General features: G+C 57.5%; 69 protein-coding genes (1 of these 69 cut by a window edge). 15 read left to right on the top strand and 54 right to left on the bottom strand.

Annotation, left to right across the window (positions count from 1 at the left end; genetic code table 11):
* The 10 genes in view from M017_RS0111160 to M017_RS27605 are tightly spaced (at most 47 nt apart) and all read right to left on the bottom strand, a layout consistent with a single transcriptional unit that may run on beyond the window.
* A protein-coding gene (locus tag M017_RS0111160) for a flagellar biosynthesis protein FlhA (protein WP_031497930.1) crosses the window boundary here: on the bottom strand, positions 1-1549 show its 5' portion. The gene continues 602 nt to the left of window position 1, outside the view; only the first 1549 of its 2151 coding nucleotides appear in the window; it begins with the start codon at positions 1547-1549; the stop codon falls past the left edge of the window.
* Positions 1550-1559: 10 nt separating this feature from the next.
* The gene (locus M017_RS0111155; RefSeq protein WP_031497927.1) at positions 1560-2621 is read right to left on the bottom strand and encodes an EscU/YscU/HrcU family type III secretion system export apparatus switch protein; all 1062 of its coding nucleotides are present in this window, start codon (positions 2619-2621) and stop codon (positions 1560-1562) included.
* 3 nt (positions 2622-2624) lie between these two features.
* On the bottom strand, positions 2625-3374 hold the full coding sequence (locus M017_RS0111150) for a flagellar biosynthetic protein FliR (protein WP_035957771.1): 750 nt from the start codon (positions 3372-3374) through the stop codon (positions 2625-2627).
* A gap of 1 nt (position 3375) precedes the next feature.
* Entirely contained in the window at positions 3376-3633 is a 258-nt protein-coding gene (locus M017_RS0111145) for a flagellar biosynthetic protein FliQ (protein ID WP_162179889.1), read from the bottom strand.
* Positions 3634-3644: 11 nt separating this feature from the next.
* Positions 3645-4346 carry a flagellar type III secretion system pore protein FliP gene (locus M017_RS0111140; protein ID WP_051669859.1) on the bottom strand — a complete coding sequence of 234 codons (702 nt, stop codon included), beginning with the start codon at positions 4344-4346 and terminating at the stop codon, positions 3645-3647.
* Complete coding sequence (locus M017_RS0111135) at positions 4337-4552, bottom strand: hypothetical protein (protein WP_031497920.1); 216 nt, start codon at positions 4550-4552, stop codon at positions 4337-4339. Before M017_RS0111135 ends, M017_RS0111140 begins: the two co-directional genes overlap by 10 nt.
* A 47-nt stretch (positions 4553-4599) precedes the next feature.
* Positions 4600-4848, bottom strand: a complete 249-nt coding sequence (locus tag M017_RS0111130) for a FliM/FliN family flagellar motor switch protein (RefSeq protein ID WP_031497919.1) — start codon at positions 4846-4848, stop codon at positions 4600-4602.
* Between the two features lie 12 nt (positions 4849-4860).
* Complete coding sequence (locus M017_RS0111125; RefSeq protein ID WP_031497918.1) at positions 4861-6099, bottom strand: flagellar hook protein FlgE; 1239 nt, start codon at positions 6097-6099, stop codon at positions 4861-4863.
* Positions 6100-6111: 12 nt separating this feature from the next.
* Positions 6112-6429 (bottom strand): flagellar hook assembly protein FlgD, encoded by a 318-nt coding sequence (locus tag M017_RS0111120; RefSeq protein ID WP_051669857.1) that lies wholly within the window; start codon positions 6427-6429, stop codon positions 6112-6114.
* Positions 6426-7964 carry a hypothetical protein gene (locus M017_RS27605; protein WP_031497916.1) on the bottom strand — a complete coding sequence of 513 codons (1539 nt, stop codon included), beginning with the start codon at positions 7962-7964 and terminating at the stop codon, positions 6426-6428. The genes M017_RS0111120 and M017_RS27605 overlap by 4 nt, the downstream gene beginning before the upstream one ends.
* Between M017_RS27605 and M017_RS0111110 the strand changes: the two genes are divergently transcribed.
* Genes M017_RS0111110 through M017_RS0111085 form a run of 6 tightly spaced genes read left to right on the top strand, consistent with a single transcriptional unit; the run spans position 7965 to position 12415 of the window.
* A complete protein-coding gene (locus M017_RS0111110) occupies positions 7965-8732 on the top strand; it encodes a flagellar hook-basal body protein (RefSeq protein ID WP_031497915.1) in 768 nt (255 codons plus the stop codon).
* 9 nt (positions 8733-8741) lie between these two features.
* Positions 8742-9533, top strand: a complete 792-nt coding sequence (flgG, locus tag M017_RS0111105; protein ID WP_031497914.1) for a flagellar basal-body rod protein FlgG — start codon at positions 8742-8744, stop codon at positions 9531-9533.
* Positions 9533-10426 (top strand): flagellar basal body P-ring formation chaperone FlgA, encoded by an 894-nt coding sequence (gene flgA, locus M017_RS0111100; protein ID WP_031497913.1) that lies wholly within the window; start codon positions 9533-9535, stop codon positions 10424-10426. The genes flgG and flgA overlap by 1 nt, the downstream gene beginning before the upstream one ends.
* Positions 10423-11028: a flagellar basal body L-ring protein FlgH gene (locus M017_RS0111095; RefSeq protein WP_051669855.1), complete on the top strand. Its 606-nt coding sequence runs from the start codon at positions 10423-10425 to the stop codon at positions 11026-11028. The genes flgA and M017_RS0111095 overlap by 4 nt, the downstream gene beginning before the upstream one ends.
* Positions 11028-12131: a flagellar basal body P-ring protein FlgI gene (locus M017_RS0111090; protein ID WP_031497911.1), complete on the top strand. Its 1104-nt coding sequence runs from the start codon at positions 11028-11030 to the stop codon at positions 12129-12131. Before M017_RS0111095 ends, M017_RS0111090 begins: the two co-directional genes overlap by 1 nt.
* A gap of 29 nt (positions 12132-12160) precedes the next feature.
* Positions 12161-12415 carry a hypothetical protein gene (locus tag M017_RS0111085; RefSeq protein WP_162179888.1) on the top strand — a complete coding sequence of 85 codons (255 nt, stop codon included), beginning with the start codon at positions 12161-12163 and terminating at the stop codon, positions 12413-12415.
* Here the strand turns inward: M017_RS0111085 and fliS are convergent.
* The 3 genes from fliS to M017_RS0111070 all read right to left on the bottom strand — a co-directional run bounded on the left by fliS (position 12404) and on the right by M017_RS0111070 (position 13848).
* Complete coding sequence (fliS, locus tag M017_RS0111080; RefSeq protein ID WP_051669853.1) at positions 12404-12847, bottom strand: flagellar export chaperone FliS; 444 nt, start codon at positions 12845-12847, stop codon at positions 12404-12406. The two genes, M017_RS0111085 and fliS, sit on opposite strands and share 12 nt — an antisense overlap.
* 35 nt (positions 12848-12882) lie before the next feature.
* Positions 12883-13173, bottom strand: a complete 291-nt coding sequence (locus M017_RS0111075) for a flagellar protein FlaG (protein ID WP_031497908.1) — start codon at positions 13171-13173, stop codon at positions 12883-12885.
* 126 nt (positions 13174-13299) lie between these two features.
* Positions 13300-13848 (bottom strand): NADH-quinone oxidoreductase subunit B, encoded by a 549-nt coding sequence (locus M017_RS0111070; RefSeq protein WP_031497907.1) that lies wholly within the window; start codon positions 13846-13848, stop codon positions 13300-13302.
* Between the two features lie 164 nt (positions 13849-14012).
* On the opposite strand from M017_RS0111070, the gene malQ reads away from it, so the two are divergent.
* The 3 genes from malQ to M017_RS0111055 all read left to right on the top strand — a co-directional run bounded on the left by malQ (position 14013) and on the right by M017_RS0111055 (position 16795).
* The gene (malQ, locus tag M017_RS0111065; protein WP_051669850.1) at positions 14013-15992 is read left to right on the top strand and encodes a 4-alpha-glucanotransferase; all 1980 of its coding nucleotides are present in this window, start codon (positions 14013-14015) and stop codon (positions 15990-15992) included.
* Positions 15989-16438 (top strand): D-aminoacyl-tRNA deacylase, encoded by a 450-nt coding sequence (gene dtd / locus M017_RS0111060; RefSeq protein ID WP_031497905.1) that lies wholly within the window; start codon positions 15989-15991, stop codon positions 16436-16438. Before malQ ends, dtd begins: the two co-directional genes overlap by 4 nt.
* A 63-nt stretch (positions 16439-16501) precedes the next feature.
* On the top strand, positions 16502-16795 hold the full coding sequence (locus M017_RS0111055; protein ID WP_155121353.1) for a hypothetical protein: 294 nt from the start codon (positions 16502-16504) through the stop codon (positions 16793-16795).
* A gap of 15 nt (positions 16796-16810) precedes the next feature.
* Here M017_RS0111055 and M017_RS0111050 read toward each other — a convergent pair whose 3' ends face one another.
* The 38 genes from M017_RS0111050 to rpsL all read right to left on the bottom strand — a co-directional run bounded on the left by M017_RS0111050 (position 16811) and on the right by rpsL (position 39849).
* Positions 16811-17977 (bottom strand): class I SAM-dependent rRNA methyltransferase, encoded by a 1167-nt coding sequence (locus M017_RS0111050; RefSeq protein WP_080507647.1) that lies wholly within the window; start codon positions 17975-17977, stop codon positions 16811-16813.
* Positions 17977-18813: a zinc metalloprotease HtpX gene (locus M017_RS0111045; protein ID WP_031497902.1), complete on the bottom strand. Its 837-nt coding sequence runs from the start codon at positions 18811-18813 to the stop codon at positions 17977-17979. Before M017_RS0111045 ends, M017_RS0111050 begins: the two co-directional genes overlap by 1 nt.
* 81 nt (positions 18814-18894) lie before the next feature.
* Positions 18895-19329, bottom strand: a complete 435-nt coding sequence (locus tag M017_RS0111040) for an Hsp20/alpha crystallin family protein (protein WP_031497901.1) — start codon at positions 19327-19329, stop codon at positions 18895-18897.
* A 159-nt stretch (positions 19330-19488) separates the two neighbouring features.
* Complete coding sequence (gene rplQ, locus M017_RS0111035) at positions 19489-19950, bottom strand: 50S ribosomal protein L17 (protein WP_031497900.1); 462 nt, start codon at positions 19948-19950, stop codon at positions 19489-19491.
* Between the two features lie 32 nt (positions 19951-19982).
* A complete protein-coding gene (locus M017_RS0111030) occupies positions 19983-21008 on the bottom strand; it encodes a DNA-directed RNA polymerase subunit alpha (RefSeq protein WP_031497899.1) in 1026 nt (341 codons plus the stop codon).
* Positions 21009-21048: 40 nt separating this feature from the next.
* Positions 21049-21681: a 30S ribosomal protein S4 gene (rpsD, locus tag M017_RS0111025; RefSeq protein ID WP_031497898.1), complete on the bottom strand. Its 633-nt coding sequence runs from the start codon at positions 21679-21681 to the stop codon at positions 21049-21051.
* Positions 21682-21785: 104 nt separating this feature from the next.
* On the bottom strand, positions 21786-22196 hold the full coding sequence (gene rpsK / locus M017_RS0111020; RefSeq protein ID WP_031497897.1) for a 30S ribosomal protein S11: 411 nt from the start codon (positions 22194-22196) through the stop codon (positions 21786-21788).
* 29 nt (positions 22197-22225) lie between these two features.
* Positions 22226-22606 (bottom strand): 30S ribosomal protein S13, encoded by a 381-nt coding sequence (gene rpsM, locus M017_RS0111015; protein ID WP_031497896.1) that lies wholly within the window; start codon positions 22604-22606, stop codon positions 22226-22228.
* 35 nt (positions 22607-22641) lie between these two features.
* Positions 22642-22755, bottom strand: coding sequence for a 50S ribosomal protein L36 (gene rpmJ, locus M017_RS28665; RefSeq protein WP_080507646.1), 114 nt, complete (start codon positions 22753-22755; stop codon positions 22642-22644).
* 32 nt (positions 22756-22787) lie between these two features.
* The gene (locus M017_RS30690) at positions 22788-23018 is read right to left on the bottom strand and encodes a S1 domain-containing protein (protein ID WP_031497895.1); all 231 of its coding nucleotides are present in this window, start codon (positions 23016-23018) and stop codon (positions 22788-22790) included.
* A 3-nt stretch (positions 23019-23021) separates the two neighbouring features.
* The gene (gene map / locus M017_RS0111005) at positions 23022-23795 is read right to left on the bottom strand and encodes a type I methionyl aminopeptidase (protein ID WP_031497894.1); all 774 of its coding nucleotides are present in this window, start codon (positions 23793-23795) and stop codon (positions 23022-23024) included.
* Positions 23795-24493, bottom strand: coding sequence for an adenylate kinase (locus M017_RS0111000; RefSeq protein ID WP_031497893.1), 699 nt, complete (start codon positions 24491-24493; stop codon positions 23795-23797). The genes map and M017_RS0111000 overlap by 1 nt, the downstream gene beginning before the upstream one ends.
* A gap of 3 nt (positions 24494-24496) precedes the next feature.
* Positions 24497-25903: a preprotein translocase subunit SecY gene (gene secY, locus M017_RS0110995; RefSeq protein ID WP_031497892.1), complete on the bottom strand. Its 1407-nt coding sequence runs from the start codon at positions 25901-25903 to the stop codon at positions 24497-24499.
* Positions 25904-25930: 27 nt separating this feature from the next.
* Complete coding sequence (rplO, locus tag M017_RS0110990; protein ID WP_035957769.1) at positions 25931-26443, bottom strand: 50S ribosomal protein L15; 513 nt, start codon at positions 26441-26443, stop codon at positions 25931-25933.
* Positions 26444-26464: 21 nt separating this feature from the next.
* On the bottom strand, positions 26465-26650 hold the full coding sequence (gene rpmD / locus M017_RS0110985) for a 50S ribosomal protein L30 (RefSeq protein WP_031497890.1): 186 nt from the start codon (positions 26648-26650) through the stop codon (positions 26465-26467).
* Between the two features lie 15 nt (positions 26651-26665).
* Positions 26666-27178, bottom strand: a complete 513-nt coding sequence (rpsE, locus tag M017_RS0110980; protein WP_031497889.1) for a 30S ribosomal protein S5 — start codon at positions 27176-27178, stop codon at positions 26666-26668.
* A 22-nt stretch (positions 27179-27200) separates the two neighbouring features.
* Positions 27201-27563: a 50S ribosomal protein L18 gene (gene rplR, locus M017_RS0110975; protein WP_031497888.1), complete on the bottom strand. Its 363-nt coding sequence runs from the start codon at positions 27561-27563 to the stop codon at positions 27201-27203.
* Positions 27564-27578: 15 nt separating this feature from the next.
* Entirely contained in the window at positions 27579-28121 is a 543-nt protein-coding gene (rplF, locus tag M017_RS0110970; protein ID WP_031497887.1) for a 50S ribosomal protein L6, read from the bottom strand.
* Positions 28122-28145: 24 nt separating this feature from the next.
* Positions 28146-28541, bottom strand: coding sequence for a 30S ribosomal protein S8 (gene rpsH, locus M017_RS0110965; protein ID WP_031497886.1), 396 nt, complete (start codon positions 28539-28541; stop codon positions 28146-28148).
* A 33-nt stretch (positions 28542-28574) separates the two neighbouring features.
* Positions 28575-28760, bottom strand: a complete 186-nt coding sequence (locus M017_RS0110960; protein WP_031497885.1) for a type Z 30S ribosomal protein S14 — start codon at positions 28758-28760, stop codon at positions 28575-28577.
* Positions 28761-28790: 30 nt separating this feature from the next.
* Entirely contained in the window at positions 28791-29333 is a 543-nt protein-coding gene (gene rplE, locus M017_RS0110955; RefSeq protein WP_031497884.1) for a 50S ribosomal protein L5, read from the bottom strand.
* A gap of 58 nt (positions 29334-29391) precedes the next feature.
* On the bottom strand, positions 29392-29754 hold the full coding sequence (gene rplX, locus M017_RS0110950) for a 50S ribosomal protein L24 (protein ID WP_031497883.1): 363 nt from the start codon (positions 29752-29754) through the stop codon (positions 29392-29394).
* A 22-nt stretch (positions 29755-29776) separates the two neighbouring features.
* Positions 29777-30145 carry a 50S ribosomal protein L14 gene (rplN, locus tag M017_RS0110945; RefSeq protein ID WP_031497882.1) on the bottom strand — a complete coding sequence of 123 codons (369 nt, stop codon included), beginning with the start codon at positions 30143-30145 and terminating at the stop codon, positions 29777-29779.
* A 65-nt stretch (positions 30146-30210) separates the two neighbouring features.
* Complete coding sequence (rpsQ, locus tag M017_RS0110940) at positions 30211-30561, bottom strand: 30S ribosomal protein S17 (protein WP_031497881.1); 351 nt, start codon at positions 30559-30561, stop codon at positions 30211-30213.
* A 3-nt stretch (positions 30562-30564) separates the two neighbouring features.
* On the bottom strand, positions 30565-30774 hold the full coding sequence (rpmC, locus tag M017_RS0110935) for a 50S ribosomal protein L29 (RefSeq protein WP_031497880.1): 210 nt from the start codon (positions 30772-30774) through the stop codon (positions 30565-30567).
* Between the two features lie 16 nt (positions 30775-30790).
* A complete protein-coding gene (gene rplP / locus M017_RS0110930) occupies positions 30791-31204 on the bottom strand; it encodes a 50S ribosomal protein L16 (protein ID WP_031497879.1) in 414 nt (137 codons plus the stop codon).
* A 35-nt stretch (positions 31205-31239) separates the two neighbouring features.
* Positions 31240-32223, bottom strand: a complete 984-nt coding sequence (rpsC, locus tag M017_RS30685; protein WP_031497878.1) for a 30S ribosomal protein S3 — start codon at positions 32221-32223, stop codon at positions 31240-31242.
* 12 nt (positions 32224-32235) lie between these two features.
* The gene (rplV, locus tag M017_RS0110920; protein WP_031497877.1) at positions 32236-32598 is read right to left on the bottom strand and encodes a 50S ribosomal protein L22; all 363 of its coding nucleotides are present in this window, start codon (positions 32596-32598) and stop codon (positions 32236-32238) included.
* 9 nt (positions 32599-32607) lie between these two features.
* Positions 32608-32886, bottom strand: coding sequence for a 30S ribosomal protein S19 (rpsS, locus tag M017_RS0110915; protein ID WP_031497876.1), 279 nt, complete (start codon positions 32884-32886; stop codon positions 32608-32610).
* An 18-nt stretch (positions 32887-32904) separates the two neighbouring features.
* A complete protein-coding gene (gene rplB, locus M017_RS0110910; protein ID WP_031497875.1) occupies positions 32905-33732 on the bottom strand; it encodes a 50S ribosomal protein L2 in 828 nt (275 codons plus the stop codon).
* Positions 33732-34022, bottom strand: coding sequence for a 50S ribosomal protein L23 (locus M017_RS0110905; protein ID WP_031497874.1), 291 nt, complete (start codon positions 34020-34022; stop codon positions 33732-33734). The genes rplB and M017_RS0110905 overlap by 1 nt, the downstream gene beginning before the upstream one ends.
* Complete coding sequence (gene rplD, locus M017_RS0110900) at positions 34023-34646, bottom strand: 50S ribosomal protein L4 (RefSeq protein WP_031497873.1); 624 nt, start codon at positions 34644-34646, stop codon at positions 34023-34025. It lies immediately after the preceding gene.
* Between the two features lie 5 nt (positions 34647-34651).
* Positions 34652-35290 (bottom strand): 50S ribosomal protein L3, encoded by a 639-nt coding sequence (rplC, locus tag M017_RS0110895; protein ID WP_031497872.1) that lies wholly within the window; start codon positions 35288-35290, stop codon positions 34652-34654.
* Positions 35291-35332: 42 nt separating this feature from the next.
* On the bottom strand, positions 35333-35653 hold the full coding sequence (gene rpsJ / locus M017_RS0110890; protein ID WP_031497871.1) for a 30S ribosomal protein S10: 321 nt from the start codon (positions 35651-35653) through the stop codon (positions 35333-35335).
* Between the two features lie 6 nt (positions 35654-35659).
* Positions 35660-36847, bottom strand: coding sequence for an elongation factor Tu (gene tuf / locus M017_RS0110885; protein ID WP_031497870.1), 1188 nt, complete (start codon positions 36845-36847; stop codon positions 35660-35662).
* A gap of 26 nt (positions 36848-36873) precedes the next feature.
* Positions 36874-38964: an elongation factor G gene (gene fusA / locus M017_RS0110880; protein WP_031497869.1), complete on the bottom strand. Its 2091-nt coding sequence runs from the start codon at positions 38962-38964 to the stop codon at positions 36874-36876.
* 20 nt (positions 38965-38984) lie between these two features.
* Entirely contained in the window at positions 38985-39455 is a 471-nt protein-coding gene (gene rpsG / locus M017_RS0110875) for a 30S ribosomal protein S7 (RefSeq protein WP_031497868.1), read from the bottom strand.
* A gap of 19 nt (positions 39456-39474) precedes the next feature.
* Positions 39475-39849, bottom strand: a complete 375-nt coding sequence (gene rpsL, locus M017_RS0110870) for a 30S ribosomal protein S12 (RefSeq protein WP_031497867.1) — start codon at positions 39847-39849, stop codon at positions 39475-39477.
* A gap of 404 nt (positions 39850-40253) precedes the next feature.
* Between rpsL and M017_RS0110865 the strand changes: the two genes are divergently transcribed.
* From M017_RS0110865 to M017_RS0110845, 5 genes are read left to right on the top strand one after another with little or no spacing between them, the layout of a single operon-like run.
* Positions 40254-43409 carry an efflux RND transporter permease subunit gene (locus tag M017_RS0110865; protein WP_031497866.1) on the top strand — a complete coding sequence of 1052 codons (3156 nt, stop codon included), beginning with the start codon at positions 40254-40256 and terminating at the stop codon, positions 43407-43409.
* A gap of 31 nt (positions 43410-43440) precedes the next feature.
* Positions 43441-44676, top strand: coding sequence for an efflux RND transporter periplasmic adaptor subunit (locus M017_RS0110860; RefSeq protein WP_051669848.1), 1236 nt, complete (start codon positions 43441-43443; stop codon positions 44674-44676).
* 12 nt (positions 44677-44688) lie between these two features.
* Positions 44689-46416: a TolC family protein gene (locus tag M017_RS0110855; RefSeq protein ID WP_031497864.1), complete on the top strand. Its 1728-nt coding sequence runs from the start codon at positions 44689-44691 to the stop codon at positions 46414-46416.
* A 15-nt stretch (positions 46417-46431) separates the two neighbouring features.
* On the top strand, positions 46432-47028 hold the full coding sequence (locus M017_RS0110850; RefSeq protein WP_031497863.1) for a TetR/AcrR family transcriptional regulator: 597 nt from the start codon (positions 46432-46434) through the stop codon (positions 47026-47028).
* 4 nt (positions 47029-47032) lie between these two features.
* On the top strand, positions 47033-49267 hold the full coding sequence (locus M017_RS0110845) for a M1 family metallopeptidase (RefSeq protein WP_035957768.1): 2235 nt from the start codon (positions 47033-47035) through the stop codon (positions 49265-49267).
* Position 49268: 1 nt separating this feature from the next.
* On the opposite strand, the gene M017_RS0110840 is transcribed toward M017_RS0110845, so the two are convergent.
* From M017_RS0110840 to M017_RS0110830, 3 genes are all read right to left on the bottom strand, one after another.
* Positions 49269-50741 carry a M20/M25/M40 family metallo-hydrolase gene (locus M017_RS0110840; RefSeq protein ID WP_238325862.1) on the bottom strand — a complete coding sequence of 491 codons (1473 nt, stop codon included), beginning with the start codon at positions 50739-50741 and terminating at the stop codon, positions 49269-49271.
* A 34-nt stretch (positions 50742-50775) separates the two neighbouring features.
* On the bottom strand, positions 50776-51300 hold the full coding sequence (locus M017_RS27600; protein WP_162179887.1) for a hypothetical protein: 525 nt from the start codon (positions 51298-51300) through the stop codon (positions 50776-50778).
* Between the two features lie 215 nt (positions 51301-51515).
* Positions 51516-51710: a hypothetical protein gene (locus tag M017_RS0110830; RefSeq protein WP_031497859.1), complete on the bottom strand. Its 195-nt coding sequence runs from the start codon at positions 51708-51710 to the stop codon at positions 51516-51518.
* 434 nt (positions 51711-52144) lie between these two features.
* Here M017_RS0110830 and M017_RS28660 point away from each other — a divergent pair.
* Positions 52145-52922, top strand: a protein-coding gene (locus M017_RS28660) for an IS5 family transposase (protein WP_202901641.1) whose coding sequence is annotated in 2 segments (ribosomal slippage) — positions 52145-52494 and positions 52493-52922 — 780 coding nt in all. Because the reading frame shifts where the segments join, the coding sequence is not laid out codon by codon here.
* Positions 52923-53887 lie beyond the last annotated feature (965 nt).

The following is a 53887-nucleotide window of genomic DNA, read 5'->3' as shown; positions in this document are numbered from 1 at the left end:
AATGAGTCCCGACTAGGCTGGCTGTATCCACAATCGTGCAGCCTTCCATCCGCGCTTGCTCCACCAGTTCATTCGGCACCCAAAGCGCATCGAGTTGGAAGGCCGGCTCCTTCGTACGAAAGGCTCCCTGACTCAGCAGTGCATCGATCGCCCGCAAGTGACCTGGATCTTTGGCATCGCCAGCAAGAAGCGCCAGCTCATATCCCCGCTTGACCTCGAAACGAGCCATCTCGTTTCCCTTGACCAGAATGCGGTATTCCGTCGCGCGCAAGCTCAGGTTATCCGTAACCCGGACGGCGGGAAGTACAAAGCCAAGATCCGTAGCCATCTGCTTGCGGACCCCGGAGATGCGTTGCAGCAGCGTACTCTGCCCGCCTCCTTCCACCAGCCGCACCAGTCCGAGACCGACTTCCACCGCAACCGTGTCGACTCGCAGTAAGGTCTCGATGGTGTCTTTGTTCGAAGCGGCCGCAGCCGCCGGTTCTGGCTTCGCCAGATCTTTCAGCCGCTTGGCCTCCGCCAGACGCTTAGCGCCATAAAGCGCCAGTGCGCCCAATCCTGCAAAGGGCAGCTTCGGCAGCCCGGGCACAAGCGCGAGCAACACCAGCACAATCCCCGCGAGCGCAATCGGTTCGGGATTGGTCAGCACCTGGCGCTTCACTTCAGCGTCGAGCTGACCTTCGCTGGAGGCCCGCGTAACAATGAGGCCGCCTGCCATCGAGATCATCAGTGCAGGGATCACGGTAACGAGGCCATCACCAATGGTCAGGATGGTATAGGTTTCAAAGGCCCGGAAGAGATCCATCCCATATTGCAGAACCCCAATCAGAAAACCCGCACAGACATTGATCAGCAGGATGAGGATACCCGCTACCGCATCCCGTTGCGTAAAACGGCTCGCGCCGTCCATCGCCCCATAGAACTCTGCTTCTTGGTTCAGCTTCTTCCGGCGATCTTTCGCTTCCGGCTCATCAATGAGGCCAGCATTCAAGTCTGCATCGATCGACATCTGCTTGCCTGGGAGCGCATCCAGAGTGAAGCGCGCCGTTACCTCTGAGATCCGGACCGCACCGTGGTTAATGACGACATACTGAATCGCAATCAACACCAGGAACATCACCAGCCCGATCACGAAGCTACCGCCGACAACAAATTTCCCGAAGGACTCGATCACATCACCAGCAGCGGAAGTTCCGAGGTTGCCATTCATCAGAATGAGGCGGGACGACGAAACGTTCAAAGCGAGCCGGAATAGAGTCAGCAAAAGAAGCGCAGTGGGAAAGATCGAGAACTCGACTGCCTTGCGAATGTACATCGAGACGAGCAGTACGATGACACTGACTGCGATATTCAGCGAGATCAGTGCATCGAGCAACAGCGGAGGAATCGGCAGGATCAGCGCCATGAGGATTCCGAGCACAGCCAAAGGAACGAAGATCTCGGCATTCCGCACAATCTCCCAGCTCAGCAACGGCATCGCCGCACTTGGCGAAGCTCCGGAGCGAGGCACAGAAACATGTTTCGACTGTGTCGGTAAAGAAGGGTTCATGGCAACTCAACTAGCGTTGGGAATGGCGTCCAAGGACGCGGTAAACATAGGCGAGCACTTCCGCCACGGCACGATAGAGATCCATTGGAATCTCCTGGCCGACTTCCACAGATTTATAAAGCGCCTGGGCGAGCGGCTTGTTCTCGACAATCGGAATCTCATGGCTCATGGCTACTTTGCGGATCCGGAGCGCCACATGATCAACGCCCTTGGCCAGGACAAGCGGAACATTCATCTCCTCGGGCTTGTACTGGATCGCAATGGCATAGTGCGTCGGATTGGTAATGACGACCGTTGCTTTCGGCAACTGCTGCATCATCCGCTTGCCGGTAAAATCCTTCATCATCTTGCGGATCTTCGCTTTGACATGGGGGCTGCCGTTGCTCTCTTTAAACTCTTCCTTGAGTTCCTGCTTGCTCATCTTCAACTGGTTGCGATGCGTTCTCATCGCCTGGAGCAGGTCGGCAGCTCCCACAAGAAAGAACAACAAACAGCAGAGCTTGCCGTAGCTGAAGTACTGCCGGCTTTGCTCCGCAATCTGCCCCGATAGGGAGAGCCGGGCCAGAAAGATGCTCCAGGTGAGCAGTTCCCGCCCATAGAGGGTGGCAAATAGAACGGCAAGGAAGATCAGGAAGATTCCGGCACGCAGAGACTTCAACCCTTCCTTCAGTTGCCCGCCCAAGCGGCTGGCACTGAAGAGCTTAGAGAAATCGGGCTTCACGCGGCTGAGGCTGAAATAGCCCTGGCTGACCAGGAGATGGGAGACGAGAACAGAGGAACTGGTGAGGAGACCAGCCCAGAAACAATACAAAAGCCCAAGCTTGGTCCAATGCAGGGACGGCTCGAGAAGCTTCTCAATGCTCAGCGATGCGTCAAAAGCAGAACTCAGCCAACTGCGCCAATGCCGCAAACCGGGCCCAAGCGAAGCGCCCGCTCCACTGAAATACAGAAAGGCCACCGTGAACTGAACTCCCATGACCCAATAACGGCTGGAAACAATTCTGCCGTCTTTGCGTGCCTTCTCGAGGCGCCGCGGCGTAGCTTCCTCGGTCCGTTCTCCCGATTGCGACACGGTCTATCGCCCCTCCGCTAGAGAAAGAGCTCCGATGGCCAGCCGGACTTCAAGTTGCTGAAAGGTAGCCGCGGAGGCGAGCAGAATCAGAAGAGTGACAGTCCACTTCACCGGAAAGGCCAGCATGCTGAGCTGAAAACGTTCGGCGAAGCGTCCGCCAATCGCCGATGCGACATCGAGCAGAATTAGAATCGCCATGAACGGAGCCGCCAGCCGGATCCCTATGAGAAAGCTCTGGCCCAAAATGACCTTTAGCATCCCGGCGATCGTTGCCGCGTTGGTGAGTTTCGGCCAGAGCGCATCAGAGTCAAGAAGTAAACGAAGAAACTCGAGATGAAGCCCTGCGGCAACGAAGGTGAGAAGAATGCTGAACTGCGTGGCCGCCAGCAAGGAGCCGCTCTCGGTGTCGTTGGTGGGATCGATCACCGAGGCATAGCTCAATCCCGATTGCACCGAGGCAATCTGGATTGTCAACGCGCACGCATCGAGCACAATGTTCCACAGCAAGGCAACAAACAAGCCGGCCACGAGGTTCTTGGCGCAGATCACCCAAAGATCCCCTCTCGCAGGCGCCACCAATCCTGGTTGCCCCCACTTCGCGGCCAGGCAAAGAATCGCCAACAAGAAGCCCAGGAACGCTCGCGTGGACGCCGGGATCTGGCGAAAGCCGGGAATGTGCAGCAACCCGACCGCAGTACTCGCCCGCATTAGCTCCACAAAGAACAACAACGCGACCTTCTCAGGAGTACTCATGTCAGCGAGCCACCCTTGGAATCATCTCGGCTGTGCGGGCCACAAATCCGGTCATCTGGTTCAACATCCACGGCAGTAAGAGCAGGAAGGCAAAAGCGCAAACCGAGAAGCGAGGAATAGAGCTAAAGCCAGGATCCTGGATCGAGGTGGCAACCTGAATCAGGTTGAAGAGAACACCGCAGATCAGACAGATCGCCAGCAAGGGGGCAGCAATCAGGATTGAAGTCAGAATCGTGCCTCGAATGATCTCCACTGCCATGACCGTCTCCATCAGCGAGCCACCTGCAAAGACTTCATCAGCGCATCAATGATGACGGTCCAGCCATCAGAAACCACAAAGATCAAGATTTTGAATGGTGCAGAGATCATCACCGGCGGGAGTTGGATCATACCGAGCGTCACGATGACCGCAGAGACAATGAGGTCGATGATCAGAAACGGCATGTAGAGCAGCACTCCGATTTTGAAGGCACTTTTCAATTCGCTGAGCATGTAGGCGCCCGCAATCACCGGGAAGCCCAGTTCCGAGGGACTCTTCGGCGCCGGGGCGTGCGAGACACGCAACATCAGCGCGATCTCTTTTTCTCCGAGATAGGGCAGCATATAGGTCTTCATTTGGGCACCCCCTGCAGTAAAAGCTTGTTCCTCGGCCATCTTGCCGGCGTTATAGGGCTGAATGACGTCCTTGTAGATCGCGGTCACTTGCGGCGAGATCGCCAGAATCGTCAACAGAGAAGACAACGCAATCACCACTTGATTTGAGGGAACCGTTTGTGTGCCAAGAGCTTGCCGCAGGAAATGCAGCACGACGCTGATTCTTAGGAACGGCGTCAGAGTGACAAAGAACATCGGAACCAAGGCCGCCAGCGTAAACTGGACGGCCAACCGGAGCGCCGCGCCTCCCGGTTCGGCATTTGTCTGCGGGGCTGCCCAGAGAGGAAGAGCGAGCAATAGCGAGAGGATCAAGCGCAACTTGCAATCCTCGCGCGGGGAACAGTGTGCAACTCAAGCATCTGGCTGGAAGTCTTGCTCTGGAGAATGGCAAGCGTATAGCTCCCCTGCGCGGTTTCGATATCGACGATGCGGAGCAATTCTCCAGGTCCAAGCCACTTCTGCCCAGAAATCACGATCTGACTTCGCGATTGCGCCTCGAGTGCGACAGCGCGACGCGCTCGCATGGCTCGCCAGATTCGTTTGCATTGCTCCCACATCGGCTCAGATCCTCTCAGTTATCCGTCGTCAAATCCGTCACGCGCACGCCCATCGATTCCTCAATGATCACGACCTCTGCGAAGGCCACCGAACTGCCACCGATCATGATGTCGATGTTCTCGCCCGCAGAACGATTGAGCTTGATCACACTCCCCTCCTCAAGAGAGAGGATGTCGAGGATCGTCATCGTCTTGCGGTCGAGAACAGCTTCAACAGTGAGCGGCATGTCGAGAAAATGATCGAAGTGCTTCATGAGGCCCATCGAGGACAGTCTTTACCGCTTGAGATTGATCGTTTCCTGGCTAATTTCATCTACCGTCGTGATGACACGAGTATTCGCCTGATAACCACGCTGCAGGATGATCAGGTTGGTGAACTCCTTTGCGATATCTACATTGGAGGCTTCGACTGAACCTCCTAGAATCTGCCCGCGTCCTCCTGTGCCAGAACTCCCAATGGCCGGAAGCGCGCTCCGCTCACTCAGTTGAAAGGCACTGTCCCCGACGGCAACGAGCGATTCCGGATTTCGAATGGAGGCCATCGCCAGTTGCCCGACAACGCTCTGGACGCCATTTGAATACTGCGCCAGGATTCTGCCCCCATCGCCAAGCCCGACACGCACAAGTTGCGCGGAAGGTTGCCCATCCTGATAATTTGCACTCACCGCCGATGGTTGTGAGTACTGCGTGATCCGGGGTGTCTGGCCGTTATAGATCTGCCAATTCAATGTCATGTCGGAGGCACCATTGACCAGTCCGGGAATGGAGAAAGAAATCGGCGTCTGCGAGTCGGGACTCACCAATTGCCCCGAACCGTTGAATTGCATCGTGCCCGTGACCGGTGTTACCGGTGAACTCACATCCGCATCGGGGACCGAGAGACTATAGTCCCAAGAGTTTGCCGTCGCGGACTTTGTGAAAGAAACCGAGATGATATGACTCGAGCCGAGGGAGTCGAAGACTTCAATCGAGGTCTTGAATGAATCGGCAGGCGGTCCCGCGGTCGCCGCGGCATTCAAATTCATATCGAACTGGAAGCTGGTGGAAGGAATCGGCGCCTTAATCGAACCCACCGGAACGACAATGTCTCCAACCGGTGCATTCGTATCCACAACTCCATTCACCTCAGTCCAACCCTGGACCTTGTAGCCCTTCCCCGTCAAAAGAGTGCCGTCCTTGTCCACCACCAGGCTCCCGCCCCGCGAATACACGATCTGCCCTTGTTGCCCCTTGAGGATGAGAAAGCCATCACCTTGGATGGCAGCATCGAGACTCCCGCCATTCTGGATCGCGCCCTGCGAAAAGCTCCGTAAGGTGACGGGGCGGCCGACTCCAAATCCGACCTGTGTCTCGCCGAGACCTGCGCCCAGCGATTGCGTCACCAAATCATAGAAAGATACACTGCTGGCCTTAAAGCCCGTAGTATTCAGATTGGCGAGGTTATTGCCCACAACATCGACGGCCGTCGCGTGTGCGCCGAGGGCGGAGAGTGCGGTTGAGAAGGATGTAAACATATTGGTTCCTGTCTAGCTTTCTTTTGTGTTGCTCTGCGAGGTGCTCGCAGGGAGAATGGCCGCGCTCAGTTGCTTGAGCGTTTGCTTGATGTCGACGAGTTGCTCCACTCCCGTGAACTGACTCAACTGCGTGATGTACTGGATGCTGTCTGTCGGGCTGGTTGGATCCTGGTTCTTGATCTGCGCAATGAGGAGTTGCAGAAAGACTTCCTTGTTCGCCAGATCATTGGGATCTGCACTTTGAGTCTTGTCCTGCTTCGTCTCCGTCTTGCCGGTCGAGTTATCTGCCAGCATTTGATAGCTGCGAGAAAGGTCGGTTGTGCGGGTCATCGGATGCTCCTAATAGGTTGGAATTCAGCTTCTGTCTGTGCGTCAAACTCGGATTGCCAGACCCGCTCCTTCTTGCGATTCTTCGCGGGTGTGGACTGCGGCGTCTGGTCTTTGTGGCCCTGTCCTTGCTCGTCAAACCGGAAACCGGCCTGCGGCGAGGACGCGGCTCCGGGGATGTCCCGAACCACCTCGGGAATCGCTGCGGGGATTGGCCCCGCGTCGCTCCGCTTGCGTGTTTCGAGAACCACTTCGTGGTTCTGGGCGAGGTCTGCTGGCTTTGCCGTCCAGTCAGCAGTCTGGAGCTTGTCGAGGAGCGTAGGCATCGAGGCTTCGATTCGTTGCTGAATTTCAGCCGTGGGCGAATAAACCTGCAAGGTCAGATCATTGTTCCGGTTCTGGAAGACGAGATCAATGTGCCGCGCAGCCGATCCTCCGGCGTCGGTGAAGGGGATGCGGATCGAGATCGTATTGGCTTCCCTGCCCGGTACAGGCAATGGCGGGGGGAGATCGGGGGGACGCGGAGGCACAACCACCGGCGGCACGGGCTTGGCCATAGAGAAAGTCTCGATCGGCACAGGTGGCGGAGCGGGAAGCTCAGTGTTCAGAGGTGAAGCTCCGGAGATTGGCTGCACCGGGAGCTCAGCATTCCGTGGCGGCGGTGGAAGATCGATTCGTTTGGAGACATCTTCCTTGAGGTCCACAGTCTCCGTCTCCTTGAGACGAACGGGCAGAACTCGCTCAGCGTCCTGCTCCGGCTCGGTCGCGTTGGAATCACGGTTGCGGCTTTCGGCCTCCGTTGGCAGGCGAGCCAGGCGTTGCGAGACTGCACGCTTCAACTCCAGCTTGGTCTCAAGAGGAGCAGGCTCCCTTGGCTGTGGAGCAGCGGCGATGGCACCACAGGCGCTCTGCGGGTTTGCCACGGGAATCGTCTGCGACTCTTGCGCAGGCAGCGTTTCCATGTCCGGTGTAGCCTCATCGTGCAACCCCTTTCCAGGCGCGACGGAAAGCGAGGCGAGAACGGAAGGGAGGGCTTCTCCAGTCTTCCCCTCGTAGGATGGGACATCCGGGGGTAACACCTGGGTCTTCGCATTCTGGTCCTTGGACGCAGGAAGCGCCGGAGTTCCAGCGGCAAGCTCCGCCACCGGAAACATCGCGACAGACTGCTTCTGTGGCGCAGCCACCACCGTCTGTGGGCAAGCGGCCCCTTCTGCCACTCGGGGTTCCGTCTCCTCTGTGGCCTTCATCTTAGGCTGCAGCGAAACGGCAGTCCCGGAAGGCGTGGGCGGCGTCTCCGGCGGCAACAGTTGTTGTTGGAAGACAGCAGCCCACAGACTCATCAATACATCGAGCGCTGGGCCGCCAGCCTCTTGCTGGGTGCACCGCTCCCCTGTCGTTTTTCCAGCAAGAGTGAGGACCGGCATCGGAGTGGCAGGGGCTACTAGGGTTGGCGTCACACTGCAGACCAATGCACTCTGATTGCCAAAGCCCGGATCGGACTTGGCAACGCGATTGCCTTCAGAATCCGCGGAGCGCATATGGATTCCATCACCAGCATTCTTGCCAGCGGCCTCCGCGCTCGCGCCGAGAGCCTCGACATTGCCGCCAACAACATTGCCAATAGCGGTACGCCTGCCTTCAAATCGGAGTTTGAACGCTATGCCCTTTATGGCTCGCAGGAGGCCATCGCGAGCAACGGAGGCCCTGAATTTACAGGCCTTTCCCCAGACTTACGGCAATCCTGGATCAACTTTGGGCAAGGCAATCTCGAACGCACCGAACGCACCCTCGATGTTGGACTGGAGGGCAATGCTTACTTCGCCACAGAAATGCCAGGTGGCAAAGCCAGTGACAATCTCTTGACACGCAATGGCAGTTTCCAAATTGGAACAGACGGTCAGTTGAAGACGAAGGAAGGGTTCAAAGTGAAACTCACGCTCCCGGATGGAACGGCTTTAGCGCCTGGCTTTCGGCTCGATCCCGCCCAGTCCCTCGACATTGATCGCCTGGGGGTGATTCATCAGAACGGGGCTGCGCTGGCACGGCTCGATCTGGTGCAGCCGCCGGACAACGCGCAACTGACGAAAAGCGGCGACTCTTATTTTGCCTTCAGCGACAGCGCGGCCTTGCGGCGCGCCACCGGCGCCGAGGTACACCAGGGCTGGCTCGAAAAGTCGAATGCCGATCCGATCCAGGGCGGCATCCAGCTCGTTAAAATCTCCCGTCAATTCGAGATGCTGCAAAAGGCACTGCAATTGCACGGAGAGATGAGCAAACGTTCGATCGACGAAGTCGGTCGGGTTTAGGAACTCACTATGATTCGAGCACTTTACAGCGCAGGAACGGGCATGTCAGCCCAACAGGTGAATGTCGACAACATTGCGCACAATCTGGCGAATGCGAATACCGCCGGTTTCAAAATGCGCCGCGCCCAGTTTCAGGACCTGATGTACCAAACCATGGTGCAGCCCGGAGCCTCCGCAGGTTCTCAAACCACGGTCCCCAGCGGCCTCCAGATCGGCCTCGGTACCCGGACGGTCTCAAACGAGACCCTCTTTACTCAGGGCGATTTCTCATTGACCAACAACCCATTGGACCTGGTCATCCAGGGCAAGGGATTCTTCCAGGTGCGCCGGCCGACAGGCGAGTTGGCCTACACCCGCGCCGGATCCTTCCACTCCGATCGCGACGGCAACATCGTGACGGCGGATGGCGACGCCCTGGAGCCGCAGATCACTATTCCGGCAGAAGCGCAGGCGCTCACCATTGGCAATGACGGCACGGTCAGCTACACACTCCCCGGCCAGACAGCAACGCAGACAGCGGGGCAGATTCAGATCGCGAATTTTACGAATCCAGGTGGGCTGAATAGCATTGGCAGAAATCTCTATATGCCCACCGACTCTTCGGGTGATCCACAAATTGGAACTCCCGGAGGACAGGAAGGAATGGGTAGCCTGCTCCAAGGTTATGTGGAGCAGTCCAACGTTAGTGTCGTCACCGAATTCATCAATCTGATTGTGGCTCAGCGCGCGTATGAGGCGAACTCGAAAGTGGTGAAGGCTGCGGATGAAATGTATCAGGAAGCGAATAACGTGACCCGCTAATGTGGATGCTTCTTATCGCCATCGCGATCGCTCCATCTGAGGATTGCCTCGTCCTCCAACGCGCCGAGATCCAGGCTCAGGATCTGGCGCCACGCACGCATGGATTCCGGACACTCCCGCCTGCGACTGTACTTGGCTTTGCTCCCAATTACGGCGTGCGCCGTGATCTCTCCCCGCAAACCCTCTCGGCCTGGGCCACCAAACAGGGGATCAGGGGGGAAGAATTCCAGGCCTTCTGCATCTACCGTGCCGCTCCGGCTGCACAACGGCCCTGGACGACGGCGATCAGCGAAGCGCTGGAAGAGTCCTTTCGCCTCAAGGTCGATCCGGCCAGCATCGAGGTGATTGAGGAACGGAGCGCATTCAGCGCGCGTGGAGAATACACGCTGCCGAAACAGGGCCTGAGTTACGACCCACGTGCAGGGCGCTACATATGGATCGGAAAACTGGGCGCTACCGGACTGCGAATACAGTTCACGATGTCCGCCCAAGAAACGCGCTGGGTGGCTGCGCGATCCCTGTTGCGCGGCGAGAAACTGCAGCCCACAGACCTGGAGGAGGTGTCGATCCCTTGGCGGCCCGCTTCCGATCTGACGCTTGTGACTTTGGCCTCGCTCGAAGATCAGGTCCTGCGCAACAGCCTGCCCAAAGGAACTTTGCTCCTGAGAAGCCATTTCACAGATCCGCCGCTGATTGCGCCGGGCGATGCGATTGAGGTGATCAGCGAGGCAGGACGCGCCAGAATCCGCGTCGCGGCCATTGCACGGGGGAAAGCCCGTCTTGGAGAATCGATTCTGGTCTCCACACTTGAGGGCAAGAAGCTGCTGCGAGCCGTAGCTACAGGCCGGGGCGAAGCAAGAATCGCCTCTCTGACAGGAAGGAAACCAGAATGAGAGTCTTCTTCATCGTTCTACTTGCGATGCGGGCCATTGCGCAGTCCCAGGACTCCCCTGGATCCATCTACTCCGAAGTGGGCCGCTATGCAGACCTGGCGAGTGATCTCCGCGCGCGGCGCGTCGGCGATACCATCACAATCGTGGTCTCTGACCGGCTCAGCGCGATTAGCGAAGGCGTCTCCTCCGCAGCCCGGAAATCCAGCGCAAAGGCGAGCATCACTTCGCTGGCTGGCAACAGAAGTACCGTCGGCGCCCTGGCCAACCTTGCCGGCCTGAGTGGCGATAACAGCCTTGCCGGTTCGGGTTCAACGTCGCGGTCAAATGTCCTCACAACAACGGTCTCCGGGCGTGTCGTCGAAGTTCTGCCGAACGGCGACCTCGTCGTCAGTGCCACTAAAGACATTGGCGTCAACGCCGAGAAACACCAGATCGCCATCCGTGGGATCGTCCGCTGGACCGATGTGGCAGCGAATAACACCGTCCAGAGCAATCGAGTCAGTCAGATGGCGATCTCACTCAATGGCAAAGGGCTGGTCTCAGATTCGATCCGCCGCCCAAATATCCTCTACCGTTTGCTCCTTGGCATTCTTCCTTTCTAATGCGCCTCCTATTACTCCTCCTCATCACTGCCACGACGACCCTGGCAATCGACGCCCGCCCGATGCGCGTGCGGGAACTTGTCGCACTCGAAGGCGCTCGAGAGAACCAACTTCTCGGCTATGGCGTCGTTGTGGGTCTGAACGGAACGGGTGATAAACGGCAAAGCTACTTCTCTGCACAGAGCCTTTCCGCAATGCTCGACAAACTCGGCGTCCAGGTGAATCCAGGCTCCCTACTCATCCGCAACGTCGCAGCAGTGATGGTCACGGCAAATCTCCCTCCTTATGCTCAGAACGGTACACGCCTCGACGTCACTGTTGCCGCGATCGGTGACGCACAGAATCTCCAAGGTGGCGTTCTCATCCAGACACCCATGCGCGGCGCCAATGGGAAGGTCTATGCCGTGGCACAAGGTCCTCTGGTCACGGGAGGCTTTGTAGCCCGGGGAGGCGCCGGGAACCAGCAGACCACCAATCACCCGACGGTCGGCCGTGTGATCAACGGTGGGTTACTCGAAGCAGATGCGCCCTCAATCGCCCCAGGAGCGCGGCTGCGGCTCCAGTTGCTTCGTGCCGATTTTGGCATCGCAGCAAAGATCACAGAAGCGATCAACAAGAAATTCCCACACAGTGGAGAAGCCATTGCCTCGGCACAAAATGCTGGAGCCATCCTCGTCCGGACCCCAGCAGAGTTCCAGGGACGCGAAGTCGAGTTCTATGCGCAAATCGAGGAACTCCATGTCAGCGTCGAGCGGCCCTCTAAAGTCGTCATCAACGAACGGACAGGAACGATTCTCATCGGAAAAGAGGTCGGACTCCGGCCGATTGCCATTCTGCACGGCGCACTGGCGATTGAGATCTCAACCACCTACCTCCCCTCGCAGCCCCAACCACTGAGCGACGGAAAGACAGTCGTGACCCCACAAATTGCGGTGGGGGTGAAAGAAGAGAAGGCAAAGTCTGTCTCGCTGGGCGCCGGCGCTACAGTAGACGAACTGGTACAGGCCCTCAAGCAGATCGGATCGACGGCTCGCGACATCATCGCGATTCTACAGGCTCTCAAGAGTGCAGGAGCACTCGAGGCAGAAATCGAGGTCTTATGAAAATGGATGCACTCTCAGCAGCGAGTGCCATGCGATCCGCTCCTGAGAACAAGCAGGAGAAGATCAAGGGATTCCAACAAGCGGCCGAAGAATTTGAGGCAATGTTTGCCTCCTCGCTCCTTCGCAGCTCACGTGAGGCTGGCGGCGGTGGCTGGCTGGGCGGAGAGACCAGTGGCGGAAGCGACGGCATTGTCGAGTTTGCCGAACAGAGCATCGCCAAGGCGATGGCACACAAAGGCGCTCTCGGAATCGCAAAGACACTCACCAACTCCCTACACCGCTAGATCGACACTCGATTCCTCGCTTAAGCGCGGCATCCCATCGGGACGTTCCGCAATCTGCGACCAGGCAGCAAACAGATCGCCCAGAAGCTTCTGTACCTGTTGGAGCGCTTCGAGGGATTGCTGGGAATGGGCTTCATTCAACTTCGACAACAGGTAGTCATAGAGCAGGCCCAGCCGGTCGGCGAAATCGCCGCCTTTTTTCCGGTCCAGGCTTTCCATCAGTTCGAGCACGATGCTCTGCGCCCGGGCAATGGAACGTCCACGAGCGAGGATATCGCCCCGCTTCAGAAAGAGTTGGGCCTGCTCTACAGCCTGGATTGCCCCTTCGTAGAGAATGCAGGTTAACTCGAGCGGAGAAGCGCCTTCGATCCGTTGCTCCTGGAAGTTTTGCTCGGCAGCCAAATAGGTTTGATAGGGTGCAAGAGGAGTCATTGCTTACTCTTTCCATATCGGTGCCAGGCGCTAAATTATGAGCTTTGCTCCAATTCCCGATAGAATCGCACGCGCTCGATCACATCGCGGCCCGGCAGTTGTTGCACCACCTGTCCACTCTCCGTATCGAGAATCTGAACGATATAGCGTCCAATTTCCCGGTCGTAGGTGATGCTCATCTCCCGATTCGGCAGCTGGAGTTGCGGGAGATCCAATTCCCGCACAGCGGCCACCAACTCGTGATGGGCGATCGTCTCCTGGCGGCTCTTCACCGTCAACGTCTCTGCCTCAGCAGCCGGAACTGGGGAAATCTCCGCAAGTTTCATCAGGCACCTGCATTGGGAATCGCCACCTTCTCAGGTGGACAATGATTTTGCGTGTACCCGACTTATCGGCCGGTGCCTTCCTCTCTTGAGCCAATGAAGGAAGTCTGTATTGAGAGTTTTTTGGGGCTAGTCGAGATTCAGGGTCTTCATCAGGGACCCGGTTTCGCCTTGGATCTTCTTCTGCAGCATCATCAAGGCGTAGATGAGCTGTTCTGGACGTGGCGGGCAACCCGGCACGTATACATCCACGGGAATCACCTGATTCACCGGCACAAGCGCGTAGTTGCTGAAAACACCGGTAGACGTCGCGCAGGCCCCCATCGAGATCACCCATTTCGGTTCCGGCATCTGCTGGTACAACTGACGCGCCACTGGCGCCATTTTATTAGAAAGACGCCCGGCGATGATCATCAGATCGGACTGCCGGGGGGATCCACGGAAAACTTCCGCGCCAAAGCGGGCAATATCGTAACGGGAAGCGCTCATCGCCATCATTTCAATGGCGCAGCATGCCAAACCGAAGGTCATGGGCCAAATCGAGTTCTTGCGCGCCCAGTTGATCGCACTATCCAAGGTCGTCGTGATGATGCCATCGGCCTCACCTCCGATGCCATCCTGATCGATGCGTGCAAACAGATCTGCCGGCGCAGCGCCAAGCTCGATTCGATTCTCCATAATCTTGATTATCCCATGCTTCCTAGAATGAGAAAGAGAGGATTCCCATACTGCACTCCACCGAAGAACATCTCCAGGCGGCCCCGAAATCTGTTCGGGAACGCGTTGCCGAACAACTCGGCTTAGAACTCAGCTACGAAAGCATTTGGGGAAACCCCAAGCCCGTGCCTCGCACCACCGCACAGGCAATCGCCGCCTCCCTGGCGCCGGGCATCCCTGATCTTGAGGACGAGGCTGCCCTTGAGGACTGGCTCCACACCCGTTCAGCTACGGAGCAAGCGCATCTCTGCCCGCAGCAGACACTCGTCGAACACGTGTCCAATCCTCTCCAGCGATTGCAGTTGAATCTGGCACCTCATGAGGCCGTTGGCGAACTCTCGCTCACCATCCGGTGGGAAAACGGTGCAGTCAGTCAAGTCCACTTGAACTCGCCGCGACTCAAGAGCCTGGCAACTCCCGGTTATCACCAAGTTACAATCCAAACGGCGCATCGTTCGGCAAGCTTTCTCTGGATCCTCAGTCCTGGCGTCTGCTATCTCCCCGATTCCCCGAAAAAGTCGAATGGAATCAATTGTTTCCTGCCATCACTCCAGAGTGGCCGCAACTGGGGCTGCGGCGATTTCACCGACCTTGCGAACTTTGCCCGCATTCTCCGTGCACAGGTTTCGTTTGACTTTATTGCGCTCAATCCATTACACGCGATTCACAACCGGGTCCCCTATAATACAAGTCCGTATTTACCGCTCAGTATCTTCTCTTATAATCTGCTCTATCTCGATATCGAGAAAATTCCCGCATTCGAGCATTGTCCTTTGGCGCAACGGATCGTACGCTCGGCAGAGTTTCAAGAGAGACTCCGTGCCCTGCGCGCCGCAGAATGGATCGATTATGAGGCGGTTGCGCGGATTAAACGATTTTTTCTTGCTCTCTTGTATCGAGCGTCCCGCAAGCAAAAAGTGGCCTCCTCCTCCTGGGTCAGCAACTATTGCACTTATATGGCCTTTGATCGCTACTTCCACCGCCGCGATGCCACGGTCTGGCACTGGCGGCAATGGCCGGAGCCCTATCAGAATCCGCAATCTCCGGAATCACAACGATTGCAGCAGAAACTCCAACGATCCATTGGGTTCTTTGCCTTCATCGAGGCTTGTGCCGAACAACAGTTGCAGGACACCCAAACGACGGTCCGGCAACTGGGCTATTCGATCGGACTCTATCACGATCTTGCCTTGGCCACAGACCGCGTCGGCGCCGATCATTGGGCCTATCAGGAGCTCTTCGCCCCTCATGTGCGCGTCGGCTCGCCGCCCGACGACTTCAATGAAGCAGGCCAGGACTGGGGCTTTCCTGCCCTCCATCCCCAGCGGCATGCCAACTCCGGATATCGCTATTTCATTGAATCGATCCGCTCCGCCTCCCGCCATGGCGGCGCGCTACGCTTCGATCATGTGATGCGTCTGGCGCGCCTCTATTGGATTCCGGATGGGGTGAGTGCGCGGGAAGGGGCCTATGTACGGGATCATTTTCGCGATCTCTTATTGATTCTTGCGCTTGAAAGCCAGCGCGGCGGTTATCTGGTGATTGGTGAGGATCTTGGCACGATGCCCGATTACTTTCGCGAGGCCCTGAACCAATTCCAGATCCTCAGTTACCGGCTGCTGTTGTTTGAACGTGATAGTCAAGGCTTTCACTCTGCGGAGCGCTTTCCAATGCAAGCGATTGCGTCATTCACCACCCACGATTTACCCACCTTTGATGGCTGGTTAGCTGGAAGTGACCTCCGCGCCCGGCTCGAGGCGGGAACCATGCCCGAATCCGAGCTCGAACCCTCCTATACCGTGCGCCGGTCTGACATTCGAGAGTTGGCGACAGCCTTCACTTTGCCGGAAGGAGAATCGAATCGAGACGCCTATTTTGACGCTCTCTGTCGCTTTCTCGTGGCCTGTCCCTCACGGCTTACCCTTCTGAATCTTGAAGAAATCACAGGAGAAGAGTTGCAGCAGAATCTACCTGGCACCACAACACAGCACCCCAACTGGCGGCGCCGCTGCTCTGTGCCGATTGAAGCGTTTCTGACACAGGAACGGACAGCCCGGAGGCTCCAGTCCTGGGCGGCAGCCTCCGTTCGAGGGCTCTTCTCATGAGAGCCGTGATCCAACGGGTTCTTGAAGCATCTGTAGCAGTTGAGGGTGTTCAGATCTCTAAGATCGGACAGGGATTGCTCGTGCTGGCTGCGGTGGGTAAGGAAGACGACGAGAAAGACGTTGCCGTCCTGGCACACAAGTTGGCACAGTTGCGGATCTTTCACGATGAGGAGGGAAAGATGAATCGAAATATTAGTCAGGCTGGAGGACAGATGCTGCTGGTTAGCCAGTTTACGCTCTATGGAGATGCGAGGAAGGGCAACCGGCCTTCATTTGACGCTGCAGCAGAACCAGCGCGGGCCCGCGAATTGTTTGATCTTCTTGTCACCACAATTGAGGCCAAGTCTATCCCCGTATGCACCGGACAATTCCGCAGCCATATGGAGGTCAGTCTGATCAACGATGGCCCTGTAACTATCCTGGTGGATTCCCGCAGGCAGTTCTGAGGGCGAAAATATTCTGATATTCTGTAATCACTGCTGTAACAAGAATAATTATAAGGATCTCTGATGGCTCGTCCCACTTCCCAAATGCAAGACCCCTCAATTCTGGTCGCCGCGCTCGAAGGCCTAGAATTGCAAAAAAAGCGCATCGAAGAACAAATCTCGATGGTCCGTGGCTTACTCGGTGGCCGCAAAGCCGCTGCGCCCTCCACCACGAGTTCCTCGGTAGCCGCCGCATCTGCGCCTTCACCGTCCCCCACCCGGCGCAAGCGTGTTCTTAGCGAAGAAGCCCGCCTTCGCATCGCTGCCGCGCAAAAGAAGCGTTGGGCCGCCTTCCGCAAAGGCAAAAAGGCCGAGTAACATCTTTCGGACGAACTAATCGTCCACCCGAAAGATGAGGCATTTCAAGTAGCTTGTTTCCGGAACGAGCAAAGATTCCCGGTGGTCGGAACTCTGTCGCCGCTTGTCCACGAAACTCAAGCTTCTCCGGCTTTCTGCAGCGCATTGACGCAGAATCGCCACGAAATCCTCTTCGTTCATTGCACGGGAACAAGAACAAGTAACAAACAATCCCGCAGGGGCGGTCACGCTTAAAGCTCTGAGATTCAGATCATAATAGGCGCGGGCCGCCTCTTCTCGTTTCTGGACAGATTTCGCAAAAGCCGGTGGATCCGCAACAACACAATTGTAACGGCGGCGCGCTTGCCCCAACCCACGCAGAAACTGCTTGACATCCGATTGGATGGCCCGCACGTTCTGAATCTCATTGCGCTCTGCGTTGCCAGCAATGGTTTGAATCGAGGTTGCAGACGAATCTACGGCATCAACCTGTTTTGTCACACGCGCCAGATGCAGCGCAAAACCTCCCGAGGACGAATACAGGTCCAGCGCATTCCCTTCCGGACAAAACAACTTCGCCCAATGACTCACAGCCAGATAGTTCTCCCGCTGATCGAGGAACGCCCCGGTCTTCGGCCCATCGAGCAGGTCTGCCTGCATTGTGAAGCCATTTAAGAGGTAAGTCGATTTCGCGCTCGAAGTGTCTCCGCGAACCAATCGGCGTGTTTCTCCTTCTTCACTCACCACACAACCCGTGTTCTTTTCTCTTCCGAATTGATCCCATATCCTGTCGGCAATGATCTCAATCGAAGATATGTAATTTCTAGAATTACATTGAAAGGCAAGACTGTCGCCAAAGCGATCCACGGTGAGTCCCGGCAGTCCATCCGCCTCACTAAAGATCATGCGATAGCCTGTAGAATCTGGCGCCACCACTCGCTGGCGCCAGGCGACGGCTTTGTCGACGCGAGCTTCCAGCAACGTCTGATCAAAGGCAGTTTCTTTCCGGGAATAGAGCCGCACCGGAACCGGGGACCTTGCATCCACCAAGGCGCTGCCGAGCAACCGGCCACGCTCATCACAAAGCAGGACGGACTCGAGGGCATCGGCCTCCAAGTCCCCTGCCATTTCGCCCCGGTACACCCATTGGTGCCCCGCTTCAAGCCGCTGGGCTGCCTTCCGGCTAACACGCAATCGCTTCATTAGCGATTCCCCAACAGGGCAGCAATACGTTGCTCTGTTGACGGGTGCGTAGAGAAGAGCCGGCCGAGGCCACCCAGCAGGGGCGGAAAGATATACATGTGAGACATCGACGGCGCAGCTTCCATCGGAATGCGCTGGGACCAGGAATCCAGTTTCCGTAAAGCATTCACTAATCCGGTGGGAGAGCCGGTGTACTTCGCCGAGGTGGCATCCGCAGAATACTCACGAGTTCTCGAAACGGCCATCTGGATCAATAGGGCAGCGATCGGGGCCAGAAAGAGCATGAAGATGCCACCACTGCCGCGGCTCTCTCCATCGTCATCGCGACGGCCCCCGAAGAACATCCCAAATCGGGCCAAGCCAGTAATGGCCGCGCCCAGGGTAGCAGCAATGGAGCTGATCAGAATATCGCGGTTCTTGACATGGCCCAACTCATGAGCCACCACCGCTTCTAACTCCGAGTCATTCATCACCTCGAGCAAACCGGCACTCACCGCCACCGAAGCATGTTCCGGATTCCGCCCCGTCGCAAAAGCGTTGGGCGACTCTTCCGGCAGCACCCAAAGCTTCGGCATCGGGATCCCCATCTTCTGCGTCAGGCGCTCCGTCATGGGGGCAAGGCGGGCATAGATTTGCGGGTGTTCCGCATCGCTCACCCGTTGCGCGCCAGACATCGACAGAGCCATCTTCTCCGAGAAGAAGTAACTAAAGAAGTTCATGAGGACTGCGCCCCCCAAGGCCAGCATCAAACCTTGCCTTCCCCCGAAGGTCTCCCCCATCAGCAAGAGAAAGCCCGACATCCCACCTAACAATAAGACCGTTTTTACTGAGTTCATATCCCCTACTCTCCTTCACACAAACGAAAGGCGGAGGTCTCCGCCTCCGCCTTTATTTTATTGGATCCCTCCCGGGACCGCTTAGTTGCTAACTTCTACCTTGATTTGACGGGGCTTGGCGATATCCTTCTTCGGCAGCGTAATGGTCAAGACCCCATCTTTGAAGCTTGCCTTCACGCCTTCCGGGTTGATCGAATCATTCAGGGCGAAACTGCGGCTGAAGCTACCGTAACTGCGTTCAATGCGATGGTAACCCTTCTCATTTTCCCCTTTGACAAACTTTCGTTCGCCACGCAGCGTCAGGGTCCCGTCTTCGATGCGGATGTCGATCTGTTCCTGTTTCACTTCCGGGAGATCGGCCTTGAGAATGAGTTCGTTCTCTGTCTCTAAAACGTCAACGGCCGGAATCCATGGATTCGAACCCGATGGCTCGGCAACACGAGGAAGCGCCTCATCCAGCAGACGGAAAGCCTGGAAAGGCGTTAGATCAAACGAGTTAAAACGACTGATATTCATTGGAGTTCCTTTCTAGATAGAACCGACAATTACAGTGTACAATCTGCGCCCCATCTTGTCAACTTTTCTACTGTTCTATTCATCACTCCGAGTGGGCCAGAAAATAAAAAAGGCCAGTCCCGCAGGACTGGCCTTTTTACATTTGATTCCGACTCGCGTCTAGCTTGCTTCTTGCTCGCCTTCGCTACCAGGTTCACGACCCTCTTGCAGAGCCTTCAACTTCTCCTCGCGGCGCTTGGCGCGGTCTGCCGCACGGCGTACGAGCTCGCTACCGACGAGTTCCAGCTTGCAGGTCTCAGCACCATCGCCCTGGCGGAAGCCCACACGGATAATCCGGGTGTAGCCGCCATTGCGCTGGCCAAAACGTGGTCCCAACTTGTCGAACAACTTCTTCACACTTGCCGGCGTCATCAGAAACGCGGCGGCTTGGCGGCGGGAATGCAGGGTGCCTTCCTTGGCGAGAGTAATCATCTTCTCGACCAATGGTTTGGCTGCCTTTGCTTTCGGGATCGTGGTTTCAATACGCTCATCCATCACCACGCTGGTCACCAGGTTGCGGAGCAACGCACGGCGCTCGGCGAGGTTCCGCTTGAGCCTGAAGCCGCCCTTACGATGTCTCATTGTCTAAACTCCTTCTCACTTATCCGTTTCGTTTAGAGGTCATCGTCGCCGACGGGCAACGGCTCCATGGAGATTCCGCCCGGAGGCGCAATCAGGCGGCCGCTTGCGTCGATCTTCATGCCGAAGCCGAGCGCCAGTCCACCCAGTATTTCTTTGATTTCGTTCAGCGACTTGCGTCCGAAGTTCTTGGTACGAAGCATCTCTGCTTCTGTCTTCTGAACCAGGTCACCGATCGTTTGAATGTTCGCGTTTTTGAGGCAGTTGTAGGAACGAACGCTGAGTTCGAGTTCTTCCACCGAACGATTCAGCACTTCATTCATCTGACCGACAGCGCGCTCAATCGGTTCTTCCACTGCATCCGGCGTCTCTTCGAAGTTCACGAAGATCGTCATGTGGTCTTTCAGGAGCTTGGCCGCCATGCCGATCGAGTCGGCGGGCGAGACGGCGCCATTGGTCCACACCTCGAGTGTCAGCTTGTCGTAGTCGGTCATCTGACCGAGACGAGCCGCTTCCACGTTGTAATTGACCTTACGAACCGGCGAATGCACCGAGTCGATTGGGATATAGCCGAGCGGGAGATCTTCGTCGAAGTTCCGGTCCGCGCTGACATAGCCGCGGCCCATCTTCAGACGCATCTCGATGGTCAACTTTCCACCTTCGCTCACCGAGGCGATGTGCATATTGCGATCCAGCACTTCGACATCACTGTCGGTTTCGATCGCGCCACTGAGAACTTCACCGGAGTCATCCGACGTCAGGCGAACCGTTTTGATCCCTTCGCCAACCATTTTGAAGGGGATCTGCTTCAGATTCAGGATGATGTCCGTGGCATCCTCGACCACGCCAGGGATAGGCGAAAACTCGTGCGCCACACCCTCGATCCGAACGGCCGTGATCGCGGCGCCCTCGATCGAACTCAGCAGTGCGCGACGCAATGCGTTGCCGATCGTGGTACCGAATCCACGCTCAAACGGCTGTGCCGTGAACATGCCGTACCGTTCGCTCAATGTTTCCGTATTGGCAACCAGACGCTTTGGCTTTTGAAACCCTCGAAACATGCGCCTCCTTTGATTAAAAGTTGATTTGTGAGTCGGCCAATTACTTCGAGTACAACTCGACGATCAGCTGCTCGTTGAGCTGAATCTGCACCAGTTCCTCACGCTTGGGAACCTGGATGACACGCGCCTTGAAATTATCGCGGTCAACGTCGAGCCAATTGGGAGATGGATAATGTGCCGTGGAATCGCGTGAGGCGAGAATCGAAGTGACCTTGCGGCTCTTCTCGAGCACTTCCACCACGTCGCCCGGCTTGGCCTGGAACGAGGGGATATTAGTGCGGCGTCCGTTCACGCTGATATGACCATGGCGTACCAACTGACGTGCCTGCGCGCGGCTGTTGGCAAACCCGGTGCGGAGGACAACGTTATCGAGGCGGCTCTCGAGCATAGCCAGCATATTTTCGCCGGTCACACCCTTCATGCCCACTGCCTTCTCAAACAGGTTGCGGAACTGGCCTTCGAGCACGCCGTAGTAGCGGCGAGCCTTCTGCTTCTCGCGAAGCTGCAAACCGTAGCCCTGAATCTTCTTTGCGCGTGCCTGGCCGTGCTGGCCAGGGATAAAGTTCCGCTTTTCGATTGCGCACTTCGCCGTGTTGCAACGCTCTCCCTTGAGGAAGAGCTTCATGCCCTCACGCCGGCAAAGCCGGCAAACTGGGCCATTATAACGAGCCATTGAGTCCTTGTTCTCCTATTACCTGAGTTCCGATCATTCAGAACCGGTGCAGTTTACAGCCGGAGCCTTCATCCTGCTTTTCGTACTATCCAAAATTCAAAAGATCAGACGCGGCGGCGCTTCGGCGGGCGGCAACCGTTGTGTGGGATCGGCGTGGTGTCACGAATCGATCGCACTTCGATGCCAACGCTACCGAGGGCACGCACGGCCGATTCACGGCCGGCGCCGGGGCCGGAAACCTTCACGTCCACCGAACGCAACCCGGCATTGTCCTTGGCCTTGTTGGCAGCCGTGAGGCTGGCCTGCTGGGCGGCAAACGGCGTGCCTTTGCGCGAACCGCGGAAGCCGAGCGAGCCGGAGGAGCTCCAGCTCAGCACGTTGCCCACCGGATCGGTGATCGTGATGATCGTGTTGTTGAAAGAAGCCTGAACGTGAACCAGCCCAAACGGGATGCTCTTTCGCTCTTTCTTCTTGAATGACTTCTTCTTGTTGCTTTTTGCTTGAGCTTTGGCCATCTTCGTTCCTCTTCAGATCCTCCCGGACCTTACTTGCCGACCTTCTTCTTGCCAGCCACTGTACCCTTGCGTGGGCCCTTGCGAGTGCGCGCATTGGTGTGCGTGCGTTGGCCACGAGCCGGGAGACCGCGGCGGTGCCGCAGGCCACGATAGCTGCCCATTTCCATCAGGCGCTTGATGTTCATCGAGGTTTCCTTACGGAGATCGCCTTCGATGGAGCCTTCGCTCTCAAGCATCATGCGGATGCGGTTGATTTCTTCTTCGGTCAGATCCGAGACCCGCTTATTTGCATCGATCTCGCAACGATGGAGGATCGACAGAGCACGGGTGTTTCCGATGCCATAAATGTACGTGAGCCCGATTGCGGCCCTTTTGCGGCCGGGGAGGTCTACGCCAACGATACGCGCCATAACTTTTCGCTCCTAACTCTTTCTCTCGGTACTCACTAACCCTGACGCTGCTTATGCTTCGGGTTGGCACAGATCACACGCACTACGCCTTCGCGGTGGACGATCTTGCACTTGTCGCAAATTTTCTTGACCGACGGACGAACTTTCATTTCCGTATTCCTTCGCCTTTCGCTACTCCCGGCTATCGAGCCAGCAGTTTCACAATCCTGCCCCGCGACTTATCGTGCGGAGATAATTCCACCAAAACCTTGTCGTTGGTGCGCAACCGGACGAAATTCACCTTGGTCGCGCCCGCCGGATGCCCAATCACTTGAGCCCGGCTCTCCAACTCCAACCTCACTCCCCCCTGCGGAAGGAGCTCCAAAACCTTTGCCTCGACGGCAGACTCACTCGCCCTGGTCTCTGCAGACACGGGCTAGGGCCTCGTCAGAACCCACGGACCATTCGCCGTGATCGCCACAACATGCTCAAAGTGTGCCGAAGGTTTCCCATCGGTGGCCACAGCCGTCCACTTATCGCTGAGAACATTCGTTTCCGGCTTGCCCAGGTTCACCATCGGCTCGATGGCGAGAACCATGCCTTCCTTCAACTTCGGGTTCTCCTGCTGCCGATCCACATAGTTCGGTACCTGCGGTTCCTCGTGCAGCTTCGTTCCAATTCCATGGCCCACAAATTCGCGAACCACGGTAAAACCGTTCTTGACCACATGCTCTTCCACCGTACGGCTGATGTCGAACAGGCGGTTGCCCGGCTGTGCTTGTTGGATCGCCAGTTCGAGAGACTCTTTCGTCACAGCGAGCAACTTCTGCGTTGCTGCCGGAATCTCCCCGACTGGGACCGTCACCGCCGAGTCGCCAAAATATCCATCCAGTTGCAGGCCGGTATCGATTGAGACGATATCGCCTTTCTTCAACTGGCGCTTGGCCGAGGGCATGCCATGGACCACCACTTCATTCACCGACGTACACAGCACATAGGGGAATTTCGTCCCCGCTGCCTCCGAGTAATAACCCTTGAAGGCGGATTTTGCGCCCGCATCGCGGATCATCTTTTCGGCGACGACTTCGAGATCCATCGTCGTTACGCCCTCTTGGACCAGCTTCGACACTTCACTCAGGATCTGATAGACCAGCAATCCCGACTTCCGCATCTTTTCCATCTCGGAAAGGCTCTTGCGAATGATCGCCATTAGCTCGCCTTCCCTTCCTGTACGGTCGTCTGTATCCAGTTCACAATCTCGTCCGACAAATCTTCCGGCTTCCGGTTACTCCCGTCCACCTCAAAAAAATCTACTCGCTCCGCAAAAAACTGCAACACCGGCATGGTTTGAGCGTCATACGCTACCAGCCGCTGCCGGATGACAGATTCCTTATCATCCTCGCGCACAATCAGTCTGGCACCCTCAATATTGCACCGGCCAGGCACAATCGGAGGCTTCAGACGAATATTGTAAAGGGTTCCACACTGCGGGCAGATGCGACGGCCCGTTAACCGGGCTGTAATCACATCATAGTCCACTTTCAAGTGGATTACCAACAGGCGAAGACCGCGCCCCTCCGCCATGCCCAATAGGATCCGGGCTTGGTCGATGGTTCGCGGAAACCCATCCAACAAAACTCCTGGCCTGCAATCGGGCCGGTTCAACCGTTCCTCAACCAGGCGGATCACCAATTCGTCAGGCACCAGGTTGCCAGCCTTGATGACTTCACGAACCTGCAACCCGAGGGCATCTCCCAATTGGATATGCTCGCGAAGCATATCCCCAGTCGAAACATGAGGGAGGCCGAGTCTTTCTACCAACAGCTTGGCTTGTGTCCCTTTTCCCGACCCAGGCGGTCCAAAGAGGACAACCGCTTGGAACGCCTGGGGGGAGTGTTCACCGTTCAAACCTTAAACGCTACTCCGGCGGCCACGGATGCGGCCCGCTTTCGGAGTGAAGCCCTCGTAGTGGCGCATAATCAATTGCGCCTCCACTTGATTCACGGTATCCATCGCGACGCCCACCACGATCAGGAGCGAGGTGCCACCAAAGTAGAACGACACACCGAGACCATCGAGCAGCCAGCGGGGGAAAGCCGAGTCAATCCAGTTGCCCACGAGAGGCAAGCGTTGCAGCTTGATTCCGGAAATCATGATCTCCGGCAACAAGCTCAACAGTGCAAGATAGAGACCGCCTACGACCGTGATCCGGGTGAGGATGCGGTTCATGTAGTCAGCAGTGTTCTTGCCCGGGCGGATCCCCGGAATAAAGCCGCCGAACTTGCGCATGTTGTCCGCTGCTTCGTTCGGGTTAAAAATAATGGAGACGTAAAAGAAACAGAAGAAGACGATCAGCGCCGTATAGAGGATGAAATACAGCGGCTGGGTGTGGCCAATCGATTCGAGAATCCCGGCAATCCAGCGATTGTTCTTGATCCATTCCACCTGCAGAAAGCTCTGCGGGAAGGTCAGCAAACTCTGGGCGAAGATGACCGGAATCACACCGCCGGCGTTTACCTTGAGTGGCAGGTGGGTTTGTTGTCCCCCCATCACACGGCGGCCGACGACACGCTTGGCGTACTGGACCGGAATGCGGCGTTCGCCGCGTTCCACAAGGACGATCAGCGCAATCACGCAAATCATCAGCGCCAGGATGATCAGCATTTGCAGCGGATTCCACTGGCGGGTGACAAAGACGTTGTTGTAAATCTCCATCATCGCGGTGGGAAGTCCGATGACGATGCCGGTGAAGATAATCAACGACATGCCGTTGCCAATGCCACGCTCGGTGATCTGCTCGCCAAGCCACATGATAAAGGCCGTACCGGTGGTCAGACTGATCATGGTCATCAGAATGAAGCCCATGCCCGGGTTGAGAACAAAACCGCCGCCCGTCGTCCCTGCAGCCTGTAACGCCGTAGCGATCCCAGCCGACTGGAACAAGGCCAGAATGACCGTCAGATAACGGGTCCACTGGGTGATCTTGCGGCGCCCCATTTCGCCTTCCTTCGACAACTTCTCAAGCGTTGGCACCACCACCGTCAACAACTGCAAGATGATCGACGAGGTGATGTAAGGCATGATGCCCAACGCGAAAATCGTCAAACGGCGGAACATGCCACCGCTGAACAAGTCGAAGAAGCCGAAAATACCGCCCGCGTTTTGCTTGAAATAGTCCTCAAGCCGGTTGGCGTCAATCCCCGGAGTGGGGATGTGTCCGCCGAGACGATATACGGCCAACATGGCGAGCGTGAACAGGATCCGATTGCGAAGATCGGGAATCCGGAACACGTTTGCGAAGGCTTCGAAGAACTTCATGTGTTTAGTGGTCGATCCTTGTGGGAACTACTTTTTCTTGGAGGCTTTGCGCAACAGAGCCGCGTCACGCTTCGGGTTCTTGATCGGCGCGGGCACGAAGGGAGGGATCAGATCGACACTGCCACCGGCAGCTTCAATCTTCGCCTTGGCCGCTTCACTGACCTGGTGCGCGAGAACCTTGATGGCCCGGGTAATCTCGCCGGTACCGAGGATCTTGAGCCCCTTCTCGAGCTTCTTGAGCACGCCGGCAGCCTGGAGGCTTTCGGGGGAGAACTCGGAGCCTTCGAGCTTGTCGAGGCGGCTGAGGTTCAACACCACGTATTCTTCGCGGAACGGATTGGTAAAGCCACGCTTCGGCATGCGGCGATGCAACGGCATCTGGCCGCCTTCAAAGCCGCGCATCTTCGAGTAACCGCTGATCGACTTGGCGCCCTTGGCGCCCCGGCCCGAAAATTTGCCGCGGCGTGAGCCCATACCCTGGCCAATACGCTGCTTCTTCTGCTTTTGCCCGGCCGGCGGGTGGAGGTTGCTTAAGTTCATCGCTCTTCTCTGATTCTCCGACTACTCTTCGACGATCGCCAACAGGTGAGGCACCTTCAGCACCATGCCACGGAAGGCTGGCGTGTCGGGGCGCACCACTACACGGTTCATTTTCTTCAGGCCCAGGCTCAGCACAATGGCCTTCTGGGTCTTCGGACAGCAGATCGGACTGCCAATCCGTTTGATTTTGATAGTTTTCTCGGCCATGATACAGCTTCTCCGTTAGAGCTTTTCAATCGCAATGCCGCGCATGTCGGCAATCGCTGCCTTCTCACGCAGCTGCTCGAGTGCATTGACGGTTGCCTTCACCGCATTGTGCGGGTTGCGCGAACCGAGATTCTTGGTGAGGATGTTCGGGATACCGACGCTTTCGATGACGGCGCGGACCGGGCCGCCAGCAATGACGCCTGTACCTTCCGGCGCCGGCTTCAGCATGACGCTTCCAGCTCCGAAACGGCCTTCGACCTTGTGCAGAATAGTCGTCGGCAGGGTATTGATCTGGCGCAGATTCTTCTTGGCCGCCTCAATGCCCTTCTTGATGGCCGCAGGAACTTCCTTGGCCTTGCCCGTGCCATAGCCGACCACGCGCTTTTCGGCGTCGCCCACCACAACCAAGGCGGCGAAACTGAGGTTCTTACCGCCCTTTACTACCTTGGTGACGCGGTTGATCGATACGACCTGTTCCTTGAGATTCAAGCCGGCCGCTTCTACCTTTTTCACTAAATGTGTTGCCATGCGTTTTCCTTAACGGCCTAACCTAAAACTGAAGTCCACCCTCGCGCGCGGCGTCGGCCAGGGCTTTCACCCGGCCGTGGTACAGGAACCCACCACGATCGAACACTACTGAGGCGACACCTGCGGCCTTGGCCCGCTCGGCCACCAGCGCTCCCACCGCCTTTGCTGCATCGATGTTTCCACCGCTCTTCACCGTCGAACTCTTCTCAGCGCTCGAGGCAGAAGCAAGGGTGTGACCGGTACGGTCGTCGATGACCTGCGCATAAATATGATTCAGGCTACGGAACACAGCCAAACGGGGACGTTCGGCGGTTCCCTTCACGCGTTTCCGGATCCGGGTGTGGATGCGGCGGCGTACTTCGTCGCGATTTACTTGTGATTTCATCTTTCAGTCCTCGCCTTACTTACCCTTGCCGCCAGCGCCGCTCTTGCCGACCTTCTTACGCAGTACTTCGCCAGTGTAGCGAACGCCCTTGTTCTTGTACGGATCCGGGGGACGGAGAGCGCGCATTTTTGCGGCCACCTGCCCGACCAACTGCCGGTCATGGCTCTTCAGGACAATGTGTGTTTGCTTGTCGACGGTCATGTCGACGCCCTGAGGCAGCAAAAACTCGATGGAATGGCTGTAGCCGAGAGTAAAGGTCGCAAGATTGCCCTTCACATCGCAACGATACCCGATTCCGACGATGTCCAGCTCGCGCGTCCAACCGCTGGAAACTCCCACAATCGCATTCGAAGCAAGCGCACGAGTGAGACCATGGAGGGCGGCGTACTTGTCGCTCTCGCGAGTGACTTCGACGGTGCCGTTCTTGTTCTCAATCGTGATGCCCTTCGGAATGGGGACCAGAAGTTTTCCCTTCGGCCCTTCTACCTGCAGCTCTTCACCGATCTGGAGCTTCACTCCGCCCGGAAGAGCAATTGGCTTTTTCCCTACACGTGACATAAACTCTGAATCTCTTCTTCTCTGTTAGTAGATCTGGCAGAGCACTTCGCCGCCCACGTTGGCTTTGCGCGCGCTCTTACCGGTCATAACGCCCTGCGGGGTGGTGAGGATGTTGATCCCCAGGCCGCCGAGCACCTTCGGTACTTCCTTGCTGCCGACATAGACCCGGCAACCGGGGCGCGAGATGCGCTGCAGCTGCGAGATCACGCTGTCGTTGGAGGGCGTGTACTTCAGGTAAATCTTGATCGTCTTCTTGACGCCTTCTTCCGCCAGCTTGAAGTTCAGAATATAGCCCTCATCCTTGAGGATCCGGGCGATTTCCAACTTCAACTTGGAGGAGGGGACATCCACCTTCGAGTGCCGCGACTTCAGGGCGTTGCGGACGCGGGTGAGCATGTCTGCGATGGGATCGGTCGTCATCGATATATCTCTCTTTTCCTTCTCGCTTGATCTCTACCAGCTCGATTTGGTCACGCCGGGAACTTCACCCGCCAACGCAAGGTTGCGGAAGCAGATGCGGCAGAGGTTGAACTTTCTCAGATAGGCCCGAGGACGGCCGCAGCGGCCGCAGCGGTTGCGGTGCTGGCATTCGAACTTCGGCTTCTTGTTATCCTTGGCGATTTTCGCGGTAGTTGCCATCGTGTCTCTTTTCCTCGCTTCGCTCTACGCCTACTGGCGGAACGGCATTCCCATATACTTCAGCAATGCCAACGCTTCCGCGTCGTTCGTTGCCGTGGTGGTGATACAGATGTTCATACCCCGGGCTTTGTCGACCTTGTTGTAGTCGATTTCGGGGAAAATGAGCTGGTCCTTGATGCCCATCGTGTAGTTGCCACGACCGTCAAAGGACTTCGGGTTCACGCCGCGGAAATCGCGGACGCGCGGCAGAGCAATGGACGTGAAGCGGTCGTAGAACTCATACATCGCGTCGCCCCGCAGGGTGACCATGCAGCCAATTGGCATGCCTTCGCGGAGCTTGAAAGCTGCGATCGATTTCTTCGCCTTCGTCACCACGGGCTTCTGTCCGCTGATCGCGGTCAGTTCCTGGACTGCGATGTCCATCAGCTTCGCGTTGCCGGTGGCTTCGCCGAGGCCGAGATTGATCGAGATCTTCTCGATTTTCGGAATCGCCATGGGGTTCTTGTAGCCAAACTCCTGCTGGAGGGCCGGAACCACCTTCTTCAAATAAACTTCTCGTAGCCGCGCTTTCATTGCTTACCTATGACCTCATATGTGTTGGGAGGGACCTGGCTAGTTCGAACGAGTCGAACTACTTGGAATCCAGCACCTCACCGGTTTTCCGCGCGATGCGCGTGCGGCGGGTTTTTCCGCCCACCGTCTCCACCTTGGTACCAATGCGGGTCGGAATCCCACCGCTGGTCAGCAACATCACGTTCGAGACGTGGATGCTGGACTCGCGCTCCTGGAAGCCGCCCTTGATGCCCTTGGCCGGGTTGGGCTTCGTAGCCCGCTTTACCATGCTAATACCTTCGACGAGCACCCGTCCGACAGTCCGGTTCACTTCGATGATTTTTCCAGTCTTGCCCTTATCTTTTCCGGCAATGACCTTCACCATGTCGTCCTTCTTCAGACGGATCCGCTTGGGAATTCCTGCCTTCTCAGAGGCATTCATTTTGCTCAATGACGCCATGGAACTAAACCACCTCCGGGGCGAGCGATACAATCTTCATGAAACGTTTGTCGCGCAGTTCGCGAGCCACCGGGCCGAACACGCGGGTGCCAACCGGCTCACCGAGTTCGTTCACCAGAACGGCCGCGTTTGAATCGAAACGGATGTAGGTTCCGTCCTTGCGGCGGGCTTCCTTGCGCATCCGCACGATGACCGCACGGACAACCTTGCCCTTCTTCACGTTGGAATCGGGAGCGGCTTCCTTCACGGCAGCCGTGATGATGTCGCCGAGACCCGCGGTGAGACCTTTGTCACCTCCGCGCGGCAGAATGCACTGGAGCTTCCGGGCGCCACTGTTGTCCGCCACTTCCAGCATTGTTCTCATCCCAATCATTGCGTTATCTCCGGAACCTTCACTGAACTCTTCTAACTAAACTCTTTTTAAGTCAGCAGCTTGCGCTACTTCTTGTTCTTCTTCGCCGATTTGACCGCTGCGGCGCGCGCAATGCGCTCGTCGGACGGACCATCGACAATGGCAATGCGAACTGCTTCGCGGAGCACCTCAGCCAGTTGCCAGCGTTTCAGCTTGCTCAACGGCCGGCTCTCGATGATGCGCACCTGGTCGCCCATCTTTGCCTTGCCCTCTTCATCGTGGGCATAAAACTTGTTACGGCGGGTCAGAATTCGCTTATAGAGCGGATGCTGCACCTTCCGCGTGACCTCGACGATGATCGTCTTGGCCATTTTGGTCGAGATGACTTCGCCGACTTTTTCCTGCTTATTGGGCTGCTTGACTGCTGTTTCGGCCATGGCTTACTTGCCTTCCTTTTGGGCGGCCAACTCTTTTTCACGCAGGACCGTCATGATCCGGGCGCGATCCTTTTTGAGCTCCCGCAGTTTCTTGATGCCTTCCATCTGGCCCATTGAGAGCTGAAAGCGGAGACGGAACATCGTCTCGTCGCCTTCGCTCAATTGCTTCTTGATTTCGGCCGCATCGAGGCCACGAATTGTTTCGGCGTTCATCTTCTACGTCCTCGTCCTACAGCGCGGTCCGCTGCACAAGCTTCGTCTTGATCGGCAACTTCATGGCAGCCAATCGGAACGCTTCTTGCGCCGTCTCAAGCGGCACGCCTTCCATCTCAAACAAAATCTTGCCCGGGCGAATGACGCACACCCATCCATCCGGAGCGCCCTTACCAGAACCCATTCGGACTTCGGCCGGCTTCTTGGTCACCGGCTTGTCCGGAAAGATTCGAATCCAGACCTTACCACCGCGCTTGATGTAGCGCGTCATAGCGATACGGGCGGCCTCAAGCTGGCGGTTGGTGATGTATCCACAAGCCAGCGCCTTCAAGCCATATTCGCCGAAGTCGACACTCGAACCGCGATAAGCCATTCCGCGCATGCGGCCACGCTGCTGTTTGCGGAACTTGACTTTCTTTGGCATCAACATAGGTCGTTATCCTCTTTGCAAAAATTCGTTGCGGCCTACTCAGCCTTCGGTTCTTCCGTTGCCGGAGTTTCCACGTTACCAGCCTCAGCTTCAGGAGCTGCTTCCTGCTTCCAGCTCGGGGTCGGCGGAGCCATGGGAGGCAGAATCGGCGCCCCACTCTTGATGGTCGACGGCACCTCGGGCGGCGTCACCACCACACCGGAGTCAGCCACCGGCGGAACCGAGGCTTCCTGGCGCGAACGGCCATCAAATCCAACCCGGTCGCTCGGACCACGGTCGCCACCCGGACCACCCGAACGCGGACGGTCGTCACGGCGCGGGCCGCGATCGCGATTGTCGCGCTTCGGACGGGGTTGCGGATCGTTGTCGTTGCGCAGCATCACGCGGCGCTGGCCTTCGCCAAGGTCACCCTTATAAATCCAGCACTTCACACCAATCACACCGTAAGTGGTGTGCGCCTCAGCAAAGCCGAAGTCGATGTCGGCGCGCAGCGTATGGAGCGGCAACTGGCCGTGCAGGTACCACTCGGTACGGGCAATTTCTGCCCCGTTCAAGCGGCCGCTGACGCGAACCTTGATGCCTTTGCAGCCGAAGCGCTGGGCGCTGTCGACGGCCTTACGCATGGCGCGGCGGAAGGCGACGCGCTTTTCGAGCTGCAGCGCAATCGATTCGCTGACCAGTTGGGCATCAAGCTCGGGCTTGTGCACTTCCTGGATATCAATGAACACTTCGCGCTTGGTCTTCTTGGCCAGATCCTGCTTCAGCTTCTCAATCTCGGCGCCCTTGCGGCCGATGATGATCCCGGGACGCGAGGTACGGATGGTGATCCGCAACTTGTTCCCCGGCCGATCGACTTCGATCGAACTCACACCCGCACTCTTCAGGCGGTTGCGCAGCGAATCCTTCAGTTCGAGATCTTCAAAGAGGAGCTTCGAATAATCCTGCTTGGCGAACCAACGGCTCTTCCAGGTTTTGGTGACCCCGAGACGGAATCCAAAGGGATGTACTTTCTGACCCATTCGCTATTTTCCTTATGCTCCAGCTTCCACTTCAACCGGGGAGCCGTCTGAGACCTTCACCACAATGTGGGCAATTCTTTTCTGGTAGCGATACGCGCGACCCATCGGGGCGGGACGGATGCGCTTCATGCGCGGGCCTTCGTTCACGAAACACTCGCTCACAAAGAGGTTGTCCACGTCGATGTCGTTCTGCTTGTTTTCGGCGTTGGCGATGGCGCTGCGGAGCAGCTTCTCCACTACCGGAGCCATCCGCTTGTTCGTCATCTTGAGAACATTGATCGCCTCGCCAGCCTTCAGGCCACGAATCAAGTCAATGACAAGACGGCACTTCTGCGGGCTGGTGCGTACGTATCGAGCTTCTGCTTTTGCAATCATCGCGCGCTCCTATCTGCCCTTCTCGTTGCTCTTTGCCACATGGCCCTTGAAGGTGCGCGTAGGCGCAAACTCACCGAGCTTGTGACCAACCATGTTTTCCGTCACGTACACAGGGATGAACTTCTTGCCCTGGTGGACGGCTAGCGTGTGACCGATAAAGAGCGGCATGATCGTCGAGCGGCGAGACCAGGTCTTGATGACCTTCTTCTCGTTGCGTTCGTTCATGGCCACCAGCTTGTCGACCAGATGACCGTCAGCAAACGGTCCTTTTTTGAGGGAACGGCCCATATATTTCTTCTACCTGCCCTAGCTCTTTTGCTTCCGCTTCACGATCATGTTGTCGGTGCGCTTGTTGTTACGGGTCTTGTAACCACGTGTCGGCTGGCCCCAAGGGGTTACCGGATGACGGCCACCGGAGGTGCGGCCCTCACCACCACCATGAGGATGGTCGACCGGGTTCATTGTGACGCCACGATTGTGGGGGCGCTTGCCGACCCAACGTGTACGTCCTGCTTTACCGAGGGTCTGATTCTCGTGATCGAGATTTCCGACCTGGCCCACCGTTGCATAGCAATCGATCAGCACGCGACGGACTTCGCCACTCGGCATCTTCAGCTGTGCGTATTCGGTTTCCTTCGAAACAATCTGTGCCTGAGCACCCGCGCTACGGGCCATCTGCGCACCCTTGCCAGGACGCAGTTCAATATTGTGAACCACCGTGCCGGCCGGGATGTTGCGCAGCGGCAGGGCGTTGCCCACCAGGATGTCAGCCTCGGGGCCGCTCATGATGGTGGAACCGACCTTGAGGCCCACCGGCGCTACAATGTAACGCTTTTCGCCATCGACGTAGTTCAGCAGGGCGATACGGGCAGTGCGGTTCGGATCGTATTCGATCGAAGCGACCTTCGCCGGGACGCCTGCCTTATCGCGCTTAAAATCGATATCGCGGTAGGTGGTCTTGTTACCACCGCCACGGAAGCGAGAGGTCGTGCGGCCGGTGGAATTACGGCCACCGCTCTTGACCTTACCTTTGGTGAGACTCTTTTCGGGAGTCTGCTTGGTGATATCCTCACGCGTCACAACCGTACGGAAGCGGCGCGTGGGAGTAAACGGTCGGTAGGACTTAATTGGCATTAGACGACCTCGGAGTATTCAGGGACCTTCTGGTCCTTCTTGAGTTTCACGTAGGCCTTCTTCCAGTTCGAGCCATAACCAGCAAACTTACCGCGGCGGCGCAGCTTGCCTTCATTGATTACAGTGCGAACCTCTTCGACCTTCACCTTGAAAATCTTCTCGACCGCTTGCTTGATCTGAGTCTTGGTAGCCTCATGCTTCACTTCGAAGCAAAGCGTGCGTTCGGTATCCTTCTTGATGACACCCTTTTCGGTGACGATCGGACGGGAGATAACTTCGAACAGAGTCATTTATTTCAGTCCCTCCGAGAGTTTCTCCGCAGCATCCTTGCTGATGAGCACATGCTTGTACTTCAGCAGGTCATAAGTCGTGACATCTTTCGATGTTACTAACTTCACACCAGACAGGTTCCGCGAGCCGAGTGCGAGATTCTTATTCTCCGCGTTCTCAACTAACAGGATCGTCTTGGCCGAATTCAGCTTGCCGAGCTTCGCAGCCAGGCCCTTGGTCTTCGGTTCGGACAACGAGAAAGCATCGATGACGCTGAGTTCGCCGTCGCGCAGCTTCGCCGTCAGGGCCGAGCGCAGTGCACCGAGCACCATCTTCTTGTTCAGACGGTAGCTGTAGTCCCGCGGCTGCGGACCGTGGGTGGTGCCGCCATGGCGCCACAGAGGCGAACGGATGCTACCCATACGGGCGCGGCCAGTTCCCTTTTGCTTCCAAAGCTTCTTGCCGCTGCCAGCCACTTCGTGACGGGTTTTGGTCGAAGCCGTACCGGCGCGTTCGCCGGCCATGAAATGGCGTACCGACTCATACAGCAGATGTTCGTTGACTTCGGCGCCGAACACTTCGACAGACAGATCGAGCGAGCCGACCTTCTGGTTGTCAAAATTGATTACGTCTACGGTAGGCATGGTATTTAGCTCCCCACCCTTGCGCGACGGATCATGACATAGGAGCCATTTGCTCCGGGCAGCGCGCCCTTCACCATGATCACGTTCTCTTCGGTGTCTACTTCCACAATCTCGAGATTGCGTACGGTCACCGTGTCAGTCCCCATGTGGCCACCCATCTTCATGCCCGGAAAGACACGTGAGGGGAAGCTCGAGGCGCCGATCGAACCAGGGGCGCGATGGAACATCGAACCGTGGCCGCCCGGACCGCCGCGGAAGTTGTGGCGTTTGACAACGCCCTGGAACCCGCGGCCCTTCGAGATCCCGATCACGTCGATCTTCTCGTTCGGCTTGAAGTCTTCGGCCGTAATCTTGTCGCCAGCTTTGAAGTCGCCACTGCCTTGACGCAGCTTGAACTCGCGGCTATAGCGTACGCCGTCCGTGCCAGCCTTCTTCAGGTGGCCCGTCGCGGGCTTGTTGATTCTAGCCGGCTTGACGTACTCCATCAGTCCGACCTGAATGGCGTCGTAACCATCCGTGGCGGGGGTCTTGCGTTGCGTTACAACGCAGGGTCCGGCCTTCACCAATGTGACAGGGACTACCTGCCCATCGGCGCGGAAGATCTGCGTCATGCCGATTTTTTTACCTAAAATTCCTGGGCTCATTGCCAACCTCTCCAGGGCCTAACTACGGATTCCTAAAAACTCTTACTTCTTGCCGAAAGCTTTGATTTCGACGTCCACGCCAGCCGGTAGGTCGAGCTTCATCAGCGCGTCTACCGTGTCCTGCGTCGGCTCGAGAATGTCGAGCAAGCGCTTGTGCGTGCGAATTTCAAACTGCTCCCGCGATTTCTTATCCACGTGCGGTGAACGATTCACCGTGTAGCGGTTCCGCACCGTGGGAAGCGGGATGGGGCCGGCAATCACCGCACCCGTACGACGAGCCGTGTCAACGATTTCATTCGTCGATTGGTCGAGTACGCGATGATCGTATGCCTTGAGGCGGATGCGGATGCGTTCTTTATTCATGATTCCCTACTCGATGATTTCCGACACAGTACCGGCGCCGACAGTGCGGCCGCCTTCGCGGATGGCGAAGCGCAAACCCTTATCCATCGCAACCGGCGTGATCAGGTCGATCGTCATCTGCACGTTATCGCCAGGCATCACCATCTCGGTGCCTTCCGGCAAGTGCGCCACACCCGTCACGTCCGTCGTACGGAAGTAGAACTGAGGACGATACCCGTTGAAGAACGGAGTGTGACGTCCGCCTTCTTCCTTGCTCAGGACATACACTTCGCCCTTGAACTTCTTATAGCCCTTGATCGAACCCGGCTTCGCAATCACCTGACCGCGTTCCACGTCGTTCTTTTCAATGCCGCGCAACAAGAGCCCGACGTTGTCGCCCGCGCGACCTTCGTCCAGCAACTTCTTGAACATTTCCACACCCGTCACCGTGGTCTTGCGCGTCGCCGTAAAGCCGACGATTTCGCATTCCTCACCCACCTTGACGATGCCCTTTTCGATACGGCCAGTCACTACCGTGCCACGGCCCTGGATCGAGAAAATGTCTTCGATCGGCATGATGAACGGCTTGTCGATGGCGCGCTCCGGAATCGGAACATACGCATCCACCTGCGCCATCAGGTCGTCAATTTTTGCTTCCCACTGCGGCTCGCCATTCAGCGCCCCCAAAGCGGACACACGCACCACCGGCAGATCGTCGCCAGGGAACTGGTAGCTCGAGAGCAACTCACGCACTTCCATCTCCACCAGCTCGAGCAGCTCGGCGTCTTCCACCATGTCGGTCTTGTTCAGAGCAACGACGATGTAGGGCACACCCACCTGACGGGCCAGCAGGATGTGCTCGCGGGTCTGGGGCATCGGGCCGTCGGTGGCGGCAACGACGAGGATCGCTCCGTCCATCTGCGCCGCACCGGTGATCATGTTCTTGATGTAGTCGGCGTGGCCGGGGCAGTCCACGTGAGCGTAGTGACGATTCGGCGTCTCATACTCCACGTGCGAAGCGGCAATTGTGATACCACGAGCCTTTTCTTCCGGCGCGTTGTCGATCGAGTCGAAGCTCCGGAATGTGTTCTTCGGGTTGTGCCTGGACAACACCTTCGTGATCGCTGCCGTTAACGTCGTCTTGCCGTGGTCGATGTGCCCAATCGTGCCAATGTTGACGTGCGGCTTGCTACGGTCAAATTTCTCTTTCGCCATGATACTTTTAAGCTCCTCGTTCTCTTCTAACGGCCCGTGCCCTTGGTCTTTGCGATGATCTCGTCCGCCAAGTTCTTCGGCAGATCTTCGTACTTGCCGAAGTGCATCGTAAACGCGCCGCGGCCTTGAGTTTTCGACCGGAGGTCGGTCGCGTAGCCAAACATTTCCGACAGCGGAACCATCGCATTGATGATCGTTGTCGAACCTTGCCGCTCGGTACCCTGGAGCTGACCCCGGCGGCTGATCAAGTCGCCATTCACCGGGCCCATGTACTCATCCGGCACCACTACTTCCACCTTCATCACCGGTTCCATCAGAACCGGCCTTGCCTTCTTGACGGCGTCCTGCAGTGCGAGAGAACCCGCAATCTTGAACGCCATTTCACTGGAATCGACTTCGTGGTAGCTGCCTTCGTAGACAATGACCTTGATGTCGGACATCGGGAAGCCCGCGATGATTCCCATCTCGAGGCGCTCGGCAACACCCTTTTGGATGGCCGGGATGTATTCCTTCGGAATCGAACCGCCCGTGACTTCGCTCACGAACTCATAACCACCACCCGTATCGAGAGGCTCGATGCGGAGCTTGCAGTGGCCGTACTGGCCGCGGCCACCGGTCTGCTTCGAATACTTTTCTTCGCCGAGTGCGGTCTGGCGAATCGACTCGCGGTAGGCGACCTGCGGCTTACCCACATTCGCTTCCACACCAAACTCGCGGCGCATACGGTCGACGATGATTTCGAGATGAAGTTCACCCATGCCCGCCAGAATCGTTTGATTCGTTTCGGGATCGGTGTTCACCCGCAAAGTGGGATCCTCGGCAACCAGCTTTGCAATCGCCATGCCCATCTTTTCCTGATCGCTCTTCGTCTTCGGCTCGATGGCGAGCTGAATCACAGGAGCCGGGAAGTCAATGGACTCAAGGATGACAGGCTTGTTCGGGTCGCAAATCGTATCGCCGGTGATCACCGACTTCAGACCCACGGCCGCGCAAATGTCGCCGGCCAGGATTTCCTGAATTTCTTCACGCTTGTTGGCGTGCATTTTGACGAGACGGCCCAGGCGCTCGGAACGATTCTTCGAAACGTTGAGGACCTGATCGCCCGTGTTCAGCTTGCCCGAATAGACGCGGATAAAGCTCAACTGGCCAACGAACGGATCGGTCATGATCTTGAAGACCAACGCCGAGAAGGGCTCGTTGTCGTCTGCCTTGCGGATCACTTCCAGCTCGCGATTGTCGAAATCAATGCCCTTCATCGGGGGCACATCTACCGGGGAAGGCAGATAGTCCACCACCGCGTCCAGCATGTTCTGCACGCCCTTATTTTTAAAGGACGAACCACAGATCACCGGGAAGAAGGACTGCTCGAGGGTACCCTTGCGGATCGCCTTCTTGAGCTCAGCTTCAGTCGGAGCCTCACCATTGAGGTACTTCTCCATCAACACGTCATCCACTTCCGAGGCGGCCTCAATGAGATTCTCACGATACTCATTGGCCTGATCGAGCAGATGCTCTGGAATCTCAATGTCCTCGAACTTCGCTCCCAGGCTCTCATCGAGCCAGATGCGGGCCTTCATGGTTACGAGATTGACAACACCCTTGAACTGATCTTCCCCGCCGACCGGAATCTGAATCGGCACCGGACGGCAACCGAGACGATCGACCATGGTCTTGACCGCATGAAAGAAGTCCGCACCGATGCGGTCCATCTTGTTGACGAAGCAGATGCGAGGCACCTTGTACTTGTCAGCCTGGCGCCACACCGTTTCCGTTTGCGGCTGCACACCAGCTACCGCGTCAAACACCGCGACCGCACCATCAAGAACCCGGAGGCTGCGCTCCACTTCAGCAGTGAAGTCAACGTGGCCCGGAGTATCAATGATATTGATCTGGATGTTTCCCCACTGGCAAGTGGTCGCGGCCGAGGTGATCGTGATGCCGCGCTCCTGCTCCTGCGCCATCCAGTCCATGGTGGCCGTGCCCTCATGTACTTCGCCGATCTTGTAGGAGCGGCCAGTGTAATAGAGGATGCGTTCCGTCGTGGTGGTCTTGCCGGCATCAATGTGCGCCATGATGCCGATATTGCGCATTCGCTCAAGTGGGGTTGTACGAGGCATAAATTACTTCAAAAGCTCCCTTACCAGCGATAGTGGGCGAAGGCTTTATTGGCTTCGGCCATACGGTGGACGTCGTCTTTCTTCTTAATCGCTCCGCCGCGCATATTCGCAGCGTCATTCAATTCATTGGCCAGGCGATCCACCATGCCCTTCTCGGCGCGGTTGCGTGCATTCGACAGAATCCAGCGAATTGCAAGGCTCGTGCGGCGAGTCTGGGGCACTTCGATCGGCACCTGGTAGTTGGCGCCACCAACGCGGCGGCTCTTTACTTCGAGCAGCGGGCGGCAGTTCTCAACGGCCTTCTTGAACAACTTCAGGGCATCGTCCTGACCGCGCTCAGCGAGCGCCGTCAATGACGAGTAGAAGATCCTCTGTGCGGTATTCTTCTTGCCATCCCACATCATGCTGTTGATGAATTTCGTAGCCAGGGTCGAATTGTAAATCGGATCGGCCCCTACTTCACGAACTTCAGCTCTACGACGTCTTGCCATGATTGATCCTCAAATGTCCTTACGACTTCGGCCGCTTGGCCCCGTACTTGGAGCGGCTCTGCTTGCGGTTCTGCACACCACCGGTATCGAGCGTGCCACGAACTACGTGATAGCGAACACCCGGAAGATCCTTCACGCGACCACCGCGGATCAGCACAATCGAGTGCTCTTGCAGGTTGTGACCTTCGCCAGGAATGTAGGTCGTCACTTCGATTCCGTTAGTCAAACGGACGCGGGCGACCTTCCGGAGAGCGGAATTCGGTTTCTTCGGCGTCGTCGTGTAAACACGAGTACAGACACCACGGCGCTGCGGGCAGGCCTGCAAGGCCGGGCTAGCGGTCTTGTAATTGATAGGCGTGCGGCCCTTGCGCACGAGTTGGTTAAACGTTGGCACGAAAGTTACCCTCTCAACGGTTTCACGTTCACACGCTAAAGCGCACAAACGCGAGTAAATCTAAAACTGGTTAATACTCAATGGGCGTTGCAAATGCAATTGATCGAACAAAACTGCTATCCAATCAACGACTTGCGGATTGAAGGTTCTTGACTAGCCCTTGCCAGGTTGCGTCGCAACACCTTGCGGTGCGTACGTCCTAGTAGCGGGGCCGGCTCTGGCCGGTCGTCCCATATGCTTTCTCCGAGGAGTCGGCTGGGAACGGGTAGCTCAAAGAGCAGAAGCACTACTCGCCAAACTTACATAGGATATCGCGTACGAATTCTCTTTGTCAAATCCAATCCTCAGCCAATCCACAGGAAACTTTTTCGGATCGTTTCGTTCCGTATCGTATCTAAACCGACATGTGGATTGTTCGCCTCTCCCTCAATCGGCCCTACACCATTGCCGTACTCGCTGTTCTCATTCTCCTGCTGGGCTCCTTCGCTCTCGTCAAAACTCCCACCGACATCTTCCCCGAAATCAACGTCCCGCAAATCACGGTGATCTGGAACTACCAGGGCCTGCCCACTCCCGAGATGGAGAAGCGCGTCACCACCTTCAGCGAGTTTGTGCTGGCGCTCGTCAACGACGTCAAGAGCATCGAGAGCCAGACCCTCAGTGGCGTCAGTGTCATCAAGATCTACTTCCACGAGAATGTCCGGATCGATTCAGCGATGGCGCAGGTGAACAGCGCCGTCAACTCGATCCGCTTCCGCATGCCACCAGGGATCAATCCACCTTGGATCCTGCGCTTCAGCGCCTCAAGCGTGCCGGTGATCCAGTTGAGTCTGAGCTCAAAGACGTTGCCTGAGTCGGCGCTCTATGACTATGGCATTTACCGGGTGCGGCAGCAGCTTTCCGTTGTTCGAGGCGCGCTCTTGCCTGCCCCCTATGGTGGCGTCGATCGCCAGGTGATGGTCGATCTTGATCCGCAAGCGATCACCGCGCGCGGCTTGAGCCCGATCGATGTTTCCAATGCCGTGCAGGCCCAGAATCTGATGTTGCCTTCGGGCAATGCGAAGGTCGGACCAATCGACTACCAGGTCTCCCTCAATTCGAATACCGATACCATTGCCGCGCTGAATGACCTCCCGGTCAAGAACGCCAACGGCGTCACCACCTACGTCCGCGACATTGGCAATGTGCGCGATGGAGCTGCCGTTCAGATCAACGCCGTCCGCAAGGACGGCGAACCGGCGGTGTTGCTTTCGATCATCAAAACCGGCGGCGCCTCCACGCTGGACATCATCGACCAGGTCAAGAACGAGATCCTTCCGGTCACCCGGGCCTCCGCGCCGCCCGGGCTCGACATCCAGGAGCTATTCGACCAGTCGGTCTTCGTGCGCGGGGCCATCGATGGCGTGGTGCATGAGGGGATCATTGCCGCGCTGCTCACCGCCGCGATGATCCTGCTGTTTCTCGGCTCCTGGCGCAGCACGCTGATCATCGCGGTGTCGATTCCGCTGTCGATTCTCACTTCCATTCTGGCGCTATCGGCGATGGGCCACACCTTGAACGTGATGACGCTGGGCGGCCTGGCCCTGGCAATCGGCATCCTGGTCGATGACGCGACAGTAGAGATCGAGAACATCCACCGCATCATGTCGAAGGGCGGCACGAATCTGCGCGACGGCATCCTGACGGCGGCGTCGCAGATCGCCGGCCCCACTTTTGTCTCGACGCTGGTCATCTGTATCGTCTTTGTCAGCGTGGTCTTCCTGACGGGCCCGGCAAAGTTCCTGTTTACGCCGATGGCCTTGGCGGTCGTGTTTGCCATGGCCGCCAGCTACCTGCTGAGCCGCACGCTGGTGCCCACCTTGGTCTACTTCCTGCTGCCCTCCGAGGAGGAAGAGAATCATGGGCTCCGGCCGAAGAGCCGCCTCACGCGCGTCGTGGAGGCAGCGCACCTGCGCTTCAACCGGGTCTTCACCAGCTTCGCTCAGGTCTATGAAGCCACACTGCGGGCGACGCTGGCCCATCGTAATCCGGCCCTGTTTAGCGCCGGGCTGGTGATGGCAACTGGCTTCGTTCTCGCCCCCTTTGTCGGCAAGGACTTTTTCCCCACTGTCGATGCGGGCCAGATTCGCTTACATGTCCGGGCGACCCCAGGGACGCGGCTGGAGGAGACCAAACGGCTATTCACGACGGTCAATCAGGCGATCCGCCGCGTGGTGCCGGCGGAGGAAATTGAGCTGGTGCTCGACAACATTGGCCGCTCTTCACAGCCCTTCAATCTTGCCTTTGGCGATGGCGCCACCATCGGTACCTTTGACGGCGAGATCTCGATCAGCCTCAAGCACGGCCACGCGCCGACAGCGGACTACGTGCGCCGGTTGCGCGAGGAGTTGCCCAAACATTTCCCCGGCACCACCTTCTACTTCCAGCCCGCCGACATGGTCAGCCAGATTCTGAACTTCGGCCTCCCTGCCCCGGTCAATGTCCAGGTGGCGGGCTATGGCGGCCCGGCAAACCTGGAGATCGCAAAGCAGATCGAGGAACGAATGCGCAAGATTCCAGGCCTGGTGGATGTCCATCTGCATCAGGTGGTGGACGCCCCCGCGCTCAAGGTGGAAGTAGACCGCGAGCGCGCCGCCGAGTTTGGCCTGACCCAGCAGGACGTCGCCAACAACGTCTTTGTCAGCCTTGCTTCTTCCGCCCAGGTGCAACCGAACTTCTGGCTGGACCCACGGATGGGCATGACCTACATGGTGGCGGTGCAGACCCCGCAAACCCTGGTGTCGTCCTTGAATGACATCGAAAACACACCGGTACAAGCCCGCAACGCCGACAGCGTCCAACTGCTGAGCAACATTGCGCACATCCGGCGTGAGAAGACCGTCGTCAATGCGACGCACACGAACGTGCAGCCCACCTTCGACGTCTATGCAAGCGTTCAGGATACAGACCTGGGCAGCGTGGCCACGGCGGTCGATCAGATTGCCGCGGAGTTCCGTCCGAAGCTTGCGGCTGGCAATACCATCACCGTGCGCGGCCAGGTGGAATCGATGAACTCGGCCTTCTCCCGCCTCAGTATGGGGCTCGCGGCAAGCGCCTTGCTGGTTTACCTGCTGATGGTGGTCAACTTCCAGAGCTGGTCGACACCCTTCGTCATCATCACGGCGCTGCCTGGCGCGCTCACCGGCATTGTCTGGGCACTGTTCCTCACCCAGAGCACCTTCAATGTCCCAAGTTTGATGGGAGCCATTATGAGCATCGGCGTCGCGACGGCGAACTCGATCCTCCTGGTGACCTTTGCCCAGGAGCGCGTCGAGGAAGGTCTCGATGCCTTCTCTGCGGCGCTTGAAGCGGGCTCCACTCGTTTGCGCCCCATCCTCATGACCGCTGCGGCCATGGTGATTGGCATGTTACCGATGGCCTTCGGACTCGGGGAAGGCGGCGAACAGAATGCCCCTCTCGCCCGGGCCGTCATCGGCGGGCTGACACTGGCAACCGTGTCGACCCTGCTCTTTGTACCGCTCATCTTTACGATGATCCGGAAGAATCGTATCGCAGCGTAACGTAATCAAACCCACAGGACAGAAATCTCTCATGAACAAAAACGCAATTCTCGCTTTCTCTCTCCTTGTCCTCGGGCTGCTCGCCGTTGGCATTGTCCCGCGCATCGAGCGCCAGAACCGGAGCAAATCTGTTGTCTTCGCCTCAGAAGCGACACTGCCAGTTGTCGCGGTGACCAAGGTGGAATCAGCGGCTGAGGATGGCAACATCCGGCTTCCGGGTGCGACGGAGCCAAACTATGTCGCGCAAATCAATTCCCGCTCCACCGGCTATGTAGCGCGCCGGCTGGTGGATATCGGCGACCGGGTGCGCGCCGGCCAAACCCTCGCCTTTGTGGACTCGCCTGAAATCCAGCAGCAGTTGGCACAAGCCCGCGCCGCGCTCGCACAGGCCAAAGCCAGCTATGCGCAATCGCAGGCCCTGGTCAGCCAGTCGCATGCCTTGCTCGACCAATCGAAGGCCAACCAGGCCATCGCCCAAACCACCTACGAGCGCTGGGACCGGCTGGTGAGCCGGGGCGTGCTGCCGAAGCAGGAAGGCGATGAGCGCTTCTCGCAATTGAACGCCCGCAATGCCGAAGTCGCCGCGTCCTCGGCCGGCATCACCACCGCAAATGCAGCAGTACAGGCGCAGGCAGCGAACATCACAGCCCATGAGGCCAATGTGCGCCGTCTCGAGCAGATGGTCAGCTTCCAAACCATCGTTGCCCCCTTTGATGGCGTTGTGACCGAACGCCATGTCGAACGCGGCGACCTGGTGACGGCTGGCGGTTCGGTACCGCTCTTTACCGTCGCCCAGAACAACATCCTGCGCGTGAAGGTGAGTGTGCCGCAGGTCTATGCAAGCTCTGTCCAAGAGGGCGCAAGCGCAAAGGTGGTGATGCGCGAGTTGCCGGGCCAACAGTTCACCGGCCGGATCGTTCGCACCGCGCAGGCCTTAACCGCAGCCAGCCGCACCATGCAGGTAGAAGTGCAGCTCGACAACCAGGCTGGAAAGCTGATGCCCGGCATGTATGCCGAAGTCGAACTCAATGCCAAGCGGCAAGAACCCGTAGTATTGGTGCCGCCTGATGCGCTGATGTCAAACGCTTCGGGCAATCGCGTGGTCACCGTCGATGCCAACAACAAGGTGCGTTACCGGAGCGTCAAGCTGGGCCGTGACCTTGGCACCAAATTGGAAATCGCCCGGGGCCTTTCCGCTGGCGAAACCGTAGTCCGCAACCCCTCCGACGGTCTGCAAGAAGCGCAGACAGTTTCGGTTCAGAAGTAAAGGATTCCTCTCATGAAACGCGTCTTCGTGCTGGGCTTTCTGGCCCTGATGCAGCTCCCTGCCCAAGAAGCCAAATTGTACTTGAGCCTCAGTGATGCCATCGAGATGGCGCTCAAGAATAACCTCGATATCGACCTCCAACGGGAGAATCTGCGGATCGCAAAAACCGATACCCTGCGAGCCCGCGCCGGGGCCACGCTCCGCGGCGTGAGCCTCGCCGTGCGGGAAGGCCCCAATGGCTTGGGTAGCCCAATTCCAGGGCAGGCCGGGCGCGCGGGTGGCAGCGACGTGCCCGCCCTCGACCGGCTCACCGGCCCTGGCACTTTGACCGACCTTTCGATCCTAGGTTCAGTGCCGCTGGCTACCGGCGTCGCTCCAGTGAATCGCGACATCGACTGGAACAGCTCGATCGGCGTCGATCACCGGAGCGTGCCGCAGGCCTCGCCCTTCTTTGCCGGCGCCGATGCGACCAACTCGAATAGCGCAAACTTCTCGACCAACATTGCCCAAGGCTTCTCGACCGGTGCGAGGCTGGCCGCAAGCTTCGATCTGGGACGGCTGTCGAACAACAACCCCTGGCAGAGCTACAACCCCTATCTCAGCTCGACTCTAGCCCTGAGTCTGACCCAGCCCTTGCTGCGCGGCTTTGGACGGACGGTGAATAACCGCTACATCCGGATTGCGAAGAACAACGAGGCCGTCGCCGATCATGTGTTTGAGCAACAAGTGATCGTCACCATTTCGGCGGTGGTTCGCCTGTACTGGGATCTCGAAAGCCTGCGCCAGGACATCCAGGTTCGCGAGGAAGCCTTGAAGTCTTCGCAGCGCCTGCTTGAGGACACGCAAGCATCGCTCGAGGTGGGCAAGAGCGCCTCCATTGACGTCACCCGGGCCCGAGCCGAACTCAGCCGCCGCGAGCGCGATTTGAATGTCGCCCGCTCGCTGGTGCGCCAGCAGGAGCTAGTGCTGCTCGACTATCTGACCCACGACAAGCAGCGCGCCACCGAGGTGATCACAACCGACCATGCCAAGGTGGAGACTCCTGATCTGAAGGACTACTCCGATACAGCAATTGAGGAGCGTCCCGACCTGCGCCAGGCCCGTCTGCAGATTGAGAACGCCGGCATCAGCTTGAAGGGCAGCAAGAACGCGCTGTTGCCTTCTGTCGATCTGGTGGCCCGCGTCGCAAACAACGGTCTGGGTGGCGACCTGAACGGCAACGGCGGCGAGTTGACGCCAAACGGCACGCCGCGCATGGTGAATCCGATTTTCCTCGACGGGCTCGGATCGGCCTTGGGCCAGGTATTCCGCCGCAACTATCCGGATTACGGAGTGGCGGTGAACGTATCGGTACCGATTCGCAATCGCGCGGCAAAGGCCGATGTCGAGCGCGATCAGTTTACGGTGCGGCAATCGGAAATCCGCTTGCGCCAGCTCGAGAAGCAAGTGCGGCTCGAGATAGCGAACGCGCAGATTGCGTTGGAGCAGGCGCGGGCCAGCTACGAATCGGCGCAAGCAGAAGAGCAGTTTGAGAAGCAGGCGGTGGACGCCGAATTCGAGAAGCTCGAAGCCGGCGCCACCACTCAGGCTTCGGTGATTCAGCTCCAGCGCGACCTAGCCCAAGCCCGCAGCGCGTCGGTGACCGCTTTGAATGGCTACATGAAAGCCAAGCTGTCCTTCGACCGCGCCACCGGACAGGTACTACGCAACCATAATGTCAATATCGCGTCTATTCGATAGAGTAGAGACACCACGATGGATACGGCCCTTCCCCTTACGCAGCACCGCGGCAGACCCCGCTCGGAAGCGGCCAATACAGCGATCCTCGACGCGACACTCGAGTTACTGGAGACCACCTGCTACAACAACCTCACCATTGAGGCGATTGCGCAGAAGGCCGGAGTGGGCAAGCCAACCATCTACCGGCGCTGGAAGACAAAGGCCGCTATCGTGAGCGAGGCTTTTGTCGAAAATGCTTCGAAGATGATGCCGCTACCCGAAGACCAGGGCTCATTTGAAGCGAATCTGCGGGCCCTCCTTTATCTATTGGCCGAACGGTTAGAAACAAGCATCGATGGCAAAGTGCTGCGGGGACTCGTGTCGGAATCGCAACTTGATGACGAAAGCAGCGCCGCCTTTCTCGCCTTTATCGAGAGCCGCCGCGAGGTGCTGCGCGACATGATCGTGCGGGAATGCCAGCGCAAACAAAAGGAATGCCGTCTCGACATGGAGACCCTGGTCGATGAGATCTACGGCTCTGTGATCTATCGTTATCTCTTGCGACGCCAGCCGCTCAATGAGAGCTTTCTTGAAGCGCATATCCGATTCGTGATGAATTCATTGGCATCCTAGGGGAATGATCGACGTCACGCTCGCTCTTCTGTTTCTGGCGGCAGCGCCCGATCCACAGCCTGGGATCAGCGAGGCACTGGCCGCCGAGAGAGCACGGCGCATTCGTGACATTCATTACGAGTTACACCTCCAAGTTCCCGCCCAGCGCGAGCAGCCGATTGTGGGCACCGCAAAGATTCGCTTTTCCCTGCAGCAACCCGAGCAGCCCGTGGTGCTCGACTTCGCGCCCGGAGCCGACCACATTCTGAGCGTCAGCGTTCCTTATCGATGGGTGAACGGCCATCTGGTGTTGCGCAAGGGCGCCGAGCCGATTGAGATCCGTTTTCGCGCCGGGGATGCGCCGCTCAATCGCAATCCAGACTACTTCTATTCATTGTTTGTACCCGCCCGGGCTCACTTTGCGATTCCCTGCTTTGATCAGCCCGATTTGAAGACCCGCTTCTCTGTGACGATGCAGGTGCCTGCGGGCTGGCAGGCCATCAGCAACGCGGCCCCCGGCGTGGCAACCGAACCTCTGCCCACCTATCTCCTTTCTGTTGCCGCCGGCAAGTTCCAGGTGGAGCAATCGGGCCGTCTGCGGCTCTTCCATCGCGAGACCGATCGCAAGAAGGTGGATCGCAATCTGAAAGCGATCTTCGAGCTGCATGAACGGGCGATCCGTGCGATGGAAGAGTACACCGGCCTCCCTTATGCGTTTGGCAAGTTTGATTTTGTGGCGTTGCCCGCCTTCCAGTTCGGTGGCATGGAGCATCCCGGCGCGATTGACTATAAGGCCGAGTCGCTCTTTCTGGACGAGAGTGCAACGCAGCAGCAGTTATTGGGTCGGGCCAGCCTGATTGCACATGAAACGGCGCACATGTGGTTTGGCGACCTGGTCACGATGAAGTGGTTTAACGATGTGTGGTTGAAGGAAGTGTTTGCCAACTTCATGGCGGCAAAGATCGTGAACCCTTCCTTTCCACAGTTGAATCATGAGCTGCGCTTTTACCTGTCGCACTATCGCACGGCCTACGATGTCGATCGGACAGCGGGTGCGAATGCGATCCGGCAGCATCTGGCCAATCTGAACGATGCCGGTTCGATGTACGGTCCGATCATCTATCAGAAGGCTCCGATCGTGATGCGCCAACTGGAAGCCTTGCTCGGCGAGACGAAGTTTCGCAATGCGCTGCGTGTGTATCTGAAGCGTTACTCCTTTTCGAATGTAACCTGGGATCAGTTGATCACGATCCTCGATGAACAAACGCCGGCCGATCTGAAGACCTGGAGCAAGATCTGGATCGATACGGCGGGACGGCCCCCAGCCGGCAAAACAAAGAGCTATGGCCACTTCGTACTGCCCGATGGCTATGGCAGCTATACGCTCGATGCACACAGCCGGACTTATCTGCTGGCGCATCTGCCCGAGATCCCCGACGCGCTGACGCGGGCCATTGCCTGGGGGACTCTTTGGGAGAACATGCTCGATGGCAAGGTCGCAGAGCGCGACTTGCAGTTGCTCGCATTGGCCTGGCTGCCACGCGAGAGTGACGAGTTGAACATCCAACGGACACTGACGGACTTGACACGTCTGAGCCTCTGGAATCGGGAGCCGCGTGTCGAGACGCTGCTGCGGGAACGGATCGAAACAGCGCCGAGCCGCAGCTTGAAGGCCGCTTACTTTGAGGCTTACAGCAGAACGGCGAGCAGCCCGGAAGCAATGGATTGGCTGACTCGGGTTTGGAAGAAGGAACTACTGATTCCCGACTTGCCGCTGGCAGAGAATGACTCAATTGCCCTGGCGTCTGAGTTGGCGCTGCGCGGCATTGATGTGCGGCAGCAGCAGTTGGCGAAGATCCAAAATCCCGATCGAAAGGCGGAGTTTGCCTTTGTACTGCCGGCGCTTGATGCGGACCCGGCAGTGCGGGCTCAATTCTTCCGGAGCCTGCTCGATCGGAAGAACCGGGCACATGAGTCCTGGGTCCTCGATGCGCTTCGCTACCTGCATCATCCAAGCCGGGCGAAGGCGAGTGAGCCTTTCCTATTGCCCAGTCTTGTGGTGCTGCAGGAGATCCAGAAGACTGGGGACATTTTCTTCCCGCAACGGTGGATCAGCACAACGCTGCGGGGGCATCGGGATCGCGAGTCGGCTACCGTGGTGCGGCGCTTTCTTGCTACGTTGCCACCCCACTACCCTGCCCGCTTGCGGCTGACAATTCTTGCGGCTGCTGATGAGTTGTTTCGCTTTAGCGCTCGATAAATTAGTGCTTCGCTGCAACTTCGAGCAGGATGTTGGTAATCATCTTGAGTCCAGACACGAGCGAAGCGACGGGAATCCGCTCGTCGTTGCCGTGCATCCGCGTGAGGTCTTCCGCGGTGATCGGATACGGGTAGATTCCATAGACAGGAATGCCGCGGGAGCGCCAGGCATAGGCGTCAGTGCCCGCCTGAAAGAGATAGGGCGTGACCTGCGCTTCGGGATAAGTCTGCTTTGCGTGCTTCGCAACAGCAAGGTAGAGCGCTGAACTGAGTGGCGATTCCGGCACCGTGGGGCGCTTGGCTGCTGCGACAGCGGCCTGTTGCTGCTCGGGCGTCATGACGGCATTCGAGAGGCGAGTGGTTGCTTCGAGAACCTCCACCTGTGGGTCATTGACGAGGGTTTGGATCTCGTCGATGAGTTCGCCAATCGTGGTACCAGGGATGACGCGAAAGTTCAGCGTCGCATCCGCGGAGCCAGGGATGACATTGCCGCGAAAGCCTGCATTGAGGAAGGTGGGCGCGATGGTGTTGCGCATGATGGCGTGGAGGAGCGGGTTCTGGGAGATGGCCTTGTCGGCTGCGGCAAGCTTAGCCGGATCGGCACCAGCAACAAGATCGTAGAATTGCGTCTTGAGCGGCTCTTCGCTGACATCACCGAGAGTCTTGAAGAAGAGCTTGGTCGAGTCATTCAGCCTTGGTTTCGTGTCGTAGGCGCCGACTTTTGCAAGGGCACGGGCAAGACGGAAGATCGCGTTGTCCGCAAGCGGCATAGAGCTGTGGGTCGAGGTGCCTTTGGCGCGCAGGATCAGGTTGAGGCTGAGCTTGTCGGCGGTCGAGACGGAGACGTACTTGACCTTGCGTGTCTTCTCGTCCTGGACGATCCAGCCGCCTTCGTTGAGAGAAAATTCGCAATCGATCTTGTCCCAATGGCGTTCGGCAAGCCAACCCGTGTTGTAGGGGCCGCCTTCTTCATCGGCTTCGGAGAGGAAGATGATGTCGCGATCGAGCTCCCGTTTGCTGCGGGCGATATCGAGAGCCGCTTGCGCAAAGACGGCAAGGCCGCCTTTGAAATCGATGGCGCCGCGACCAATGACATAGCCGTCGCGGATGGTGCCGGCAAAGGGATCGACCGTCCACTTCTCGCGTTCAACGCCAACGACATCAGCGTGCGCCGCCAGAAGAACAGGTTTCTTGGTGCCATTGCCGCGCAGACGGGCGATGAAGTGGGACTTGCCCTTCTGCGGCGTCGCGATGATGTCGACTTCGAAGCCCGCCTGCTTGAAGATCGGCGCGAGGTACTGCGCGAGGAGGTCTTCGTTTCCGGGAGGGTTCGCCGTGTTGCGCTGGATCAGTTCACTGAGGAACTGGGCAACGGGTGGAGCTTGTTGGGCGCTCAGAATGGGAGCGCTGAGCAGGAGCACAAGGAGGATGCGGTTCACTTGCGCCATGTTACAAAAGTGTCGTTTTGGCGTCATTTTTTGCTCTCTAAGTGGTTGGCAGCAATGGAGTTCAGTGCTCCGTAGGTTCGTTCCTTCGTTTTTGCTGTTTGTACGCCATTTGGGCTTCGTTCCGGCGGAGAGATTGGAGGCGCAAGAGGGTACGCTGGAAGGCGCTGGCGAAACGAAATTCGAGTTGTTGCTGGTGGGTGTAGCTCGGCCATTCCGTTTCGAGCTTTTCGAAGGCACGGAGATTGAGATCGGAGATGGATTCGGTGGACTCCGCGGCAACTTCCTCAATCGTTCTGTTCGCACGCTGGTTGAGGAGAGTGGTGAGACGGCGCCGGCGCCAGGCGTTGAGGAGGAGATGATCGACAAGCTCGAGTTCGATGGCGGACTTGGGCTCGATTTCAGCGATGATGTCGTTGGCAAAGTTGCGGAAGACCTCGGCGTCTTCAGTACGGATGACGTAGTTGTGGGAGTATGCCCCGTGGCGGAGCGCGTTAAGGGAGGAGCGGAACTTGCCTTCGGTGGTGCGAGGGCCACGGCTCTTGCGGCCATTCGCGCGGCGGGCTTCGACTTGAGCTTCGGTGATCATGGCGAAAACCTCAATTCCAATGAAAAAGCCCGGGACTTTGCGGGTCCCGGGCTGCGAAGAAGGGCGGGGATCGCCTTCGGGAACATCGTAGCAGTGGGTCTGGGAGAGGGAACGCGGGAGGAGCACCAGGTTATTGAAAATGGAGGAGAAATAAATTGCGGGATTTACTGGGTGGAGGGGAGCTGTCCATCGTTTTGTTGAGGCTGTTCTTCTGATCAATTGATCTTGACCGTCACCGAAAGATCAAGAAACTGTGTGAGCGTGCCACTTCGGGTATTGATCCGGATCGCATCAGAGGCTTTGGGAGTAGCAGCATCTGACCGGACGGTGAGAGTGGTGGTCACCGAAGAGGCAACCGTAGCCGGAGCAAAGGTTGCTGTCAGACCCGGCGGCAAGCCCACTGCAGACAATGCACTAGAAGACGCGAGACCTTCTGACCTTCCTCGACAGGAAAATCGCCGAGGCGTAACCTATGGCCGCATGAGGTAGCCTGATCTCACCAGATGCCAGCAACGCTTCGTGTCCGAAGACCATCTGCTAAATACAGCTCACCGTTCTGTACGACGGAAGAGTCCCGCCCTCATCCAAGTGGTATCACCGGGACTCTTCGTCTCCATCTTTTCTGTCCACCTCCGGATTAGGCGCAATACTTGCACGCCAAACAGAGACACCCTTCCAGGCCACAACCGCATACAGTACAGCATTCAACACAATCGCGCCAAAAACAAATGGGCCAGGGCCCACTCCTGGAACATTCCATAGGAATGGCGCGAGCAAGTAGGGAGGACAGATTAGAAGCCATCTCACAAACCAAGACAGCAATATTCAATAATGTTTTGGAAAGATGAATTCGGCACGCGAACTCAGCGATGCCCAGTGGGCAATCTTAGATCCATTGATACCGGAGCCTCCCCGTCGCAAGGATGGCCTTGGCCGGCCGTGGCGTGCTCGACGGGAAGTACTGGGTGGGATTCTCTATATCTTGCGCACCGGAGCAGCCTGGGCCGATCTGCCCGAGAGGTATCCACCTTACCAGACCTGCCACCGCAGATTCCAGCAATGGGTCAAGTCTGGGGTGATGAGAGGCATACTGGAAGCGTTAGCCGAAGACCTTCGCACTCGAGGTGGATTCGATGTCCGGGAGGCCTTCATCGACGGAAGCTTTGCTTCCGCTAAAAAAGGGGCCTGGAGTCGGAAAAACCAAGCGGGGCAAGGGGACCAAGATCATGGCAGTGGCAGACAGCAACGGTCTTCCTATCGCCGTTTGCACGGAAAGTGCTACTCCACATGAAGTGATTTTGGTCCAGAAAACTCTGGCCGAAATCTTCGTCGCTGAACCCATACAACGGCTGATTGGTGACAAAGCTTATGACTCTGAAAAACTGGATCACGAGCTTGCCGAAACCGGAGTCGAGATGATTGCGCCACACCGGCGCACTTGCAAGAATCGTACGCAGGATGGCCGGTCTCTTCGTTGCTATCGACGCCGCTGGAAAGTCGAACGGCTCTTTGCCTGGCTTCAGAACTTCCGCCGCCTCGTCACTCGCTACGAATACTCTCTCGATAACTTCACAGGTATGCTTCACCTTGCCTGCTCTATGATCATTCTTCGCTGTTTATGAGATGAGCTCTAAACCGCGTGAAGCATATAACTCTTGAAGACTATGAGTGTAAGACTATTGATGACTCTGGATACATGGCGACGTACTCAAAACTTAAAGTGATCACTTACCAAACAAAACTTTTTGAGGACAATGATATCGCTTTGACTCGTTCTGCTTCTGGCTTTCCTGGTGCCTCTGAGTTTCTCTACGCATTAGTCGGGGAGCCGTCTCCGCCCTTGACTTCGGGGAGTCGATTGTCTTTTGGTGCGAATCATGGCTCAATTGCTCAGAAGAAGATATTCTTGGAGATATACAAAGAGATCAAAAATATACTGTCGAATAAGAATTAGTCATGCGGAAGAGCGTTATCCTCGTTATCGGTGTATGCCTCCTTTTAAGCTGCAGGGAGAGTCAAGTTGTTCTCAAGAGTTCCAACGCCCCGGCCAGCATTCCAGGAAGTTCTAGAAAATTCCAAGAGCTTCTAAGCGGCCGCCTTCCCATGGCTTTCCGACAGCCAACAGCTCTGGTAGTGGAACATAAAGAGACTCCTACATGCCGTCGGCGTTTTCCGGGGCTATCGCTCGGCCTTGCAAGCACTTGCCAATGTGGGTCTCGCGCCGCCTCCATGTGGATGTTATCCACATCCCCACAGCCTCAGTTCCATCCCGCCGGTAGTGGAACATAAAGGAGCCTACGGAGCCCCATGGGTATTTTCGAGGTTATCCCGCACGGACTCAACCACTTGGGCATACGGGTCCCAAGCCTCTGGCATACGGAGACTATCCGTATGCCAGAAGCGCCACGCTCGGGCTGACGTCTCTCCGGATTTTTCAGCCGCTGAAAGCGGCTTCCGGGAACTTTTGGTTATGCTCGGTTACCGGACGGTAACCTGTTGTCCGCGTGTGGCTTGCGCGATTCCCACGGCTTCCCGCTTCGCCGCAAGGTTATACGCGCCGGTAACCTGTTGCTTCTGCAAGAGGCCT

Origin of the sequence: Bryobacter aggregatus MPL3 (genome assembly GCF_000702445.1) — a bacterium.
GTDB classification, from domain to species: Bacteria; Acidobacteriota; Terriglobia; order Bryobacterales; family Bryobacteraceae; genus Bryobacter; species Bryobacter aggregatus.
Note: the sequence above shows the minus strand (reverse complement) of the source record. Positions and strands in the feature narration are given on the sequence as shown.

Excerpts from the sequence above, each read along its gene's own strand:
- rpmC (WP_031497880.1), bottom strand. The coding sequence starts at position 30,774 with ATGAACGCCGAAACAATTCGTGGCCTCGATGCGGCCGAAATCAAGAAG.
- rpsE (WP_031497889.1), bottom strand. The coding sequence starts at position 27,178 with ATGGCAACACATTTAGTGAAAAAGGTAGAAGCGGCCGGCTTGAATCTC.
- M017_RS0110850 (WP_031497863.1), top strand. The coding sequence starts at position 46,432 with ATGGATACGGCCCTTCCCCTTACGCAGCACCGCGGCAGACCCCGCTCG.
- secY (WP_031497892.1), bottom strand. The coding sequence starts at position 25,903 with ATGAAGTTCTTCGAAGCCTTCGCAAACGTGTTCCGGATTCCCGATCTT.
- fusA (WP_031497869.1), bottom strand. The coding sequence starts at position 38,964 with ATGCCTCGTACAACCCCACTTGAGCGAATGCGCAATATCGGCATCATG.
- M017_RS0110865 (WP_031497866.1), top strand. The coding sequence starts at position 40,254 with ATGTGGATTGTTCGCCTCTCCCTCAATCGGCCCTACACCATTGCCGTA.
- rplX (WP_031497883.1), bottom strand. The coding sequence starts at position 29,754 with ATGAATGCCTCTGAGAAGGCAGGAATTCCCAAGCGGATCCGTCTGAAG.
- M017_RS0110860 (WP_051669848.1), top strand. The coding sequence starts at position 43,441 with ATGAACAAAAACGCAATTCTCGCTTTCTCTCTCCTTGTCCTCGGGCTG.
- M017_RS0111030 (WP_031497899.1), bottom strand. The coding sequence starts at position 21,008 with ATGTTTCGAGGGTTTCAAAAGCCAAAGCGTCTGGTTGCCAATACGGAA.
- M017_RS0111125 (WP_031497918.1), bottom strand. The coding sequence starts at position 6,099 with ATGTTTACATCCTTCTCAACCGCACTCTCCGCCCTCGGCGCACACGCG.
- rplO (WP_035957769.1), bottom strand. The coding sequence starts at position 26,443 with ATGAACTTAAGCAACCTCCACCCGCCGGCCGGGCAAAAGCAGAAGAAG.
- rpsH (WP_031497886.1), bottom strand. The coding sequence starts at position 28,541 with ATGACGACCGATCCCATCGCAGACATGCTCACCCGCGTCCGCAACGCC.
- M017_RS0111040 (WP_031497901.1), bottom strand. The coding sequence starts at position 19,329 with ATGAATATCAGTCGTTTTAACTCGTTTGATCTAACGCCTTTCCAGGCT.
- rpmD (WP_031497890.1), bottom strand. The coding sequence starts at position 26,650 with ATGGCCGAGAAAACTATCAAAATCAAACGGATTGGCAGTCCGATCTGC.
- M017_RS0111070 (WP_031497907.1), bottom strand. The coding sequence starts at position 13,848 with ATGGAGAATCGAATCGAGCTTGGCGCTGCGCCGGCAGATCTGTTTGCA.
- rpsJ (WP_031497871.1), bottom strand. The coding sequence starts at position 35,653 with ATGAATAAAGAACGCATCCGCATCCGCCTCAAGGCATACGATCATCGC.
- M017_RS0111050 (WP_080507647.1), bottom strand. The coding sequence starts at position 17,977 with ATGAAGCGATTGCGTGTTAGCCGGAAGGCAGCCCAGCGGCTTGAAGCG.
- M017_RS0110840 (WP_238325862.1), bottom strand. The coding sequence starts at position 50,741 with ATGACGCCAAAACGACACTTTTGTAACATGGCGCAAGTGAACCGCATC.
- rpsS (WP_031497876.1), bottom strand. The coding sequence starts at position 32,886 with ATGGGCCGTTCCCTCAAAAAAGGACCGTTTGCTGACGGTCATCTGGTC.
- rpsD (WP_031497898.1), bottom strand. The coding sequence starts at position 21,681 with ATGGCTCGTTATAATGGCCCAGTTTGCCGGCTTTGCCGGCGTGAGGGC.
- M017_RS0111075 (WP_031497908.1), bottom strand. The coding sequence starts at position 13,173 with ATGAAACTTGCGGAGATTTCCCCAGTTCCGGCTGCTGAGGCAGAGACG.
- rpsC (WP_031497878.1), bottom strand. The coding sequence starts at position 32,223 with ATGGGTCAGAAAGTACATCCCTTTGGATTCCGTCTCGGGGTCACCAAA.
- rpsG (WP_031497868.1), bottom strand. The coding sequence starts at position 39,455 with ATGGCAAGACGTCGTAGAGCTGAAGTTCGTGAAGTAGGGGCCGATCCG.
- M017_RS0111110 (WP_031497915.1), top strand. The coding sequence starts at position 7,965 with ATGGATTCCATCACCAGCATTCTTGCCAGCGGCCTCCGCGCTCGCGCC.
- rplQ (WP_031497900.1), bottom strand. The coding sequence starts at position 19,950 with ATGAGACATCGTAAGGGCGGCTTCAGGCTCAAGCGGAACCTCGCCGAG.
- rplV (WP_031497877.1), bottom strand. The coding sequence starts at position 32,598 with ATGATTGCAAAAGCAGAAGCTCGATACGTACGCACCAGCCCGCAGAAG.
- flgA (WP_031497913.1), top strand. The coding sequence starts at position 9,533 with ATGTGGATGCTTCTTATCGCCATCGCGATCGCTCCATCTGAGGATTGC.
- M017_RS0110905 (WP_031497874.1), bottom strand. The coding sequence starts at position 34,022 with ATGACTCTGTTCGAAGTTATCTCCCGTCCGATCGTCACCGAAAAGGGT.
- M017_RS0111095 (WP_051669855.1), top strand. The coding sequence starts at position 10,423 with ATGAGAGTCTTCTTCATCGTTCTACTTGCGATGCGGGCCATTGCGCAG.
- M017_RS0111120 (WP_051669857.1), bottom strand. The coding sequence starts at position 6,429 with ATGACCCGCACAACCGACCTTTCTCGCAGCTATCAAATGCTGGCAGAT.
- rplP (WP_031497879.1), bottom strand. The coding sequence starts at position 31,204 with ATGTTGATGCCAAAGAAAGTCAAGTTCCGCAAACAGCAGCGTGGCCGC.
- M017_RS0110960 (WP_031497885.1), bottom strand. The coding sequence starts at position 28,760 with ATGGCAACTACCGCGAAAATCGCCAAGGATAACAAGAAGCCGAAGTTC.
- M017_RS0111145 (WP_162179889.1), bottom strand. The coding sequence starts at position 3,633 with ATGGCAGTGGAGATCATTCGAGGCACGATTCTGACTTCAATCCTGATT.
- rplB (WP_031497875.1), bottom strand. The coding sequence starts at position 33,732 with ATGCCAATTAAGTCCTACCGACCGTTTACTCCCACGCGCCGCTTCCGT.
- flgG (WP_031497914.1), top strand. The coding sequence starts at position 8,742 with ATGATTCGAGCACTTTACAGCGCAGGAACGGGCATGTCAGCCCAACAG.
- M017_RS0111045 (WP_031497902.1), bottom strand. The coding sequence starts at position 18,813 with ATGAACTCAGTAAAAACGGTCTTATTGTTAGGTGGGATGTCGGGCTTT.
- rplC (WP_031497872.1), bottom strand. The coding sequence starts at position 35,290 with ATGAGCCCAGGAATTTTAGGTAAAAAAATCGGCATGACGCAGATCTTC.
- tuf (WP_031497870.1), bottom strand. The coding sequence starts at position 36,847 with ATGGCGAAAGAGAAATTTGACCGTAGCAAGCCGCACGTCAACATTGGC.
- M017_RS0110845 (WP_035957768.1), top strand. The coding sequence starts at position 47,033 with ATGATCGACGTCACGCTCGCTCTTCTGTTTCTGGCGGCAGCGCCCGAT.
- fliS (WP_051669853.1), bottom strand. The coding sequence starts at position 12,847 with ATGACTCCTCTTGCACCCTATCAAACCTATTTGGCTGCCGAGCAAAAC.
- rpsK (WP_031497897.1), bottom strand. The coding sequence starts at position 22,196 with ATGGCCAAAGCTCAAGCAAAAAGCAACAAGAAGAAGTCATTCAAGAAG.
- M017_RS0111090 (WP_031497911.1), top strand. The coding sequence starts at position 11,028 with ATGCGCCTCCTATTACTCCTCCTCATCACTGCCACGACGACCCTGGCA.
- rplD (WP_031497873.1), bottom strand. The coding sequence starts at position 34,646 with ATGCCTACCGTAGACGTAATCAATTTTGACAACCAGAAGGTCGGCTCG.
- rplR (WP_031497888.1), bottom strand. The coding sequence starts at position 27,563 with ATGAAATCACAAGTAAATCGCGACGAAGTACGCCGCCGCATCCACACC.
- rpsQ (WP_031497881.1), bottom strand. The coding sequence starts at position 30,561 with ATGGCCGAAACAGCAGTCAAGCAGCCCAATAAGCAGGAAAAAGTCGGC.
- rplE (WP_031497884.1), bottom strand. The coding sequence starts at position 29,333 with ATGAAAGCGCGGCTACGAGAAGTTTATTTGAAGAAGGTGGTTCCGGCC.
- dtd (WP_031497905.1), top strand. The coding sequence starts at position 15,989 with ATGAGAGCCGTGATCCAACGGGTTCTTGAAGCATCTGTAGCAGTTGAG.
- rplF (WP_031497887.1), bottom strand. The coding sequence starts at position 28,121 with ATGTCACGTGTAGGGAAAAAGCCAATTGCTCTTCCGGGCGGAGTGAAG.
- M017_RS0111150 (WP_035957771.1), bottom strand. The coding sequence starts at position 3,374 with ATGAGTACTCCTGAGAAGGTCGCGTTGTTGTTCTTTGTGGAGCTAATG.
- M017_RS0111130 (WP_031497919.1), bottom strand. The coding sequence starts at position 4,848 with ATGGGCCTCATGAAGCACTTCGATCATTTTCTCGACATGCCGCTCACT.
- M017_RS0111055 (WP_155121353.1), top strand. The coding sequence starts at position 16,502 with ATGGCTCGTCCCACTTCCCAAATGCAAGACCCCTCAATTCTGGTCGCC.
- M017_RS27600 (WP_162179887.1), bottom strand. The coding sequence starts at position 51,300 with ATGATCACCGAAGCTCAAGTCGAAGCCCGCCGCGCGAATGGCCGCAAG.
- M017_RS0110855 (WP_031497864.1), top strand. The coding sequence starts at position 44,689 with ATGAAACGCGTCTTCGTGCTGGGCTTTCTGGCCCTGATGCAGCTCCCT.
- rpmJ (WP_080507646.1), bottom strand. The coding sequence starts at position 22,755 with ATGAAAGTTCGTCCGTCGGTCAAGAAAATTTGCGACAAGTGCAAGATC.
- M017_RS27605 (WP_031497916.1), bottom strand. The coding sequence starts at position 7,964 with ATGCGCTCCGCGGATTCTGAAGGCAATCGCGTTGCCAAGTCCGATCCG.
- M017_RS0111135 (WP_031497920.1), bottom strand. The coding sequence starts at position 4,552 with ATGCGAGCGCGTCGCGCTGTCGCACTCGAGGCGCAATCGCGAAGTCAG.
- rpsM (WP_031497896.1), bottom strand. The coding sequence starts at position 22,606 with ATGGCGCGTATCGTTGGCGTAGACCTCCCCGGCCGCAAAAGGGCCGCA.
- rplN (WP_031497882.1), bottom strand. The coding sequence starts at position 30,145 with ATGATTGGGATGAGAACAATGCTGGAAGTGGCGGACAACAGTGGCGCC.
- map (WP_031497894.1), bottom strand. The coding sequence starts at position 23,795 with ATGGCGATCATTCGCAAGAGCCTTTCCGAGATGGAAAAGATGCGGAAG.
- M017_RS0111085 (WP_162179888.1), top strand. The coding sequence starts at position 12,161 with ATGCGATCCGCTCCTGAGAACAAGCAGGAGAAGATCAAGGGATTCCAA.